The organism is Ktedonobacter racemifer DSM 44963 (genome assembly GCF_000178855.1).
Classification (GTDB): domain Bacteria; phylum Chloroflexota; class Ktedonobacteria; order Ktedonobacterales; family Ktedonobacteraceae; genus Ktedonobacter; species Ktedonobacter racemifer.
Window position 1 is genome coordinate 805771 of sequence record NZ_ADVG01000005.1, and the last position, 57671, is coordinate 863441.

The 57671-nt window shown below is 55.4% G+C and carries 47 protein-coding genes, 2 pseudogenes and 1 other annotated feature (2 of these 50 only partly in view); of the genes and pseudogenes, 21 read left to right on the forward strand and 28 right to left on the reverse strand.

Annotation, left to right across the window (positions count from 1 at the left end):
- Positions 1 to 36, forward strand: the final stretch of a protein-coding gene (locus KRAC_RS57510) for an MFS transporter (protein WP_007922839.1). The gene continues 1188 nt to the left of window position 1, outside the view; the window shows 36 of its 1224 coding nt (coding positions 1189–1224); its start codon lies off the left edge, out of view; its stop codon occupies positions 34 to 36.
- Positions 37 to 262: 226 nt separating this feature from the next.
- Here the strand turns inward: KRAC_RS57510 and KRAC_RS57515 are convergent, their stop codons facing one another.
- The 5 genes from KRAC_RS57515 to KRAC_RS57530 all read right to left on the reverse strand — a co-directional run bounded on the left by KRAC_RS57515 (position 263) and on the right by KRAC_RS57530 (position 3730).
- Positions 263 to 607 carry a cupin domain-containing protein gene (locus KRAC_RS57515; protein ID WP_007922841.1) on the reverse strand — a complete coding sequence of 115 codons (345 nt, stop codon included), beginning with the start codon at positions 605 to 607 and terminating at the stop codon, positions 263 to 265.
- Between the two features lie 260 nt (positions 608 to 867).
- The gene (locus KRAC_RS73405) at positions 868 to 1119 is read right to left on the reverse strand and encodes a hypothetical protein (protein ID WP_169461080.1); all 252 of its coding nucleotides are present in this window, start codon (positions 1117 to 1119) and stop codon (positions 868 to 870) included.
- 269 nt (positions 1120 to 1388) lie between these two features.
- Entirely contained in the window at positions 1389 to 2075 is a 687-nt protein-coding gene (locus KRAC_RS57520; RefSeq protein WP_007922847.1) for an ABC transporter ATP-binding protein, read from the reverse strand.
- A 4-nt stretch (positions 2076 to 2079) separates the two neighbouring features.
- Complete coding sequence (locus KRAC_RS57525; protein ID WP_007922848.1) at positions 2080 to 2976, reverse strand: hypothetical protein; 897 nt, start codon at positions 2974 to 2976, stop codon at positions 2080 to 2082.
- A complete protein-coding gene (locus tag KRAC_RS57530; RefSeq protein ID WP_040448574.1) occupies positions 2969 to 3730 on the reverse strand; it encodes a hypothetical protein in 762 nt (253 codons plus the stop codon). Before KRAC_RS57530 ends, KRAC_RS57525 begins: the two co-directional genes overlap by 8 nt.
- Positions 3731 to 4082: 352 nt before the next feature.
- Between KRAC_RS57530 and KRAC_RS57535 the strand changes: the two genes are divergently transcribed.
- From KRAC_RS57535 to KRAC_RS57555, 4 genes are all read left to right on the forward strand, one after another.
- Complete coding sequence (locus KRAC_RS57535) at positions 4083 to 4733, forward strand: response regulator transcription factor (RefSeq protein ID WP_007922850.1); 651 nt, start codon at positions 4083 to 4085, stop codon at positions 4731 to 4733.
- Positions 4734 to 4735: 2 nt separating this feature from the next.
- Positions 4736 to 6184: a sensor histidine kinase gene (locus KRAC_RS64675; RefSeq protein WP_007922851.1), complete on the forward strand. Its 1449-nt coding sequence runs from the start codon at positions 4736 to 4738 to the stop codon at positions 6182 to 6184.
- Positions 6174 to 6944 (forward strand): hypothetical protein, encoded by a 771-nt coding sequence (locus KRAC_RS64680; protein ID WP_007922852.1) that lies wholly within the window; start codon positions 6174 to 6176, stop codon positions 6942 to 6944. The genes KRAC_RS64675 and KRAC_RS64680 overlap by 11 nt, the downstream gene beginning before the upstream one ends.
- Positions 6945 to 7160: 216 nt before the next feature.
- The gene (locus tag KRAC_RS57555) at positions 7161 to 8657 is read left to right on the forward strand and encodes a DUF6034 family protein (protein ID WP_007922858.1); all 1497 of its coding nucleotides are present in this window, start codon (positions 7161 to 7163) and stop codon (positions 8655 to 8657) included.
- Positions 8658 to 9132: 475 nt separating this feature from the next.
- Here KRAC_RS57555 and KRAC_RS57565 read toward each other — a convergent pair whose 3' ends face one another.
- The 3 genes from KRAC_RS57565 to KRAC_RS57575 all read right to left on the reverse strand — a co-directional run bounded on the left by KRAC_RS57565 (position 9133) and on the right by KRAC_RS57575 (position 11786).
- Positions 9133 to 9729 (reverse strand): GNAT family N-acetyltransferase, encoded by a 597-nt coding sequence (locus tag KRAC_RS57565; protein WP_007922862.1) that lies wholly within the window; start codon positions 9727 to 9729, stop codon positions 9133 to 9135.
- Positions 9730 to 9875: 146 nt separating this feature from the next.
- Positions 9876 to 10850: an ABC transporter substrate-binding protein gene (locus tag KRAC_RS57570; protein WP_007922863.1), complete on the reverse strand. Its 975-nt coding sequence runs from the start codon at positions 10848 to 10850 to the stop codon at positions 9876 to 9878.
- 15 nt (positions 10851 to 10865) lie between these two features.
- Positions 10866 to 11786: a sucrase ferredoxin gene (locus KRAC_RS57575; RefSeq protein ID WP_007922865.1), complete on the reverse strand. Its 921-nt coding sequence runs from the start codon at positions 11784 to 11786 to the stop codon at positions 10866 to 10868.
- A gap of 190 nt (positions 11787 to 11976) precedes the next feature.
- Here KRAC_RS57575 and KRAC_RS64685 point away from each other — a divergent pair, with 190 nt between their 5' ends.
- Together KRAC_RS64685 and KRAC_RS57585 are read left to right on the forward strand one after the other, a co-directional pair.
- A complete protein-coding gene (locus KRAC_RS64685) occupies positions 11977 to 12612 on the forward strand; it encodes a TetR/AcrR family transcriptional regulator (protein WP_007922868.1) in 636 nt (211 codons plus the stop codon).
- A gap of 220 nt (positions 12613 to 12832) precedes the next feature.
- Entirely contained in the window at positions 12833 to 16057 is a 3225-nt protein-coding gene (locus KRAC_RS57585) for a bifunctional cytochrome P450/NADPH--P450 reductase (RefSeq protein WP_007922873.1), read from the forward strand.
- 122 nt (positions 16058 to 16179) lie between these two features.
- Here the strand turns inward: KRAC_RS57585 and KRAC_RS57590 are convergent.
- A pseudogene (locus KRAC_RS57590) lies at positions 16180 to 16983 on the reverse strand (MFS transporter); the annotation flags it as partial.
- A 166-nt stretch (positions 16984 to 17149) separates the two neighbouring features.
- Between KRAC_RS57590 and KRAC_RS57595 the strand changes: the two are divergent.
- A pseudogene (locus KRAC_RS57595) lies at positions 17150 to 18386 on the forward strand (RNA-guided endonuclease InsQ/TnpB family protein).
- Here KRAC_RS57595 and KRAC_RS68630 read toward each other — a convergent pair.
- The 3 genes from KRAC_RS68630 to KRAC_RS57605 form a co-directional block, all read right to left on the reverse strand.
- Positions 18283 to 19203: an MFS transporter gene (locus KRAC_RS68630; protein ID WP_083815271.1), complete on the reverse strand. Its 921-nt coding sequence runs from the start codon at positions 19201 to 19203 to the stop codon at positions 18283 to 18285. The pseudogene KRAC_RS57595 and the gene KRAC_RS68630 overlap by 104 nt on opposite strands.
- Positions 19204 to 19268: 65 nt before the next feature.
- Positions 19269 to 19889: a TetR/AcrR family transcriptional regulator gene (locus tag KRAC_RS57600; protein WP_007922877.1), complete on the reverse strand. Its 621-nt coding sequence runs from the start codon at positions 19887 to 19889 to the stop codon at positions 19269 to 19271.
- A gap of 105 nt (positions 19890 to 19994) precedes the next feature.
- The gene (locus KRAC_RS57605; protein WP_169461081.1) at positions 19995 to 20729 is read right to left on the reverse strand and encodes a FadR/GntR family transcriptional regulator; all 735 of its coding nucleotides are present in this window, start codon (positions 20727 to 20729) and stop codon (positions 19995 to 19997) included.
- 232 nt (positions 20730 to 20961) lie between these two features.
- Between KRAC_RS57605 and KRAC_RS57610 the strand changes: the two genes are divergently transcribed.
- Both KRAC_RS57610 and KRAC_RS57615 read left to right on the forward strand, forming a co-directional pair.
- The gene (locus tag KRAC_RS57610) at positions 20962 to 21921 is read left to right on the forward strand and encodes a U32 family peptidase (RefSeq protein WP_007922880.1); all 960 of its coding nucleotides are present in this window, start codon (positions 20962 to 20964) and stop codon (positions 21919 to 21921) included.
- A complete protein-coding gene (locus KRAC_RS57615) occupies positions 21911 to 23068 on the forward strand; it encodes a mandelate racemase/muconate lactonizing enzyme family protein (RefSeq protein ID WP_007922882.1) in 1158 nt (385 codons plus the stop codon). Before KRAC_RS57610 ends, KRAC_RS57615 begins: the two co-directional genes overlap by 11 nt.
- Positions 23069 to 23129: 61 nt before the next feature.
- Here the strand turns inward: KRAC_RS57615 and KRAC_RS64690 are convergent, their stop codons facing one another.
- Positions 23130 to 23783 (reverse strand): zinc ribbon domain-containing protein, encoded by a 654-nt coding sequence (locus tag KRAC_RS64690; RefSeq protein WP_007922884.1) that lies wholly within the window; start codon positions 23781 to 23783, stop codon positions 23130 to 23132.
- A gap of 596 nt (positions 23784 to 24379) precedes the next feature.
- Between KRAC_RS64690 and KRAC_RS64695 the strand changes: the two genes are divergently transcribed.
- The 4 genes from KRAC_RS64695 to KRAC_RS57640 all read left to right on the forward strand — a co-directional run bounded on the left by KRAC_RS64695 (position 24380) and on the right by KRAC_RS57640 (position 28588).
- On the forward strand, positions 24380 to 24742 hold the full coding sequence (locus tag KRAC_RS64695) for an HU family DNA-binding protein (protein WP_007922885.1): 363 nt from the start codon (positions 24380 to 24382) through the stop codon (positions 24740 to 24742).
- Between the two features lie 302 nt (positions 24743 to 25044).
- A complete protein-coding gene (locus KRAC_RS64700) occupies positions 25045 to 26967 on the forward strand; it encodes a serine/threonine-protein kinase (protein WP_007922887.1) in 1923 nt (640 codons plus the stop codon).
- Positions 26964 to 28319, forward strand: coding sequence for an RNA-guided endonuclease InsQ/TnpB family protein (locus KRAC_RS57635; RefSeq protein WP_007922890.1), 1356 nt, complete (start codon positions 26964 to 26966; stop codon positions 28317 to 28319). The genes KRAC_RS64700 and KRAC_RS57635 overlap by 4 nt, the downstream gene beginning before the upstream one ends.
- Complete coding sequence (locus tag KRAC_RS57640) at positions 28307 to 28588, forward strand: WD40 repeat domain-containing protein (protein ID WP_007922892.1); 282 nt, start codon at positions 28307 to 28309, stop codon at positions 28586 to 28588. Before KRAC_RS57635 ends, KRAC_RS57640 begins: the two co-directional genes overlap by 13 nt.
- 77 nt (positions 28589 to 28665) lie before the next feature.
- Here KRAC_RS57640 and KRAC_RS64705 read toward each other — a convergent pair whose 3' ends face one another.
- The 4 genes from KRAC_RS64705 to KRAC_RS64710 all read right to left on the reverse strand — a co-directional run bounded on the left by KRAC_RS64705 (position 28666) and on the right by KRAC_RS64710 (position 31854).
- Entirely contained in the window at positions 28666 to 29472 is an 807-nt protein-coding gene (locus KRAC_RS64705) for a hypothetical protein (RefSeq protein WP_007922894.1), read from the reverse strand.
- A 264-nt stretch (positions 29473 to 29736) separates the two neighbouring features.
- Positions 29737 to 30690 (reverse strand): RluA family pseudouridine synthase, encoded by a 954-nt coding sequence (locus KRAC_RS57650; protein ID WP_007922900.1) that lies wholly within the window; start codon positions 30688 to 30690, stop codon positions 29737 to 29739.
- A 39-nt stretch (positions 30691 to 30729) separates the two neighbouring features.
- Positions 30730 to 31284, reverse strand: a complete 555-nt coding sequence (gene lspA, locus KRAC_RS57655; RefSeq protein WP_007922901.1) for a signal peptidase II — start codon at positions 31282 to 31284, stop codon at positions 30730 to 30732.
- A gap of 168 nt (positions 31285 to 31452) precedes the next feature.
- The gene (locus KRAC_RS64710; RefSeq protein WP_007922902.1) at positions 31453 to 31854 is read right to left on the reverse strand and encodes a TraR/DksA family transcriptional regulator; all 402 of its coding nucleotides are present in this window, start codon (positions 31852 to 31854) and stop codon (positions 31453 to 31455) included.
- Between the two features lie 288 nt (positions 31855 to 32142).
- On the opposite strand from KRAC_RS64710, the gene glgB reads away from it, so the two are divergent.
- The gene (gene glgB, locus KRAC_RS57665) at positions 32143 to 34203 is read left to right on the forward strand and encodes a 1,4-alpha-glucan branching protein GlgB (RefSeq protein WP_007922909.1); all 2061 of its coding nucleotides are present in this window, start codon (positions 32143 to 32145) and stop codon (positions 34201 to 34203) included.
- Positions 34204 to 34607: 404 nt separating this feature from the next.
- Here the strand turns inward: glgB and KRAC_RS57670 are convergent, their stop codons facing one another.
- Entirely contained in the window at positions 34608 to 35615 is a 1008-nt protein-coding gene (locus KRAC_RS57670) for an LOG family protein (RefSeq protein ID WP_007922910.1), read from the reverse strand.
- A 365-nt stretch (positions 35616 to 35980) separates the two neighbouring features.
- Between KRAC_RS57670 and KRAC_RS57675 the strand changes: the two genes are divergently transcribed.
- Positions 35981 to 36610: a LysE family translocator gene (locus tag KRAC_RS57675; RefSeq protein ID WP_007922912.1), complete on the forward strand. Its 630-nt coding sequence runs from the start codon at positions 35981 to 35983 to the stop codon at positions 36608 to 36610.
- A gap of 73 nt (positions 36611 to 36683) precedes the next feature.
- Here the strand turns inward: KRAC_RS57675 and KRAC_RS57680 are convergent, their stop codons facing one another.
- Positions 36684 to 37613, reverse strand: coding sequence for an EamA family transporter (locus KRAC_RS57680; protein ID WP_040448579.1), 930 nt, complete (start codon positions 37611 to 37613; stop codon positions 36684 to 36686).
- Between the two features lie 23 nt (positions 37614 to 37636).
- The gene (locus tag KRAC_RS57685) at positions 37637 to 38773 is read right to left on the reverse strand and encodes a class II histone deacetylase (protein ID WP_007922914.1); all 1137 of its coding nucleotides are present in this window, start codon (positions 38771 to 38773) and stop codon (positions 37637 to 37639) included.
- Positions 38774 to 39258: 485 nt separating this feature from the next.
- Here KRAC_RS57685 and KRAC_RS64715 point away from each other — a divergent pair, with 485 nt between their 5' ends.
- Positions 39259 to 40902 carry a serine/threonine protein kinase gene (locus KRAC_RS64715; RefSeq protein ID WP_007922915.1) on the forward strand — a complete coding sequence of 548 codons (1644 nt, stop codon included), beginning with the start codon at positions 39259 to 39261 and terminating at the stop codon, positions 40900 to 40902.
- Between the two features lie 97 nt (positions 40903 to 40999).
- On the opposite strand, the gene KRAC_RS57695 is transcribed toward KRAC_RS64715, so the two are convergent.
- The 6 genes from KRAC_RS57695 to KRAC_RS57720 form a co-directional block, all read right to left on the reverse strand.
- On the reverse strand, positions 41000 to 42085 hold the full coding sequence (locus tag KRAC_RS57695; RefSeq protein ID WP_007922916.1) for a phosphotransferase enzyme family protein: 1086 nt from the start codon (positions 42083 to 42085) through the stop codon (positions 41000 to 41002).
- A 15-nt stretch (positions 42086 to 42100) separates the two neighbouring features.
- Positions 42101 to 43015, reverse strand: a complete 915-nt coding sequence (locus KRAC_RS57700) for a sulfurtransferase (RefSeq protein WP_007922917.1) — start codon at positions 43013 to 43015, stop codon at positions 42101 to 42103.
- A 17-nt stretch (positions 43016 to 43032) separates the two neighbouring features.
- Positions 43033 to 43575, reverse strand: a complete 543-nt coding sequence (locus KRAC_RS57705) for a DUF6391 domain-containing protein (RefSeq protein ID WP_007922925.1) — start codon at positions 43573 to 43575, stop codon at positions 43033 to 43035.
- 27 nt (positions 43576 to 43602) lie between these two features.
- Positions 43603 to 45027, reverse strand: a complete 1425-nt coding sequence (locus KRAC_RS64720) for an FHA domain-containing serine/threonine-protein kinase (protein ID WP_007922927.1) — start codon at positions 45025 to 45027, stop codon at positions 43603 to 43605.
- 212 nt (positions 45028 to 45239) lie between these two features.
- The gene (odhB, locus tag KRAC_RS57715) at positions 45240 to 46532 is read right to left on the reverse strand and encodes a 2-oxoglutarate dehydrogenase complex dihydrolipoyllysine-residue succinyltransferase (protein WP_007922929.1); all 1293 of its coding nucleotides are present in this window, start codon (positions 46530 to 46532) and stop codon (positions 45240 to 45242) included.
- Complete coding sequence (locus KRAC_RS57720) at positions 46522 to 49356, reverse strand: 2-oxoglutarate dehydrogenase E1 component (protein WP_007922931.1); 2835 nt, start codon at positions 49354 to 49356, stop codon at positions 46522 to 46524. Before KRAC_RS57720 ends, odhB begins: the two co-directional genes overlap by 11 nt.
- 452 nt (positions 49357 to 49808) lie before the next feature.
- Positions 49809 to 50117, forward strand: a binding site (T-box leader).
- A 52-nt stretch (positions 50118 to 50169) separates the two neighbouring features.
- Between KRAC_RS57720 and KRAC_RS57725 the strand changes: the two genes are divergently transcribed.
- The 4 genes from KRAC_RS57725 (at position 50170) to KRAC_RS57740 (ending at position 56145) form a co-directional block, all read left to right on the forward strand.
- A complete protein-coding gene (locus tag KRAC_RS57725) occupies positions 50170 to 50895 on the forward strand; it encodes an alanyl-tRNA editing protein (protein WP_007922933.1) in 726 nt (241 codons plus the stop codon).
- A 78-nt stretch (positions 50896 to 50973) separates the two neighbouring features.
- On the forward strand, positions 50974 to 54264 hold the full coding sequence (ileS, locus tag KRAC_RS57730) for an isoleucine--tRNA ligase (RefSeq protein ID WP_169461082.1): 3291 nt from the start codon (positions 50974 to 50976) through the stop codon (positions 54262 to 54264).
- A 227-nt stretch (positions 54265 to 54491) separates the two neighbouring features.
- Positions 54492 to 55265: a rhomboid family intramembrane serine protease gene (locus tag KRAC_RS64725; RefSeq protein WP_052569426.1), complete on the forward strand. Its 774-nt coding sequence runs from the start codon at positions 54492 to 54494 to the stop codon at positions 55263 to 55265.
- Positions 55266 to 55635: 370 nt separating this feature from the next.
- On the forward strand, positions 55636 to 56145 hold the full coding sequence (locus KRAC_RS57740) for a DinB family protein (RefSeq protein ID WP_007922936.1): 510 nt from the start codon (positions 55636 to 55638) through the stop codon (positions 56143 to 56145).
- A gap of 73 nt (positions 56146 to 56218) precedes the next feature.
- Here KRAC_RS57740 and KRAC_RS64730 read toward each other — a convergent pair whose 3' ends face one another.
- Entirely contained in the window at positions 56219 to 57061 is an 843-nt protein-coding gene (locus tag KRAC_RS64730; RefSeq protein ID WP_007922937.1) for an HAD family hydrolase, read from the reverse strand.
- A 105-nt stretch (positions 57062 to 57166) separates the two neighbouring features.
- Positions 57167 to 57671 carry the 3' portion of an HAD family hydrolase gene (locus KRAC_RS57750; RefSeq protein ID WP_007922938.1) on the reverse strand. Its footprint extends 233 nt past the window's final position, so only the last 505 of its 738 coding nucleotides appear in the window; its start codon lies beyond the right edge, outside the window; its stop codon occupies positions 57167 to 57169.

Here is a 57671-nt window from a genome sequence, read left to right on the forward strand (position 1 = left end):
GGCTTATTCGTCAGGTGCCTGCGCAGGCTGGACTAGGGAGAAAAAGCGCGGCTTTTCTCCCCGCTCCACTGCAAAATTCGCTGCTCCAGTGGAAAGTCAGCACCGCTCCAGTGGAAAGTCAGCACCGCTCCAGTGGAAAGTCAGCGCCGCTCCAGTGGAAAGTCAGCGCCGCTCCAGTGGAAAAACAACACCTACATCTACTGTAAGTGTTGTTTTTCCACTGGACTGGTTGCGGTGATGTTTTGGACTGGCTGAGCCTTATTCAGTCCTCAAGCCACTCTGTGATGAATCGCGGGCTCGCGTGGATATCAACCTGCCGAAGCAGCCCCTCACCAGAGTTGATAAACTTATGCGGCACCCCTGCTGGCACAATTACGATGCTCCCTGCCTTCACCTCAAGTGTGTCTGAGCCAACCGTAAAGGTTGCCTGGCCTTCCTGTACCATAAAGACCTCTTCGTAGGGGTGCTTATGGAGACGTGGGCCACCCCCTGGTGGCAGTTCGACCCAGATACATGAAATGTTGGTATCTCCATGCTGGTAGCCCTGGAACTCATTGGGGGTTCCGTAACGCGAAAGTTCATCCTTGTGAAGATAAGTGTAGTTCATTCTCGCCTCCTTTGCCTATCCTGCCATCAAGCTTCTTTTCCGTCTATCAGAAGCATACCATGCTCCTGGACGTGTCAAAATAACCAATTTCTGCCACATGACGCATACTATTCCTATATGCACCGTCTTGCCCTCTTTCCCAGGTATCCTATTTTCTCAACAACCTGATTAATATAGCAATGTTTGTGGCATTCGTATGCAGCATGTGTCCTTCGCACAATTGCGAGAGGAGGTGCGGCACACGTTGTTCGTTGCACCTCCTACATCTGTAGAAGCCGCTTTTCATACCCTATCCATTCTACTGATACATTTGCATGCATCAGTAGAATGGATAGAGAGAGTGCCTCTCGCAAACTATTTTGTAAAAGGCGACGGATATAGGAAACATTTTTCTCAGGCAATAAAAGGGAATATTGCGACCAAGCGTTTGCTGCCACGGTTTCGGATGCTTGATGGCCTTGATTCTTGTTTGCGCCACAAAAGGGAAGATCGCGTCTAAGCGTTTGCTGCATGATGCGCTCGTAGCCCTGCATCTTTGCTACCCGGCGTTGCAAGGAGCATCATCGCGTTTTAGTGTTTGCTGCCAGCACTTCCTGCGGGAGGCTCAGACCGTCGCGTCGTTGCAAGGAGTATCTCGCGTTTTAGCGTTTGCAGCAATGAACGTACCAGGAACATTCATTATCGGGGTCAGCGTATCCAAAGGTGAAAACTGTACGCTAAGGTTTGGATACGCTGACCCCTATCTGGACAAGGCATGACCACATGCCTGAAGCATTCCTCATCATCGAATGGTGGGAAGGCCCAGCATAGAGGGATTGGATGAGGCACTGCGTACCGTTGTTAACACTCCCAAGTCCATCTCACAGACCGTATCACAGAGCACCTCAATGTCCTGGGCATTGTGGCTGGCGAGAAGAATCGTCTTTCCCTGATTACGCAGACGCAGGATCAACTCTCTCATGTGGAGTACACCTTGTTTATCTAACCCGTTGAATGGTTCATCTAAAATGAGCAGGCGGGGATTCTCCATGATCGCCTGTGCTATTCCCAGGCGTTGGCGCATCCCAAGAGAGTATTTATTCACCGTTTTTTTCATATGGGGGTCCAGGCCCACCCGTTTCATAGCCTCACAAATGGTCGCGTCATCAATCTTTCCCCGCAAAGAGGCTAATATTTTCAAGTTTTTTCCCCCTGTCAGTCCTGGCAGGAAACCAGGCGTTTCGATGATGAGGCCCAGGCTTTCCGGGAAGTCAATATCTTTGCCAACCTGTTGATTGTGAACAAACACCTTGCCCTTTGTCGGGAGAAGGAAGCCACAGATACACTTCATCAGCACGGTTTTGCCGCTCCCGTTGTTACCAACAATGCCATGAATTTTCCCTTCCTCAAAATCATGGCAAACATCACGGAGAATATGTTCTGGTCCAAAATCTTTGCTGACGTGATCTATGTGAATGGCGATATTCATATACTTAGTCCTCTGTTCCAATGAAATGAAAATTATAGGTACGTATGGCATAGAAGGCTATGCCATAGCTGAGAAGGAGTAACACCGCGAAAATCGCACAACTTTGCCAGATACGAGGCAGGAGGTCATAGCCAAAATTGTGCATGCCATAGGTGGCCTGGTTGAGTGGAGAGAGCCAACCCACGATCACATTGGCTTTATACATCAGTTGATCTGGCCAATTGAATAGGGTCTTGATGAGTTGTGGATTGAGCAGAAAGCCGTACAGACTGAAGATGAAAACTCCTGCGACACTCCAGATTTGCCCCTTGAGAAGATTGAACACCAGCATCAGAAAAGCAATCAGCAGTGTATAGAGAAGCATCAAGACAAAGATCGTCCCCATACAGGCATAGGGCGTGGACATCTCCAACGTTTTCACGGTCACAGAGAGTCCAGTGGCCTGTCCTGCGGCGGAATAGCCGAGGATCGCTGCGGTCTCACTCCAGATATTGCCAACAAACGCATTATTCTCGCACAGCAACATCGTTGCCCCAAGGATAAAGGCAAGGTACACACTGGTTGCAAGAATGATATAGAGCGTCTGGCCCAGCAGCCATATGTTCCGATTAATGCGTACCAGGTAAAAGGGCACGCCTGCATTGAGAAAAGGGATGTCTGCGAACAGCAACACCAGCAGGAGCGAGGAAAGCAAAATAGAATTGCTATCACTAAATGTCCAGACGAAGGCCTCCACTAGTTGCATGGTCGTGTGGAAATCATCCGCAAACTGGAGCACCTTGTTGGTGAGCAAAAAACACAGAATGAAGGACAGCGCGAATGTGATGAGAATGCGTGGATTTTTATACCACCCGTGGAAGTTATACATAGCCACGAGAACAACTTTTCTGATGTTATCCATTACTGAGTTTCCTTTTTGCAAAGATGGCGAATAGGATGCTGAAACCGATCATGAATACCGACTGCAGCAGGACCGGTCCCCAGTCACCCAGAATCCAGAAATGAGAAGGATTCAGCCATTCCCTGGGATAGAGGTAATACCATGCACCAAAGTAGCGTTCATGCACGATAATGAGGATATAGTACAAAACGAAAGGTGCTGCATAGGCCATATAGCGACTCTTTGTCATGCTTGCCAGGGTAAAGCCCACCAGGGACCAGAGCATGCCCGAACAGAGGAACAGCGCCGCTTTTTCCAGGACTATAGCGGAATATGTCGCGATAATCCCTCCGTCGAACGGATCTTCCAATAGTGTGAGTCCTAATGTAGAGAGAACATAGGCCAGGAGTATACCGATCAAGAGCACAAGCCCACCTGAAATGGCACAGGCAAGAAGCTTTCCCAGGATATAGGCATTGACCCCACAGCGCGGCAAAAACTGTTTGATAAAGCCGCTCTGAATATCATCCACAAAGACGGGCGTAAAGGGGAGTGCGCAAAGAATAGGCACCGCGAACATAACCATATCCGATGACAACGCATTCCTGATCAGCTCTACATGGTAGCCTGGTGGCAATTGAGGAGCGTTTTCAAACGTTGTGTAAAGACTTTCTGTGGAAGCAAGAACGATCACTATCGCCATGCCAAACGCACCAGCGAGAAATCCTCTGGAGAGAACAGCACGTTGAATATCGGAACGAAGAGTAGAGAGCATTGGAAACCTTCCCTGTTTCATATGTTTTTTCAATACTAGGACCATTTTGCTTCGTGGTTGCATAGAAGTTGTATCCTGGTTGTAATATTTAAGATATTTTTCTGCGAAATCGGCTGTGTATACAACTTTGTTACATCTATGGTACAAAATGAGATGGTACGGCTGAATGCTGCTTTGATGGCAGTATCAAGCCGCGACATCCAACGTGCGTGAAACTATTCAGAGACCTACCCCTTTGCATTCCTAAAGGAGCGGGATACGAGGGAGTGTGAGGACACCCGACACTCGCCAAAGGACCTTGCAGTCCCCCTAGAATTCCCTGCTGAATAGTTACTGCGAAGGACAGATAGATATGAAAATACTTATTGCTGAAGATGACGTCGCGATCAATGATTTGATCCACATGAATTTACGTGATACAGGGTTTAGCTGCACCTGTGTCTTTGATGGCCTGAGCGCCGCCGACCTGCTGGAGCGAGATAGCTTTGATCTAGTTTTGCTCGATATTATGTTGCCCCATGTGAATGGGTATGAACTTCTGGAGTATATTCGTCCGCTTGGTATTCCGGTGATCATTATCACTGCCAGAAGCTCGATTACCGACAAAGTGAAGGGGTTGAAGCAGGGCGCGGATGATTATATCGTCAAACCCTTTGCCATTGTAGAGCTTACCGCCAGAATCGAAGCGATACTCCGGCGCTACAACAAAGACAAGAGGATGCTGGTGATAGAGGATCTGGAGATCAACACCGAATCGCGATTAGTCACGAAGAGTAGCATACCGGTAGAACTGACTCTGAAAGAATACGAATTGCTGGTCATGTTGGTGCGCAATAAGAATATCGCGCTCTTTCGCGAGACACTGTTTGAACGGATCTGGGATTCAAATGTTATGGGGAATACGCGAACGCTGGATTTGCATATCCAACGGCTTCGTCGAAAGCTGGGTTGGGAAGACAAAATTAAGACCGTGTACAAGATTGGCTATCGATTGGAAGTGTAAGGATGCGGTTCTCTCTCAAAATCTTTATCTGTATCGTGGCCGCAGTCGCGCTTTCCTTTGCTATCGGTGGCTACTTGCTGATCTCCTCAAATTTCACCGCCGCCAAAGACAGGGAGGTGAATCTCGCTATTGAAGAGCACCTCTCGCTGCAGTATATGTTTGAATCCGCGCTTGCCACGCAAGAGTTGCAGGGGCAAGCCATGACCGATGATACGGTACGCACTGCCGCACAAGGCATTGCCATCAGTCTGCAGCAGAGCGGACAAGGAGAAAGAGCCATTCTTGTCTATAATACTGGCGGTAAAGAGATTTACCCGGATGCGGGAAAACAAGCACCAGATAGTACGAAACTGACCTCTTTGCATGCTGGACAAGTGATGTCTGCGCTTTCACGTCATGGAAAGACCTATACCCTCTTTGTGACCGGATTGTTGACCTATGGCTCCGAGAAGATGTATCTCAGCTATAGCCAGGATATCAGCGAGGTGTTTGCGCAAAGGGATGCGCAGATGCATAGCTTTATCTTCTATCAGGGTGTCAATATCCTGATGAGTGCGGTTTTGGCTTTTGTGATCTCATGGCTGCTGACCCGTCCTGTGCGCCGACTCACCCAGACCAGCAGGAGAATTGCCGCAGGAGACTACGAGAGGCGTGCAGATATCCACTCATCCGATGAAATTGGAGAACTTGCACAAAGTTTTAATCTGATGGCTGCCTCGGTAGAGGAGAAGATCAATGCGTTAGAGCAGTCCGCTCGCATCAAGGATGATTTTATCGCCAATTTCACGCATGAACTCAAGACGCCGATGACCTCCATCGTTGGGTACGCCGACATGCTGCGTTCTCGTCAGTTGGATCCGGCGACGGTCTTCAAAGCCGCCAATTATATTTACAATGAAGCCAATCGCCTGGAATCACTTTCACTGAAAATGTTGAATCTGGTGGTCCTGGAACTGCATGACTTCACCTTTGTGCCGATCGCTGCTGATGAGCTGGTGGGATACATTGTTCGAGCAGCGACTCCCTCTTTTGTGCAGAGTGATATGACCATCAAGGCATCGGCGCAGGAAGGGTGGGTGCAGGTTGAACCTGACCTCATGAAGACATTGTTACTCAATCTTATGGACAATGCACGAAAAGCATCGAGTGCCGGCACAGCCGTTGAGTTGCGAGGGAGTCGGGATGGTGAGCAATATACTTTTATCGTGACCGATCATGGACGAGGCATACCGCAAGAAGAACTGGGCAAGATCACCGAGGCATTTTATATGGTTGATACGTCCCGCTCCAGAGCACAGAATGGTGCGGGACTGGGATTGAGCATCGCCAGCAAAATTGCCACGTTGCATCATACCACGTTGCAATTTTCTAGCAGCATAGGAATTGGCACCAGCGTCAGCATCAGTTTGCCCTGTTTCCATGTACAAGAGGAGTATGAGGATGAAGAATAGGATCTTCTGGTACATTGTTGTGACCTTCGTGGTGAGTCTCCTGGTGACAGGGAGCGTGCTCATGCCCGGCGTATTGCTCAGCAGAACAGAGGATAGTATCCTGGATTCTCCCTCTACGGTGAGTACAGGCATCTCTTTTTCTCAACAGCAGAACGCCACTGCCGCCAGCAAAACGCTCACACCATCGCTGGTGTCCGTGGCACAAATGACCAGAAGTGTGCAATTGTATGAGCAAGGTGTCCAGAAAAGTGTGCTCTCCAAAGGGTTGAGTAATGGCAGTATGGATATGAAAGAGGCGGTCGATGCCTGTGTTCAGCAAATAACCACTCTTTTACATAAAAGTGCGCTCGTGCCACTTCATCAATTCCCTAAGGCATATATCGTTCAAGCAGAACAGAGAACCATCATGGATGATAGTGGGAATCCAGCATTACAATATTGGGATATTACCTTCGTTGCCCGATCCAATCAGCCTACCATGCAGACGAAAATAAGCGTCTCGTTGGATGCTCAAACAGGGATGTTTCTATCCATGCGTATAAGCGCGGTGAATGCTGCCGGGACGGTTGATTTGATGAGCACCGCTGAGGCCATAGCCCAGGGGATGCATATGCCGGGACGCCTGCTTTTATTGGACGAGCAAACTATTCCACAAACTGCCGCATGGAAGTTTAATAATGCAGCACTGCTCATGCAATTGACTTTGGAAGTGAAAGAACCAGCTCTATTCTTCACAATGTCTCTGAGCAGCAAGCCATGAAGCGCTGTTTCTCTCTGCATATCCCTCTTGCTGAACAAACGGGCAAAAACATTTACAATCTTGATACAACTTGTGTACCTGCATGATGCAGTATCCCTCTAGACTGTATCGTGATGTTGAGATTTCAGCCGGGAAAAAGGCCATGATCCCTTTTCTCTCAACGTCACTTTTGCGTCATAAGGAATATGTTTTCCGCTAGGAGAGAGAAACAAAACAATGAAAAAAGATGAGGTGCATAAACAGGTACACGTCAAGCATGTCTTTGCTCGGCCCGCGCCAGCCCCAAAGGTTCTCCTGCTAACGATGTTGCTCATCGTCGTCGGATCACTTGCCGCTTGCCAGAGCACGCCTACAACCCCTCCAGTGGTTGGCAAGCAACAGAACATCAATACGATTGTGCAGAATAATACGCAGAATACCAATCTGCTGCAAGGGGTTCCTCGGACGCTGGTGTATCAGCAGACACAGGGAGCCGTCACCTTGAATGTCAACGCCCCAGTGCAGCTCCCTCACACCTCGAAGATCCCGGTGGTGACGACGCAACCAGCCTGTTTTACGCAAGATACGGTGAACAAAATTACCAACACCCTCATACCGGGAAAGCAATTATATGACAATACAGTTGATTGGTCCAAAGTGGACTATCAAAAGCTGGCCGCGCTTATACAGGCGCTCCAACTGCCAGGTGCTCAGGGAAACAAAGAGATCACAACACAATCAGTCAACGTAGGCGTAGGACTTGCCCTCCTTGCCACCAGGGGCAAATCACCTGCTTACTCGAAGTTCTCTAATCCGACGAGTATATTGTCAAGGGCATCCTTGGCACCAGAAACACGACAAAGAACACCAATGACTGGACAGTTGCAACGGCTTGATGAGAGTGACTTTGGGAGTGGAGCAAAGGTCATAAAAGGATTTCATGGAAATATGCTCTCAGTTTATGCCGACTCTGGCAAAGGGTATGATACGACGCTGGACATTATGGCGTCTGATGATGCCAAAAATTGTAGTGTAAATTTGGCGAATCATGACATCACTGATGTCTATAATTATTCCGACCTGACTGGTCCGGCCCGAGGCATGAGCATGTCGCTGGGTCAGGCCAAAGCCCTGGCGCAACAGACATTACAGGCCGTGGGAGCCACAGATCTGAGGCTCACCCAGGTACAACTGGGGACCTTAATCCCGCACTCGGCTAGTGATCATCCCAATACGATGAATCAAGCCTATGGCATGTGGTTTACCCGTGATGTTGCTGGCGTCCCTACGACCGTGGATTTGACTAATCCAAACCAGAACGCCTATCAGCAAACGTATCCCTATGAGCGGTTGTTTATGCTGGTGAATGATACGGGGGTGATTGAGTTTTCCTGGATATCTCCGATGCATGAGACCGGGACCGTCTCTTCGAATGCCCAGATTCTGTCATTTCAGGATGCGATGAACCAGTTTAAGCAGCAATTCTTCATCCACTATGCGCAAAACGATACAAGCAAGGGGAATACGACCTATACGATCAAGCGGATCACCCTGGGCATGATGCGGGTACAGAACAAGGATCAAGCCACCTATACGATGGTCCCGGTCTGGGATTTCTACGGCACTGGTGGTCCTCAACCTAGCAATCCACTGCTGATCGACCACAGCATGGAAAGCTTTTTAACCATTAATGCGATCGATGGTTCCGTTATTGATCGGACGCTAGGATACTGATTTCTCTGCTCGACGCTGTTCATTGTAGTGCAGTTGTGCCAGCACTGCACTACAATGAACCTTGTCACAGGGCAGTAGGATCCAGCATAGTTCCCCCCTTTTTATGAACAAGCGCGATCCCGCCTCTCTTACCATTCCGTTCAAATCAAACCCTGCCCTATTCACTCATAGCAGGGGTCAGCGCATCCAAACCTTAGCGTACAGTTTTCAGGTTTCGATACGCTGACCCCATTATCGCTTGCCATGGGGCGAGGAACAATTTCATGAGGAGGCTTCACTGCTTATTGATGGGTTTGTGGCGTTTGGCTGGAGCGGGGAGAAAAAGCGCGGCTTTTCTCCCCGCTCCACTGCAAAATTTGCTGTTCCAGTGGAAAGTCAGCGTCGCTCCAGTGGAAAGTCAGCACCGCTCCAGTGGAAAGTCAGCACCGCTCCAGTGGAAATACAACACTTACAACATGAGCGTAAAAAGTGCGCATTAGCGCTGCATCATTTGCTCCAGGCGCCCCTTGACGGAGGGCCATTCGCTATCGATCACACTGTAGTAGACCGAGTGGCGCAGGTAGCCGTCCGGCATGATGACATGGTTGCGTAGGATGCCCTCTTTCACACCGCCGATGCGTTCAATGGCCCGCTGTGATTGTTCGTTGCGGCTATCGGTTTTGAGCTGCACACGAATAGCCCCCAGGGTTTCGAAGGCATGGCGCAGGAGGAGATATTTGCATTCTGTATTGATGCCGGTGCGCTGTACGGCAGGAGTTAGCCAGGTCCAGCCAATCTCCAGACCACGATCCTTGGTAACAATATTTAAATAGCGTGTCGATCCCACTGCCTGGCCCGTTTCCCGGCTGACAATGGCGAAGGGTAATTCATGGCCTGCTGCCTGGGCCTGCTGAACGGTCTCGATCCACTGCTCCATGGCTGCACGCGAGATACCTGGATTGGCGGACATATAGCGCCAGATCCGCGCCTCCTGGCCAGCGGCATAAAGATCGGCTGCGTGTTTCAGCTGAAGTGGTTCGAGTCTGGCGACCTTCCCTTCAAGTGTGATCGATGTGATGTGCATGTGTGACATGGGCGTGTTGCTCCTCCGTTGCTTCATGTATGCCTGCCATTCTACGAAGCAATTGGACACAAGACAAGTGCCACTTCGCGCATCCTTGCCATACCACTTTCTTGCCACCTATTTTCGCCATCGATCACACCACCCACATGCCTGCTTTACTGCGCGGGTGCCAGGTCCTTTGTGAGATCGGCGACGACGTGGGTAGCCGCGCCTATCCCCAGGCCTTCCATCCAGGTATCGTCATCAACCTGGTAGACTTTCTTGTCCTTGACGGCGTTTAGCTGTTGCCAGTCGGGCTGGTTCGTGAGCGCTTTGAGCTGGTCATTGCTTTTGTCATAGAGTGTGATGAAGATGACATCTCCATCCATCTGGGCGAGGTTATCGTAGGTGTTGTCCTGGGAGAATTTCTTCTGCTGGTCCTGCCCCACTGGACGGGGAAGCCCGGCATCCTGCAAGATGCGGCCAATAAAGGTATCCTGCATATAGATGCGAACGCGGTCAGGCATAATCCGCAGAACTGAGACATGGGTCTTGCCCAGGCTCTCGCCCTCCTGGGTTTTCAGCGCTGTAATGCTCTGCTGATACTGCTGCAAGAGGAGCACGCCCTCTTGCTCTTTATTTAAGGCTTTGGCATAGAGGGTCAGGTTCTCTTTCCAGGTTGAGCCAACAGTCTCGGTATAGATCGCGGGAGAAATCAGCGAGAGTTTGTTGTAGATATCCTCGTGGTAGACCTTGCTGCCAAGGATGAGATCGGGTTTGAGCTTTGTAATGGCTTGCAAGTCGGGCTGCGCGGTGGTTCCGACCTTGGGGATCTGGTGGCTCGCTCCCTGGAGATATCCCAGATAGGATGCGCCTTGCTCGGACACGGCCGCCCCTACAGGGGTAATACCCAGGGCTAGACTATCATCCAGCGCCTCGGTATCGAGCACGACCACGCGTTGGGGTTGAATGGGTATCTGGGTCGTCCCCATGGCATGCGTGAGCGGGTGGGTACTGATCATGGTCGCAGTCGGCGTACGAGAAGCCGTGGGAGGAGTCGATGTATCAGTACAGGCAGTTAGCAGACAGAGCAGAGCCACGAGCAGCGGCCAGGAGCCTGCCCAGAAGCGACGCGAGACACGTGTATCCATCACCAGCACAATCCTTTATGAGAGGGCGACGAGCGGGGCATGGCTATAGTGACGCAAGTGGTAATAGGTAATGGTATGCCTCCAGGTACCCTTGCAGGTGCTATAGCTGGTGACCTCGCGTGGCTCGCATGCGAGCGTAAGTGTATGCCTGCTCTCGTCGCCAGTGGCTTGAAAAACAACGGAGAAGAGCAAGATCTCGCCCTCCTGGCGCGCCTCAACCAGGCGAAATGCCTGGAGGTGGTTATCGTGACACGCCCGGCGGAGAAAATAATCAGCGGCCTGCTCAACCGCATTATAACAGCTCTGTCCACGGTATTTTGCAAGGTAGATCTGCTCTTGACGATACGCCTCGACAATGCGCGGCACATCGGAGCGCGTGACGTGGCCGTAGTAAATAGCATGCGGGAAGCAGACCACGTTAGCGGCAAATTTATCGCCCCCCAGGTGCGAGGTCTGCCAGGCCTGCTCCCCTACCAGGGTGCGCAGCTCATTATATATAGGCAGGCCGAACTTGGCGCAGCACTGATCATGCTTCCCATGCGTACAGACAAGGTAGAGTGGCTCATCGGTACGATGGGCCTGGTAGCGCTCGGGATGGCGCGCGATATCTGCAATGTCGAGGGCGAGCAGATCCTCGTACTGGCGTAGCTGAAAGCTATAGAACAGGAAGCGCCCCTCGCGGGCGACGGCCAGAAAGCACCGGGGCGCGGCGACCGGCTGATTATGCTGCTTGATCAATTGCACGCGCAGGCGTGGTAGCCCTTGACGTTGAGCTGCCACCCACTCCTTGACGCTCTCAGCTAGCGTGCTCTCTTCCAGGGCTTTATGATACCAGGTGCCGGTATATTCTAGAAGCAGCCAGGTATCCGCGTGCGTGGCGCTGCCAATGATGGGCTCTTCGCTACAAACCTGGGCGCAGAATGTCCTCTCTGTCACGTTCCCAACTTCCAATCCAGATAGTGCTTTGAGTACAAAGCCTAGTGTACTAGTCGGATATTAGCATAGCCTAATGTCTCCCGTCAAGGTTTCTCTTCCTGGCTCGCAAGCTCGGGCGCCGTAGGCTCGAAGGCATAAATATTCTCCCAGATCCTTGACATATCAAAGGTAGTGAACTATAATTCAGTTTATGAATGATAATTCAGTTACACCACACAACCTGGAGGAAAAACGAGGCTCCCGGCGTCGGGCGCGCACCAGGGCCGATATTCTGGCGGCCGCACGCCAGGTCTTCGCAGCTCGTGGCTATCATGCCGCGAGCATAGCTGAAATTGCCGAGCGTGCGGATATTGGTGTAGGGACCTTCTACCTGCACTTTCGCGACAAGGATGAGGCTTTTACCACGCTTCTCCACGAATGCTTCAGCGAGACGCGTCAGCGTGTCCAGCAAGCAGTTGAGGAGGAAGGGCAGTCGCTCCTGGTGGTCCTGCAAGCGATTTTCCGCTACGCCTATGCTCAGCGCGATCTCTTTCGGATCGCCTTCCACGCGGATATGCAATATGCCCGCATCTCTCGCGTGCAGACGGCCATCGCCGAGATCTTAACGTCGATCCTGACCGCCGCACATGAGAAGGAACCACTGGTGGGCTACGATTTTTCCATGCAAATTTGCTTTGTAACAGGGATGATTACGCAAGGTATTGCGCAGTGGCTGGAGCATGAGGAGGCCGATCCCGACAAAATTGTGGCGCAAATGCTGTTTCTATTGCGCCACGGACTTCCCGAACAGGTGCTGACCGGCAACAGCCTTGAAAAGCAATCGTGAACGCCGCTTACTACTGATCCGAAAACCCTGAGTGCGCGTGTCCCCGAATGGGGGAAGCGCTAGTCACGAAAGTGACGTTGGGTTTCGGAATAAGATCTTAGCAGCGGCTAGCTTCGCTCACACGATTGAAAGGCAAGCCAGAGGCATAAAGCTTCCTGCCTGCTACGTACTACCTTGATCTGGTAAAACCCTCTACTGCTGAGAGGAGTTGGATAGAGTTATGCAAATAGAAGAAAAGACACTCGTGTCTATTCCCCAACCACAAAAAAAACCACTGGTGGGGAACCTGTACTCTCTCGATCATGCGCTTCCCACGCTGAGTATGATGGACCTGGCTCGCGAGTTGGGACCTATCTATCAGCTAGAAATCCCCGGTCGTCGCACCGTCATCGTCTCAGGCTTTGAGTTAGCCGACGAACTCAGCGACGAGACACGCTTCGATAAACGCGTCTGGCGGCCACTACAAAATGTGCGCGCCTTCGCGGGCGATGGCCTCTTTACCGCCTATACCCAGGAGGCGAACTGGCACAAAGCCCACAATATTCTGCTGCCAAACTTCAGTATGCGCGCCATGCAGGGCTATATTCCCATGATGCAGGACATCGCGGAACAGCTTCTGGGCAAGTGGGAGCGCATGAACGCTAACGAAGAGATCGACGTGGTCAGCGACATGACCCGCCTGACCCTCGACACCATTGGCCTGTGCGGCTTTGACTATCGCTTCAACTCGTTCTATCGCGAAGACCTGCACCCCTTCATCCAGAGCATGGGCAACGCCCTGGGCGAGTCGATGGCGCGTGGCCGTCGCCTGGCACTGCAAGAGAAGCTGATGGTCAATAAGCATCGCCAGTTCCAGGCCGATGTGGATTTCATGAACAACCTGGTGGACCAGGTCATTCGCGAGCGCAAGGCCGGTGGCGAGAACGCGCAGAAGAAAGACCTGCTCAGTTATATGCTCAGTGGCGTTGATAAGCAGTCGGGCGAGGGTCTCAACGATGTCAATATCCGCTACCAGATCATTACCTTCCTGATCGCCGGACATGAGACTACAAGTGGTCTGCTCTCCTTCTCGCTCTACTTCCTATTGAAGCATCCCGAGGTCCTGGCGAAGGCCTATGACGAGGTGGATCGCGTACTGGGACCCGATACCTCGGCCAAACCCACATTCCAGCAGATCAATAAATTGCAATATGTCTCGCAGATTCTCAAGGAGAGCCTGCGTCTCTGGCCGACCGCGCCCCTCTTTTCGGTCTATCCCTATGAAGAGACAGTCGTTGGCGACAAGTATCGCATGGATAAAGATAGCGAATGGGCCATCCTTATTCCCATGCTCCACCGCGACAAGAGCGTTTGGGGCGAGGACGCCGACGAGTTCAACCCGGACCACTTTAGCCACGAGGCCGAGGCCAGCCGCCCGGCCAATGCCTATAAGCCCTTCGGCAATGGCGAACGTGCCTGCATCGGACGCCAGTTCGCCATGCAGGAGGCCACCCTGGTCCTGGGACAGATCCTCCAGCGCTTCAACCTGCTTGATCCCCATAACTATGAGCTCAAGATCAAGCAGACGCTGACCCTTAAGCCCGAGGGCTTCACGATGAAGGTGCGCAAACGCAGTGACGCCGAACGCAACCTGCAAGGCTTCGTCAAGCCAGTTGAAGTGACTGCCACTCGCGAGGAGAAGAAGGCGCAGGTAGTCGCCAACCAGCACCACACGCCGTTACTTGTCCTGCATGGCTCGAACATGGGGACCTCCGAGGAGTTGGCGCATACAATCATGGAAGATGGCAAGCTGCGCGGCTTCGACGCCCAGGTGGCCTCGCTGGACGACTATACACGTAAGCTCCCCACCGAGGGCGTGGTCGTCGTGGTCACCTCGTCCTATAACGGGACCCCGCCAGATAACGCTGCTGCATTCTGCGCCTGGCTTCAGGAAGATATGGCTGCCAACTCCCTTAAGGGGGTCAAATATACTGTCTTTGGCAGTGGTAACCATGACTGGTTCGCGACCTTCCAGGCCATTCCGCGCCTCGTCGATAGCCGCCTGGAGCAGTATGGCGCGCAGCGCATCTATCCTCGCGGCGAGGGCGACGCCGCCGATGACTTCGATGGTCAGTTCCAGGCCTGGTACCAGTTGCTCTGGAGCGAGTTAGGGCAGACACTCAACCTGGACCTCGGCGCCAGCGACGCGGCCACGGGTCCTCGCTACGAGGTAGAGGTCCTGACCGAGACGGAGGCTCCCAATCCCTTTGTCGCCTCCTTCGGCGCGCACGGCATGCGCGTCGTGGCCAATCGCGAGCTGAATAGCAAAGAGGCGGAGCGCTCCACGCGTCACGTTGAGCTGGCGCTCCCCACGGGTAGTGCCTATCGCGCTGGCGACCACCTGGGCGTCGTTGCGCGCAATACACCGGAGATGGTCAGGCGTGTCGCGGCCCACTTCCACTTCGCGGAAGATGCCAAGATTCGCCTGCGCCAGGGCGATGAGCGCCGCACGCACTTGCCTATTAATGAGCCGGTGCGCGTCTTCGACCTGCTCGCCGACTATGTCGAGCTTCAGGAGGTCGCGACCCGCACGCAGATCAAGGTCCTGGCCGAGCAGACCGAGTGTCCGCCGGAAAAGATGCGCCTGTTGGCCCTCTGTGGCGACGATGAGGCCAGCGCGGCCCGCTATCGTGAAGAGGTCCTGGCCAAGCGCAAGACCCTGATCGACCTCCTGGAGGATAATCCAGCCAGCGAGCTGCCCTTCCACATGTATCTGGAGATGTTGCCGCCGATTCGGCCACGCTACTACTCCATCTCGTCGTCGCCCCTCAAGGACGCCGAGCAGTGTAGCATCACCGTTGGCGTCATCGACGAGCCAGCCTGGTCGGGACATGGTGCGTACCAGGGCGTCTGCTCCAACTACCTGAAGAACCTGGAGCCGGGCCAGATCGCCTACGCCTTTGTGCGCGACACCAAGTCAACCTTCCGCCTGCCAGAGGATGCAAGTACACCCTTGATCATGGTTGGTCCTGGCACCGGCCTGGCCCCCTTCCGTGGCTTCTTGCAGGAGCGCGCCGCCCAACGCGAGGCGGGTCAGTCGGTTGGCCCCAGCCTGCTCTTCTTCGGCTGCCGCCATTCGCGCCAGGACTTCCTCTACGAGGACGAACTGAAGACCTTTGAGCAGCAGGGCGTGACCGAACTGCATACTGCCTTCTCCCGCGAGCAGGAGCAGAAGGTCTACGTCCAGCACCAGCTCTGGGAGCAGCGCGCGCGCGTGTGGGAGCTACTGGAGCAGGGAGCCATCATCTACGTCTGTGGCGATGCCAGCCAGATGGCACCTGACGTGCAGGCGACCTTCGCCCGTATCTACCAGGAGCAGACCGGCAAGGACGCCTCAGAGGCGCAGCAGTGGCACCAGGTGCTGGTAGACCGCAATCGCTACCTGGTGGATGTCTGGGGCAACTGAATTTACACATCCCGATAGACACCTATCGCCTCCGTTGTTCACCATCGTTCACCATGAGGGGTGGATGCGCGCATGCGCATCCACCCCTCATTTTCTTTTGCCAGGCCGCGAGCATTGCCCCTCTATTCGATCACTTCCACCCCTATACCTGCTTGGGGAATATGGGCTGCGGGTGCCTCGTACAAGACAGGCACTTCAACTCGGGCAGGCTGCGCACGTCGTAAGAAGAATACAACCAACACCGCGCTAACGAGCAAGCCTATGGCAGATATGAAAAATGTAGCACGTAAAGCGTCCACAAATGCCTGCCCGATGAGATGGTGCAAGACTGTCGCGGGGAAAAGGTGACCCGCCTGGAAAGCCTGATGTCCAGCGGCGAGCTGCTTTGCCATCGTTGCACTTGTTGAGGTAGGAAGGCCGTGCTGAGTGAGTTGAGCGGCGATGTTTTCGGGGAATTGCTGCGAAACAATAGCCCCCAGAACCGCAACACCTAACGTAATGCCTACCTGACGACTTGTATTCAGTAGTGATGAACCCAGGCCAGAGCGCTCCTGAGGTGTGGCGGCAAGCACTGCTGCTGTCAGGGGAGTCATCATGAAGCCACAGCCGATACCGAAGAGAGCAATTTGCCACCAGAGCAGAGCATAGCTCGCGTCAGGCTGGAGCGTCGCAGCTATCCAGAACAACGAGGTCGCCGCAAACAGCGCTCCCAGGAGGATCAGCGGGCGCGGACCAATGCGAGCCATGAGCCGTCCTACAAATGGAGCTACCACGAACATGCTCACGCTGGTTGGCAAGGTACGCAGCCCGGTCTCAAACGCCGTATACCCCTGCACATTCTGCAAGAACTGCACCAGGAAAAACAGGGACCCCATCATCGCAAAGCCAAGAACGATACTGGTCACATTGGCAACCGAGAAGACACGATTGCGAAAGAGGTGTTAAAAACGTTTCCAAGAAAGTATGCCAGATGTTGACAAATGAAGGCGTCTCTGGTAGAGTTCTGTTGGAAAGAATGTTCTTCAATCAAAGAACAAGAGAGAGGCACATCGACTCAAAGGACGTGTTGTTGGAAAAGGAGGAGGCCACCAGATGCAGTTGGTCGAACGACATCTCATTCGTCACCAGGATGCACGCTTTGCGGTCATTGACCAGGCGGCCTTTGCCTCCAAAAACCTGTACAACCAGGCCAATTACCACGTCCGGCAAGCCTTCATTCACGAGGGAACCTACCTGCCCTACGCTGCCATCTTCCATCGCTTGAAACACCATGAGGCCTATTGTGCCCTGCCTCGCAAAGTCAGTAACGCCATCCTCATTCAACTTCACCACAATTGGGGCAGCTTTTTTGCGCGTGATGGAGGCCTACCGCGAAGACCCCTCTCCCTTCACGGGACGCCCCAAGCTTCCTGGCTATCAAGACAAGACCAAGGGCCGTTTCCTGCTCATCTACGAGAAAAAAGCCCTGGGCAAGAGGGTATTCAAGCGCACAGGCAAGCTGGTCCCATCAGGATTGCCCATCGAAATTATGACCCAGATCACCTGGGAAGCCATCCGGCAGGTTCGCATCGTTCCACGCGCTGATGGCTACATGGTCGAAGTCGTCTATGAGCAGGAGATCCAACCTGCTGCGGTCAACCCACAGCTTCGAGCCGCCGTGGATGTGGGTGTCAATGTGCTCGCAGCCATCACCAGCGACAAACCTGGCTTTGTGCCTCGTCTGGTGAGTGGCAAACCCCTCAAAAGCCTGAATCAGTGCTACAACAAAGAGCGGGCCAAGCAGCAGCAACGCCTCGCGCATGAGAACCGATATACCTCCCGCTCCCTGGATCGTGTGACGACGAAGCGCAATCGCCGTGTGGATGCGTATCTGCACACGGCTAGCCGTCGGATCATTGATCTGTTGGTCAGCGAAGGCATCGGAACGCTGGTGATTGGCAAGAATCCCTTGTGGAAACAAGAGGTGACCATGGGGCGCAAGAACAACCAGCAGTTTGTGCAGCTTCCCCATGCTCGTTTCATTGAGCAGTTGACCTACAAAGCGCACCTGGTTGGGATCAGGGTCATCCTTCAAGAAGAAAGCTACACCAGCAAGGCCAGTTTTCTGGACGATGACCCCATCCCAACCTATGAGGCCAACGCTGCTGAAAAGCCGGTGTTCTCAGGCAAGCGTGTGGCGCGCAGTTGGTATCGTGCCAGGGATGGACGCCTCATTCATGCCGATATCAACGGATCGTACAACATCTTACGCAAAAGTAGCTCCGACCCTTTGCAAGTGGGGCGAGGAGTAGTGGGAGCCGCAGTTCTCCCCAGACGGCTGGCCGTCTGAACGGATGGCACATAGGCATAGTGGTCATCATTTTAAGATACTGTAAGGGGACCATCGGCTCACGCACGCAAGCTTCGACCAGCAGAAAGGTCGCCAGCAGGACAATAGCGCTAGCGAAGAATCCCAGGATCAAGGGTGAGGTCCACCCGAGCGTGGACCCTTCAATAAGCGCCATAACCAGGCAAAAGAGAAAGCCAGTTACAAGCACCTGACCCCATAGATCAATGTCTCGGGCGTTAGGATTGCGTGACTCAGCCAGGATAAGCATGCTCAAGATCAGCGCGAAGAGCCCAAAGGGCAGATTTACAAAAAAGATCGCGGGCCAACTTGCGATTGCTAACAGCCAGCCACCAGCAAGTGGCCCTATAGCGAGGCCCAGCCCCGAAATGCCAGCCCAGATGCCGATGGCTCGCGCACGTGCCTGTGGCTCGGGAAAGGCTGAAGCCAGCACTGCCAGGCTTCCTGGAGCAAGCGCGGCCGCACCCATACCCTGTATCACGCGACCAAAGAGAAGCCAACTAAGGGTTGAGGCAAACCCACAGAACGTCGAGCCAAGCAGGAACAGCGCCATCCCAAGCAGAAAGAAGCGCTTGCGTCCGAAGCGGTCGCCAAGTGTTCCACCAGTCAGCATCAGGGCCGCAAAGGGCAGAGTGAACGCGTCAACGACCCATTGCAGATCCGCGAGATTGGTATGTAGGTCACCCTGGATGGTAGGGAGAGCCGTGACAACAATCGAAGGGTCCAGGAGTACCAGAAACGTTCCCAGGCAGGTGATGATCAGCGTAATCACTGACCTTCCACGAGATGATATACGCATTGTATTCCTTTCCCTGACAAACATCCTCATTGTGTACTACTTAGTACACAATGAGGACAAAAAAATTAGATTTCCCTGGCGGGCGCGCCTTGATACTGCATCAAAGCGAGTACGCCCATGCGCAAAGACTGGATAAGTGCGGGATCGTTGAGACCTTTGGCGAGCAAGAGCACACCTTCAAAGTAGGCGAGCAGGGCTTGAGCGGTGAGGGCGGTGTCAAGGGTCGCGGGAACACTGCCCTGGGCTTTCGCCTCGCGCAGCATCCGTTCTAAGTAGGCAAGCCAGCGCTGAAAAATGCGCGTTGTATGCTCACGCATGACCTCATCCAGGGTGCTCATTTCTAGCGTGAGATTTCCGACAGGGCAACCATACATATGCCCGCTTCTCTCCTTCTGAGCCTGCTGTCCCTGGAGCATCAGTTCAAAAAGGCGCAAGATCTGCTCTTGTGGTGGGAGGTGATCGGCGAAGGCTGGTTTCAGATAGGTCTCTTCGAGCTGCTGCCACTGGCTCTCAAGGGCAACGAGCACAAGATCCTGCTTGGAGGAGAAATAGTGATAAAAACTGCTCTTATTGACCCCCGCAGCCGCGCACAACTCATCCACGCTCACCGCTTCGTAGCTCTGCGCGTAAATCACCTCTCGCGCGGCCACAATCAGCCGCTGCCTTGCATCACTTGGTCGCCCCATGCTCTCCCTCTCTTAATTGTGTACTGCATGGTACACAATACCATGCAGGCGAGAGATTGTCAAGGGAGAGCGCCGTTTTGGGGTGATGCAAAGCCTTTTTTCGCATTACTCACGGACCGGCTCGCCCTCCAAAACGCGGGAGATATCCTGCATGGTGAGCTCGATCAGGGTGCGTGCGGCTAGCTCGGCGGCGGACCCGTCGCGCTGCTGGATGGCCTGTACAATGTTGGTATGTAGTGGCATGGCCTCGCGGTTTCCGCCGGGAATCTGGGCGGTGACCAGGCGACTGGCACGCATGGCCTGCGAGAGGGTCTGCATAATGCTGCGCAGGAGTTCGTTATGGGCGGCGTCGCAGATGAGCAGGTGGAAGTGTAGATCGATGGCAATATATTTCTCAGCGTCGTCTGTGACTGCTGCCATCTCCTGGCAGCAGTGCGCAATCTCCGCGATTTCCTCTTCGGTGGCACGGTCTGCCGCCAGGCGCGCCGCCATTGGCTCCAGCATCAGGCGGACCTCAGAAAGGGCGCGCAGGAATTCGGTGTCTGGTCCCGCCTCGTAATGCCAGGCCAGGATCTCGGGATCGAGGAGATTCCAGCGCGCACGCGGCAGTACACGGGTGCCGATCTTGGGCCGCGCTTCTACCAACCCCTTGGCGCTCAACGTCTTCAAGGCCTCGCGCAAGACGGTTCGGCTCACATTGAGTTGTACGCTTAGTTCCGGCTCGCTCGCCAGCGCCTCGCCCGGCAGATAATCCCGGCGTATAATGCTCAGCCCAATCTGGCGCGCCACCTGCTTATATAAACTCGCGCGCTCCAGCGCGGGAAATTCTTTTGCCATCATAGCCTCATTTGTCATACAATAATACATAAGCACTATACCCGGCTGGCAAGGTCCTGTCAATGCGTGTGTCACGCGACCGTTCTTGCCAATGCCAGAGAGATTTCTCTGGCATCATACCAGATTCAGGTGCTGAAATGTATATGCGAGCACAAATAGTTTGCTTCTTTCGCCAGGAGAGCCTGAAAATCGTTATTGAGCATACAAAGAAGTAGCACAGAAAGGATTGGTGTGCATGGAGGCCACACGACGTTTTCTCACCAGCCTGGGTCTGCCCCCAGGCGATGCGCACGACTTACCTACAAGCACCAAGCGCTTCCCCGATGGGGCGCAATACAGAATTGAAATTCCCAGCACCGAGGGTCCCCAGGCCCTGGAGGCATTGCTGGAGGAGGCCCAACGCTATAGCGTCACCGTGCATCGCGTCTCACAGGGCAGCGGCGTCATGCTGCAAACCGATGGCGAGATTCGCGCGATGGCACGCACCGCCGCCGCTGTTGGCATGGAAGTCAGTCTCTTCGCGCGCCCCAACGCGGCTTGGGATACCAGCGCTATGGCGCTCTCCAGCGGAGGCAAGTCGATCGCGCCCAAGCTACGTGGGCAGGAGCAACTGGTCTACTGCCTGGAGGATGTCAGGCGCGCGGCTGAGCTGGGTATTCGTAGCGTCCTGCTTGCCGACGAGGGGGCGCTCTGGGTCGCCAATGAGATGCGCCAGCAGGGCGAGCTTCCCAGAAACATGCAGTTCAAAATCAGCGTCATGATCGCCGCGGCCAACCCGGCCTCCGTGCGCCTGCTGGAGCGCCTGGGCGCCAATACCTTCAACCTGCCGACCGATCTGACCCTGGCGCAGATCGCTGCCATTCGCCAGGCGGTGGATATCCCCCTGGATATTTATGTGGAGGCGCCCGACGATGTCGGCGGCTTTGTGCGCCTCTATGAGATTCCCGAGATCATACGCATTGCCGCCCCAGTCTACATCAAATTTGGCCTGCGCAATGCGTCCAATCTCTATCCCTCCGGCTCGCATATCGAGGCCACCGCCATCGCGCTCACCCGTGAACGCGTGCGCCGGGCGCGCATCGGCCTGGATCTCTTGCAGCGTTATTATCCCGAGGTCACGACCTCCCAACTGCGAGCTGAGGGCCTGGCCCTCCCAGTCGTCCATGAAGAGAAAGGAACAGTCAATGAAGATTAGCGGCATTCAAACCCATGTTGTCGGTAGCCCCTGGCGCAATATTACCATTGTGCGTGTAAAGACGGACGAGGGGCTTGAGGGCCTGGGCGAAGTGCGTATGCTCAACCATACGGATGCCTTGCTGGGCTATTTGAACGAGGCCGCGACCAACCATATCCTGGGGCATGATCCCTTTAATATTGAGGACCTGGTCCAGCGCATGTACCGCCATGACTTTGCCCGGGCAGGCGAGATCGCTATGTCCGCGATTTCGACGATTGAGATGGCCTGCTGGGATATCGTAGGTAAGGCACTTAATAAGCCCGTGTACCGACTACTGGGGGGCGCGGTTCGCGAGCAGATCAAGGCCTATGCCAACGGCTGGTATACCGTCGAGCGCACGCCCGAGGAGTTTCATGCCGCGGCCAAACGTGTAGTGGCGAAAGGCTATCGCGCGCTAAAATTTGATCCCTTTGGCGCGGGCTTCTATGAGCTGGAGCGCGAGGAGCGCCTGCGCTCGCTCTCCCTGGTTGAGGCCGTGCGCGATGCCGTGGGTCCCGATGTAGAGATTCTGATCGAGATGCATGGACGCTTCAATCCCACCACCGCCATCGCCATTGCCCGCGAGCTGGAGCGCTTTGAGCCATCCTGGGTTGAGGAGCCAGTACCACCCGAGAACGCCGCGGCCCTGAAGAAAGCGGCTGAGCAGATTAATATCCCAGTGGCCACGGGCGAGCGCATCCATACGCGCTTTGACTTCCGCGAAGTCATCGAACTCCAGGCCGCCGACTACCTCCAGGCCGATATTACCCACTTTGGCGGCATTCTGGAGACCAAGAAACTGGCCGCCTGGGCCGAGAACTACTATATGCTCATGGCGCCACATAACGTCGGCGGCCCCATCTCGACGGCGGCGGCACTGCACTTCGCGGCCTCGACACCAAACTTCAAGATTCAGGAACACTTCAACGACTTCTCTGATGAGTGGGTAAAGTCGGTCGCGCCCGGTAATCCCGAGGTGATCGATGGCTATTTCGCCCTGCCCCAGGGTCCGGGCCTGGGCGTCACCCTGGATGAAGAGGCGGTCGCGCAGCATCCCCGCCAGGAGGTCTTCTTCGACCTCTTCGCCGACAACTGGCAGCGACGCCAGGCGTTGCGCCAGTCGTAAATTGATGATGTGGTGTTCCCTGGCGGCCTGCGGCCACCAGGGAACACCACATCATCAACTATTATTGCCTGGACTCCTCTCGTGCGACGGCATGGCCGCATTTTGCACAGAAGGCGGCGTCTGGCTTGAGCTGGGCACCGCACTGCTCGCACTGTTTGGGCGCCTGGGGCTGCGCTTGCTGGAGGGACTTGCCACAATAGGAGCAGAAGGCATCGTCCGCGTCATTGAGGGCCTGGCACTGGGAGCAGGGAACCTGCTGGGGTTGCGCTGGTCGTGCAGAGGGTTGTGGTGCCCCCTGGCGCTGCTGTGCCCCCTGGGGCTGGGGACCACGGCCGGTCTGGTGGTAGACCGCGGCATCGAGCGCGTTATAGATCTGGGTCTCCAGGCCCGCCTGGCGAATGAGTCCGGCGCCCGCGGTGATCATCAGGGGCCAGAGAAAGAACATACCTATCGCGCCGACCGCGGCCTTATCGAGCCATTGATGCTCGCCGATAGAGGCGGTAATGCCTCCCTGCACCCTTTGCAGCGAGACGGTGAGCGCGGCCTGGAGGCCGACCAGCCCTTCAATTTCTCCCCCCTTGCGGATCTGGACGGCGACCTGCTCGCGTGTGCCAAAGTGCTGCACCTGGTATCCCTGGTGTGTAAACTGACCTTCCAGGTCGCGTGCCAGGCGCTCAAGATCGAGCTGGGGAAGCGGGTAGAAACGATTCTCCATATTTTATTCATTCCTCTTTTCGGCAAAATCTTCTTGCAAACTTCTCAGTGCCTGCGGCGCTTCGCGGAGTTCATAGTGGTCGTGGTTAGCGGCGCGGGCGCGCCGCTAACCACGACCACCAGAAAACAGAAGCATAGTGCATACTACATCTTCAATGCTGTGAAGTAGACCACAGCCGCGTAGCTACATATATGCCTTCCTCTTCTATGTACGTTGTATCGGGCGAGAAGTTGCTGATAGAGCGCTGGTAGGTACACGTGCCACAAGGCGGAAAGTTTGCGTCATCATCCAGGTTTGAGGGAAATGTTTCTCCTGTATGCAGGCTTGCACGTAGTGTGAATGAGCTTGCATGCCCAGGAAGACAGGTAGTAAATTCGTTGAAGGGATATCTACTTTTGCTTATGTCACCCATAGCATTTGGTGGGCCTTTGTATAGTGGTAGTGGAAGGTAGCACCATTCCAACGCGCAAAGAAGAAACGTTGTCTGTCACTTTTTACGAGACGGTGACAGACCCGACAATTGAGCGCGTTGTCGTAATGAGCAGAGGCTCAGCTATGCCCTGCACAAACAACACAGTAGAAGGAGTGACATACAAATGAAAAGCACATCCAAGGAACATACCGTGATTGGTAAAGACGAACTGATTCACCAGGTCGCCGCGAAGGCTGGCATGAATTTGAAGGAGACCAGCAAGATTATCGATGCCTTCACCGACGTCGTCCGCGAGGATGTCTCCCAGGGACACGAAGTACGCTTGATGGGCTTTGGTACCTGGAACCTGCGCGATGTCGCCCCCCGCAAAGTGAAGTCCATTCGCGGTGGCGATCAGATCACCATCCCCGCGCGCAAGCGCGTTGGCTTCTCCGTTGGTGCCGTACTCTCGCAGGCCGCTCAGGGCGCAGAGCACACCCGCAGCAAGGTTACCACCGCCGAGAAGACCATGAAGAAGAACAAGTAGCACCCGTGGCCCACGCCACATTGCTGCTTCATACTCTGACGTAGAGCCGAGGCGCCCGCTGTGTCATGATGATACTATCTCACAGCGGGCGCCTCGTTTTTTTGTCTCTGTCCGCTTGCAAAGCAGAAGATTTCGGGCAGAAACCTGAATAGACATGAGCGATAGAGCGAACAGCGCTTTTTACAAGAAAAATTTCGGCGATATACCTCGTCTTATCTTGCTTCCAGCGGCCTCCCAGCCCTATAATCAGACAAAGAATCGAAACAATCTAAAAACTTTTTTTAGGGAGGATGGCAACTGCTATGATATCCATCCTTTTCTGCCAGGTATGTGGGGCCGCCAATGAATCGACGGTTGCCTATTGCTTCTCCTGCGGGCAATACCTGGCTGCCGAACAAGAGCATATGGATGAAGGAAATGCATCCCTATTACACGGGCGCTATCAGCTAGGTGAACTGCTTGGGTCGGGTGGATTCAGCGTTGTCTATCGCGCCAGAGATACGCGCGAGGATGGACGACCTGTGGCTATTAAGCAGATTAACTTGCAAGGATTAAGCGCCGAAGAGGCAATTGAGGCCACTGATACGTTCAATCGCGAAGTGAGCATCCTCTCTACGCTCAGTCATCCCCAGGTGCCACTCATCTACGATCACTTCAGAGACCAGGACCACTGGTATCTCGTGCTGGAATATGTCGCGGGACGCACGCTGGAAAGCCACCTGGCAACATGGAAAGAACAGGGGAAACATCTCTCACTGGAAGAGATTCTCTCGATGGGCTTACAACTATGTAGGATACTAAAATATTTACATAACCGCCAGCCACCACTCATCTACCGTGATCTCAAGCCCAGCAACATCATGCGCACGCTCACAGGAACGCTCTATCTGATCGACTTTGGCATCGCGCGCCATTTCAGGCCCGGCCAGGGCCGGGATACGCAGCCACTGGGTTCCCCAGGCTACGCGGCCCCCGAGCAGTATGGACGCGCGCAGACCACACCGCAGGCTGATATCTACAGCCTGGGCGCGCTCCTGTACCAGTTACTCTCCGGCTATGATCCCTCAGACAACCCGGGAAGCCTGCCCCCTCTCCATCTAGACCACCAGGCTCATGGCATGGAACTGGCTGGCCTGGTGACCCGGATGCTCTCACCCAATCCCATTGCGCGACCAGGCAGTGTGCAAGCAGTTGCCGAAGAACTGAATCGGATCAAGCAGCGAATAGACATACAACACAACGTCAGTCACATCTGGAAACCGCCAACCCCACAGGGGTATCCTCGGATCTCTCTGCCCCCGGTGCCTCCAGCGCCACCTAAACGCTTTACGCGCCGAAAAGCGCTTGCGATAGCTGGCATTGGCACACTCGCAACGGGGATGATATGTGCAGGGACATCTTTCTTATTGGGGAAACTATGGGATGGCCTGAGTACTGCGTCCGACGATATCTACGCGGGCCATTCTGGCCCAGTCTATAACATCGCATGGCACGCTCATGATATGTACATGGCCTCGGCTTCCGCCGATCGTACGGTGCAAGTGATCGATTTAGGCGGTGATCCCGATGCCCATGGGAATAATCTTTCCAGTTCCTACAGGCATAAAGGGGCCGTCAACGGTGTCTCATGGTCTCCTGATGGCAAGTACTTTGTCTTGGCTTCTGCTGACGGTACTGTACAGATCTCGTCCATTACAAATACCATAGATGCGGTTCTGACGTATACTGGCCATACAGGAGAGGTACGAGCTGTCGCTTGGTCGCCAGATGGAAAGAAAATTGTTTCGGCCTCTACCGATGGGAGTGTGCAGGTTTGGGATGCGCAGACTGGCAAGACGCTTACTACAATAAAACAGGCTGGAGCAATCTATACAGTTGCCTGGTCCATTGGTGGCGATCGCATCGCTTTTGGTGGTGCACAAAAAAATGTGTTTGTCTGGAATCCAATAGATGGACACATCATTTCGACCTACCGAGGACATAAAGGTGCGATCTTGAGCCTTGCCTGGTCCCCCATGAGTGATGAACATATTGTTTCCGCTTCCGCTGATGGCACCGCACAGATCTCGAACGCGAGTGATGAGAGCCATGTTTTCACCGGACATCGCCTGCGGATGCCCCCGTTTTCAAACGCGGGGAGGAAGCAGGCGTTCCTTGTCGGAGTGGGGCAACGGAGGGGGAGCCTTTCCGGTTCGCTGCCCCGCAAAAAGAAAAGTAGACTATGAAACAAACCATCATTGCCAAACTCAAGTTGCACACCACCAGCGAGCAGCTCGCCCAGCTTCGTAACCTGCAGCTGGCCTATCGCGACGCGCTGAATTATGTCAGCCGCTACGCCTTCGAACATGGCAAAATGAGCAGCAAAAGGCGCTTGCAGGAGGGCACCTATCAAGAGCTTCGGGTGCTCTACGCCTTGCCGGCGCAGATGGCCTGTTCTGTCCCTCGCCAGGTAGGAGCGACCTACAAGGGCTTGTGGACCAAATACAAAAAGCATGCCGCCAGCCGCAAGGCCGGGGTGACCAAGAAACGCTACAAAGGACTCGACCAGCCGCCCCGCTATCTCTCTCCCACCGTGACCTATCAGCAGGGCCGGGACTACGGCTTCAAAACCGAGCAGCGCGTTTCGGTCCTGACCCTCTCCGGTCGGCTGATCCTTCCCTACAGCGGCTACGAGCGCCATGTGGCCCTCATCGAGCAGGGAACCTCCATCGGTACGGCGCAGTTGTGGTATGACCAGCGGAAAAAGCGCTTCTACTTGCTGGTGGCGCTCTCCCTGGAACTGCCCGACCCCGAGCCAGGCGACCTCCCCCAAGTGGTTGGGGTGGACGTCGGACGGCGGTACCTGGCGGTGACCTCGACCACTACTGGCTCGGGTGATCCTCTCTTCTTTTTGGGCAAAGAGGCGGTTGCCCAAGCTGACCACTACACCCGCCTGAGAAAACGACTTCAGCAGAAAGGCACTCGCGGCGCAATGCGCAAAGTGCGTGCGATTGAGCAGCGAGAGAGACGGTTGAAAGCTGAGACCAACCACTGCATTTCCAAGCGCATCATCCACAGGCACCCCGCGTCCCTCATCGGGCTGGAAGAGCTAACAGACATTCGAGAGCGCACCAAGCCAAAGAGGCACCGGCGCACAAAGCAAGGCAAAAGCAGCGAGCTGGTCTCCCCCAAGCAGCGCAGGGAAAACCGGCGGCGCTCCCAATGGTCCTTTGCCCAACTGCAGGCCATGATTGCCTACAAGGCGATGCTCGCCGGCTCAGTGGCCACCAAAGTCGATGCCGATTACAGCAGCCAGGCTTGCCCCAGGTGCGGGCACACCGCGCGGGCCAATCGGCCAGGCAAGGGCCTCGTCTTTGTCTGTCAGAACTGCCATTACACGCTCCATGCGGATCTGGTGGGAGCGAGGAATCTGGTGCTGCGAACGCTTCTGGTTTGGCAAGACTGGGCCAGAACGGGGCTGTTGTCGGTAGCCCCTGATACGTCGGACAGCGAAGCCAAAGCGGCACGCCTCTCAAGGTATGCCGAGTTGCGGTGGAGTCCAGACGCAAGCCCCTCGCTTCAGCGATGGGGTCACTGACTTATACTGGCCATACAGCCGCGGTGCATGGCGTGGCCTGGTCCCCTGATGGCACACACATTGCTTCCGCTTCCGCTGATGGCAGTGTGCAGATCTGGAATGCGACGCAAGCAGCTCCCACCTATACCTATCGCAGACATAGCGCTGGAGTCAACACTGTCGCCTGGTTGGGTGGTGATTCGAGGATTGCTTCCGGCTCCGATGACAAAACTGTGCGGATCTGGACTGTCGGCGAAGCTGGCTCCGATGTCAAAGACTTACCCAACTGAAACGTTACGTTTAAATTGGCAGGCTGTTCTCTTTTAGAACAGCCTGCCAATTTATATAAACTCCTTTTGAACCTGCGTTAGCTTCCCAGCTTATGCAAAGCTTGCTCGATCTGTGGCTCTTCAGTGGGCTGGACCTGGCGGAAGCCCTGGCCATCATTGAGGAAGACGATCTGCGTTTGCTGGAAGGAGACGATCATATCGGGTTTGCGGTCGTTATTGAGGTCGGCGAAGCGCAGTGTGATGGGGACGAGGTCGTCACTGGCACCGTAGAGTTGGGGCCCCATGTAGATGCGTGCCTTGGCGGCATCGCCTCCCTGTAGCTCAATAATTTGAATATGTCGATTGAGATTGATGGCGATAAAGTGGCTAGGATGGCCGGTTTGCTCGTTGTGTCCCACCCAGGCATCCGTTTGAAAGGTGCGGGGGCGTCCATAATGCCAGTCGTCCAGAAAGGTCGTATACCAGTTTAAGGCTGCGTTCAGCGCTATCCAGAGGAGCAGCATGGCAAACATGCCCAGGCCTAGATAGAGCAATGGAGATGCAGGCCCCTGCGGGCGTAAACGCTGCCAGGGTGAGAGGCGCCGCGTACTCTTTGGCGGTTGTTTCCGCACAAGCACGTGCGACTTGTCGTTTCTGGTGCCAGCCTGGGTGAAGGGTATGACGTCTTCGGTCTCTGCTTCGGGTTGCGTCATGACGTTCTCGGTCGTGGGAATGTCCTGTGTACGGGAGGCACGTAGGGAGGGAGGTGCCGGTGGCGGTGGTTGAACGCTTGACGTCGTCTTGCGTTTCTTCGCTGTTTTGTTCTCTGTATGTAGAATAGGCCGGTGCCGCACCAGGCTTCGTGGAGTAATATCCAATTCGTCATCTCTGGCTAAGACTGGCATAAGCGCGTTCTCCTCTCCTCGCGAACGAAAGCTACGTTTTCCAGGCGAAATGTCTGTGTAAAAAAATATTCTCTCTCGCCAGAGGGTAAAGTTACCCATAGAAGATAGAGCTTGCGAGCCGTCTGTTGAGGAAAAATACTGGTTGTAGCGAATGTATTGTGTTGTGAAGTGTCTGGGAAGAGGCGCTACAAGAAGATAGGCTGCGTACAGCATTTACTACTACGCAACCTAGTATAACATGAGCAACTGAATTTTTCCAGGCGCCTATAAGATAGCCTCGTTATCCAGGACTTTTTGGAGGTCAGGGGGTAAGGGAGCCTCGATATGCAGGGATTCGCCAGTACGGGGATGAGTGAGTTCGAGCTGGTAGGCATGGAGAAACTGGTGCTCGAGCTTGACGTTGGGGATGCGATGGCCCGACCCATAGGTCTGATCTCCGGCGACGGGGTGTTTAATAGCCTGAAAATGGACTCGGATCTGGTGCGTGCGCCCGGTGACGATCTGGACCAGGACCAGGGTATGTTTTCTGAAGCGCTGCAAGACACGGAAATGCGTCACGGCGTCGCGCCCCTCCGTGAGCGTCACGGCCATCATTTGCCGGTGGCGCGTATCGCGACCAATGGGCGCATCGATGCTTCCCTGGTCCAGCTCAACATTCCCCTCGACCAGGGCCAGGTAGCGCTTAATAATCTTATGCTGCTTCATCTGCTCGATGAGCGCAGCCTGAGATTGGGCATTCTTCGCGACCATCAGCAGGCCGGAGGTATCTTTGTCCAGGCGGTGAATGATGCCCGGGCGCATGTCGCCCTCATCCTGCTGCAATTCGGGATAGTGCGCGACCAACGCGTTGACCAGGGTCCCCTCGTAGTTACCCGGCGCGGGATGTACCACCATGCCAGCCGCCTTATTCACGATCAAGAGATCGTCATCCTCAAATACGACTTCCAGCGGCAGGTTCTGGGGCGTCACCTGTTTCATTTGCGAAGCGGGGGTTGCACGCAGAGCGGTGACCCTATCCTTGAGGCGCAACACATAGCCAGGCTTGCTGACCTTGCCATTGACAAGGACCAGGGCGTCGGCGATGAGTTGCTGGACGCCAGAGCGCGAAACGCCGTCCAGCACTGAGACCAGGAAACGATCCAGGCGCTGGCCCACCTGCTCACTCTCTACATCCCAATGTAAGAAATTCTCGGTTGTCGTATCTTGACTCGTGGACATGGTTGGCTTTCATCCTTCAATGTACTGGGGAACGTCCCCTTATTTCTTTACAACTTCAGTCTGCTGCTGCTCTGCTGTCTTCTGTTCGCCCTCGTTCTGTCGCCACCCACCCAGCAGGACCAGGAAGAAGAGTAAAATGACGCTGACGGAAATGAAAGCATCCGCGACGTTAAAAATAGCGAAACGGTAGTTAATCTGAGGAATACGGAAGGCCAGGAAATCGACCACATAGCCGCTATGGCGCGCGCGGTCAACCAGGTTGCCCACGGCCCCACCGACAATTAAGCCCAGAATAATCTTGTAGATCGCTGGACCCGTGTTGATCATGCGGGCATACATATACACAACCACAGCAATGGCCGCGGAGATCAAGATGATCAACAGCGTGCTATTGGCGAAGAGGCTAAAGGCGGCTCCATTGTTCTGAATATATTGAACCACCAGGTAGGGACCGAGTAGCGAGATGTCGGGCTTACTTCCAGGAGGGCTGAGGTTCTCCACCACGAGAGCCTTCGTCCACTGATCGAGGCCGATAACGATAAGTGCGGCAAGGAGCGCGCATACATCGTGGAGGCGGGCATGTTTGGCAACCACGTTTTTGTTCTTCCTTTCCCCAACAGAGATGACCAGATGTGTTGATCATTGTACCATAGTCGCTCCCTGCCGCCTACCCACACACCTTACCCAAGGGTCTGAGAAGAGAGTAGGGTATGGTGGCGTGGCGCATGGGTCGGAGGCCCATGCGCCACGCCACCATACCCTTTAGAATTCGCGCCGGTCGCCGTAGAGTTCTTCGCGGCTGAGGTTCTTCTTCTCGATTTTCTCCGCGTCCTGGACGCAGCGTGATGCCCAGGGGATGGCTTGCAGGCGCTTTTCGGGGATGGGCTGCCCACAGTCGATACAGCGACCATAAGTACCATCCTCGATGCGTTTGAGGGCATCTCTGACTTCTTGGAGCAGGGCCTGCTGGTTCACCATGATCGACTGCTCCTGCTGTGTCTCCAGGAAATCTACCGCGATCTCTTCAAAATCCTGGGGCCCCTCGCTGGCCTGGATGGGATCGACCGGTTCCGGGTAGGCCTCTGTCAGGCCCGCGATGCTCTCTTGAAGCTCCTTCTCTTTTGCCTGAAGTTGCTCTTTTATATGTTGTAGATCAAGTGCCATCTTCAATCAACCTTTCAGCCAGATTTGGGGCATATAACCCCCTCTTGCTCTCAACACGTGGAACCCAGGCGAACGGTCTCACCTGCCACTTTTTTTACCAGGGCACGTGATATGATATAGTAATTAAGAAGGATGCTACTCGCCTTTTCTCTCTCCAGGTGCAATTTAATCGTGTAGTAGATATCGAGAACCTCTATTTCGGCTTGGATAGACACAATGAGCTTGTCCTATCTGTTATGCTAAACATGTGTATGTCGTCAAGATGCAACTTCATAAGGATTTTCGTGTATGTCGGTATCACAAACGCCTCAAAAACCGGGAGAGTCAGAGCGTCCCTCCCAACCCATAAAGCCTATGCCGGATGCGCCTTCTCTCTTTAGCGACTTTGACCTGTACCTCTTTGGTCAGGGAAAAGACTATCGCATCTATGAGAAAATGGGCGCCCATCCACGCACCGTGAATGGGGTCACGGGTGTCAATTTCGCCCTCTGGGCGCCCAATGCACGTGCGGTCTCCATCATTGGCGATTTCAATCAGTGGGATCGCAAAGCCACCCCCATGCAGCTACGCCATGGCGACCTGGGAGTCTGGGAATGCTTTGTACCTGGATTGGAGCCCGGCACGCTCTACAAGTATGCTATCTGCTCGCGCTTCAATAATTACCACACCGATAAGTCGGACCCCTATGGCTTCCAGTTCGAGCTTCGCCCCAACACCGCCTCAGTTGTCGCGGATATCTCGCAGTACCAGTGGCGCGATCAGGAGTGGCTGGAGCAGCGTCCCCAGCGGCAACAGCTGAACTCTCCCATGTCGATCTACGAGGTCCACCTGGGCTCCTGGCGCCATATTCCTGAGCGCCACCAGGAAGGCGCGGTGGAAGAGGACCGCTTTATGACCTATCGCGAGTTGGCTGAGTCGCTCGCGACCCACGTTAAGAAGCTGGGCTTTACGCATATCGAGCTGCTGCCCATTACCGAGTTCCCCTTCGATGGCTCCTGGGGCTACCAGGTGACTGGCTTCTATGCTCCCACCAGCCGCTTTGGCCCACCCGAGGACTTCAAATACTTCGTCGATTATATGCATGAGCAGGGGATTGGCGTGATCCTGGATTGGGTCCCGTCACACTTCCCCAAAGATGGCCATGCCCTGAGCTACTTCGACGGCACCCACCTCTATGAATACTCCGATTCGCGCAAGGGCGAGCATAAGGGTTGGGGCACCTACGTCTTCGACTATGGACGGAGCGAGGTACGCAACTTCCTGATTGGCAGCGCCCTCTTCTGGTTGCGTGAGTATCATATCGATGGCCTGCGTGTCGACGCGGTCGCCTCGATGCTCTATCTCGACTATATGCGCCCATCGGGCGAGTGGAATCCCAATCACTATGGCGGTCGCGAGCACCTGGAGGCTGTCGACTTCCTGCGCCAGTTTAATGAGGCCGTCTATGACCAGGCTCCAGGCGCGGTGACAATCGCGGAGGAGTCTACGGCTTGGCCGCTGGTGACGCGCCCAACCTATGTGGGTGGCCTGGGCTTTACCTTTAAATGGAATATGGGCTGGATGCATGATATGCTGGAATATATGCACCTTGATCCCATCCATCGCCGCTATCACCACAATAACATCACCTTTGCCCTGATGTACGCCTATAGCGAGAACTTTATTCTGCCTCTCTCCCACGATGAGGTCGTCCACCTGAAGGGCTCGATGTCTACGAAGATGCCTGGCGATCTCTGGCAGCGCTTCGCGAATCTGCGCTCGCTCTATGGCTTTATGTGGGGCCATCCCGGCAAGAAGCTGCTCTTCATGGGTGGCGAGTTTGGCCAGTGGCATGAATGGAACTTTAAGGAGAGCCTGGACTGGCACCTGCTGGATGCCCCCAGCGATCCCCACCACGCGCAGTTGCAGGACTTTGTACGCGATCTCAACGCCCTCTATAAGCAAGAGCCAGCACTAACCACGCGCGATTATGAGGGTGAGGGCTTCTCCTGGATCGACTGCCACGACTCAGATAATAGCGTGATCTCCTTTATGCGGCGTGCCCACAAGGACGAGGAGACCCTGATCTTTGTCTGCAACTTCACGCCCGTACCGCGCTATGGTTACCGCATCGGCGTGCCCTATCCCGGCGTCTATAACGAAGTTATCAACAGCGATGATCTGCGCTATGGTGGCAGCGGCGTTATCAACAACCAGTATATGCCAAGCGTTCCCCGCAACTGGCAATCCTGTCCGCACTCCATTCTGCTGACCCTACCCCCACTCAGCACGATTGTCTTGAAATGGCGCCCCTTCGCGGAACATGAAATGCCACAACCAGAGCTCCCCACCTCCGAGACTGAAAACTAGCATTGGCGACAAGACAAAGAGGGCGAAGGGAGTGTTCCCTTCGCCCTCTTTGTCTTTCTTTGTTCTTCTATGTCTTATGTAATCAGGCGAGCAAGTAACTTTATTATGACGAGAGAAGCTGGTTCTCCCTCCCTTTGCCAGGCCAGATAAGCGTAAGAAAGTGGTAGGGAAGTACTGCCTGGTACACTTGCCATAGTAGAGGTACCGCTGGACACGCGCTTCGCCTGGCTGCAAGATGAGAGCAGGGACGCTACACACGTCAGATGAAATCGAACGCAGTCCATGAGCTCCAAGAAGGAGGTGCGGCAGCCTCTACAAACGTTTTTGCCAGCAATGCCTCCAGGAGACAAGCGCGAGGGGCGAAGGCAGTGCCTTCGCCCCTCGTGCTTGTCTCCTGGATATTTTTAGCGGATAGATTTCTCCCGGTTGGGATCTTCTTTCTCAAGCTCCTGGTTGCGCTCGTATGCTTCACGGACCAGGTGAGCGATCTCCTCGGGGTTGTCCGAGAGACGTAACAGGTCAAGATCTTCAGGTGAGACTTTGCCATCGGGAAGCATCGTCTCGCGAATCCAGTGTATAAGTCCACCCCAGTAGCGAGAGCCATAGAGGATCACGGGGAAGTTGCTGACCTTCTTCGTCTGAATGAGGGTCAATGCCTCAAAGAGCTCGTCCATCGTCCCAAAGCCACCTGGAAAGATGATAAAGGCATTAGAGTACTTGATAAACATCGTCTTGCGTACAAAAAAGTAGCGAAAGTCCAGGTCAATATCCAGGTATTGATTAGATGATTGCTCAAAGGGTAGCTCGATATTACAGCCAATGGAGGTGTTCTCGCCCTCCTGTGCCCCTTTATTGGCGGCCTCCATCACTCCTGGGCCACCACCTGTAATAATGCCAAAACCAGCCCGTGCAAGCAAGCGTGCCGTTTCAGAGGCAGCCTTATAGACGGGATCATCGGGCCTGGTGCGCGCGGAGCCGAAGATGGCTACTGAAGGCGGGATATGCGCCAGGGCATCGAAGCCATTGATAAACTCGCTTGTAATACGCATGACGCGCCAGGGATCGGTAATGGTGAAATCAAAATTGAGTGCGCGCTCAGTGGCATGCTCCTCCTGACGCACATGTTCACTGGGAACTGGTTCAGTGGGTTTGACCAGTGGCTGCGTGGGGCGCCTGAGGAGCCGCTCATCCTCAGTTTCAGGGCGTCCCTTCTTCCTACGTAGCGAGCGGTAATTATCATTTGCTCTTCGTTGTTGCATTGTATTGCGGGGATACTCGCGTGTGGGTGTCTCCTGTGGATGATTGTGGTTCTGTCTCTGTATAATTTGTTCGCCATCGCCATTTGAGCTATTATGCGCGTGATGGCTATTACCCTCATCTGCGTGCTGTGAGGAAAACTCATTGTTACTCATAAGACGTTCTCAATCTTTGGCTATCCTGTATACGTTAACTCTTCAGTTATGAGGTGGCCTATACAGTATAGCATGAAACACGTAGAAAAACGATGCTACTATATCCTGATTTCTCTGCAAGAATCGGCTTATCACCTCCTGTACGCGTCAGAACAGACCAACAAACACATGCATAAGTATGGCGTAGACAGCATTTGAGTATTTCTGTTTTCCATCTACCATACCTAGCATAAATCCGCTCTGTTATATATACGTTAAATGGAAACAAAAAAGTACTTTTTCGCTAGGCCTGGCGCAGCACGGCCATCCATTTCATCGATTATAATCTATGTAATATTGGCGTATTTTTTGCGAAAGGCAGATATATGTTTTATGTACCACAACTGGCGCTACTCATGGGAGTATGGGCGATTGCTGTCATCAGTCCGGGACCCGACTTTGTCGCGACTGTGCACTCGGCGGTATCGCGCTCACGGCGCGAGGGTATCCTGGTTGGCCTGGGCGTGACCAGTGGCATCGCGCTCTGGATCATCGCGAGCATGGCTGGTCTAAACGTGCTCTTCGCCCAGGTAAGCTGGCTGGTCGATCTCTTTCGTCTGCTGGGCGCGCTCTATCTGCTCTACCTGGGCGTGCGCACCCTCTGGAGCGCCTATCGTCCTCAACCCTCGGGGGAAATGCTGGGCAACGAGCCACAACCAACCAGGCGCGGCTCCTCCTGGCGCATTGGCTTTCTGACAAACGTGGGCAATCCCAAAGCGCTGGCCTTCTTTGGCAGCATCTTTGCCGTCCTACTGCCCACGCACCCTCCGCTCTGGTTCCAGTGCGTCTGCGTCCTGCTAATGCTGGGTATGGCGGCGGCCTGGTTTAGCGCCGTGGCCTGCCTCTTCTCCTTCGGACCAGTTGCGCGCGGCTACCAACGCCTGAAGCGCTGGCTAGACCTGGTGACCGGCGGACTTTTTGTCGCGCTGGGACTACGCCTGGCCCTGTCCAGGTAATAGCCACCCTCCAGGCCTGAAGACGTGTTTCAAGCCTGGAGGATACATCGACATACAGGGGCAGAGGCAGGCGCTAATTCGTGACAGGTGCTACGACCTCGGGCGCCGCGTCATATTGCAGCACAACTAAGCCCACCAGGACGAGCACGCAGCCAATGATCTGCGGCAGGTCCAGCAATTGTCCAAGCCAGAAATAGGCGATGATAGAGCCTGCAACCAGCTCCAGCGTGGTCACAATGCCAATCCGTGTCGCCTCCACGTGCCGTAAGGCTCCCAATTCCAGTGCGAAGGGAATGGCCATTCCCGCGATGCCAACCACCGCCATCAGCAGGAGGTTCTGCCAGCTCCAGGTGGCGGCGGGAATCGTCCAGGGTGGCTGGATACAGAGCCAGAAGACGGCGGCGACGAGCGCTCCATAGGACGTCGCGGGCAGCGAGGGCACATCGCGTCCTACGCGCTTGCCCAGCAGGAGATAGGCGATAAAGGAGAGCAGCGCCAGAACCGCGAAGAGGAGGCCCAGGGGGTTCAGTCCATTCAAGTTGAGGTGCCAGGCCCCGGTGAGGAGCAACAGGCCACCCAGCGTACACAGCAGGGCCAGCAGCACCGGTCTGGTAGGCAGTTTGCGCCGCCAGAGTGCCTCTCCCAGAGCCATCCAGGCGGCGGCACTAAACTGAATAATCAGGGCCACGGCAATGGGAAGCAGGCTGATAGCCATAAAATAGGTATAGGTAACCAGGGCCAGGGTCAGGCCAAAGGCGATGATCCAGCCCCACTGGCGGGTATACCACTTCAGGCCCTGCCGCCATCCGACCAGCATCAGGGCCAGCAGGCAGAGCCCGCCAATAAGCATACGAAATTCGACTAGAGTCACCGGGGTAATGCCGCCATCAAAGAGCAGGCGCGAGAGATTCCCGTTAAAGCCAAAGAGCAGCGAGGCACTCGCAGCCATGGCATACCCCATGGCCTGCCTGGATAAACCTCCCCGCCGGGTGCGTTTGATCATAGAGAGTGAGCTTTCTTTTTCTGCTAGATGTGCCACCACTGGCGATGCCAGGCAAGCGCGGCGTTGAGCGCTTCTCGCGTCTCCTGTGAGAAGCTGTGCTGGCACTCCTCAAGCTCGGGGGCGCCAGCGTAGAGGTCAACGATCCCCAGGTCGACGCCGAGCAAGGGCTCAAGGGCGGCGGCGGTACAGTAGGGGACATAGGCCGAGCTATAGCCACCCGCCTGGAGCATGACCAGGCGCCCGCCGCAGACCTCTTCAGCCAAGTCGACCAGCGACTGTGAGATCGCACGAAACCCGTCCATGCTCATCATCAGCGTGGTCAGGGGATCAAGCCAGCTTGCATCTTGCCCGGCGGTGACAAGAATCAATTCCGGCTGAAACTGGCGTCCAATCGGCACGACGAGTTGCTCAAACAGCTCGCGGTAGCCTCGGTCACCAGTCCCGGGTGGCAGAGGAATGTTGACGGTATAGCCCACGCCCGCGCCGCGCCCAACCTGCTCCAGGGTCCCAGAGTCTTTCGGGAACCAGTTTTGCTGGTGCATGGAGAGGAAGAGCACGCCTGGATCATCATAAAATGCCTCTTGAGTGCCATTGCCATGGTGAGCATCCCAGTCAACGATCAGGATGCGCTTGAGTCCAAAGACATTACGTGCATAGTAAGCTGCCAGCGCCGTGTTATTAAAGACACAGAAGCCCAGGGCCTTGTTGCTTGTGGCATGATGGCAAGGGGGACGCAGCAGGCCATAGCAGTTGCGAACCGTGCCATCCATGACGGCCTGCACGGCATTGAGCGCTCCACCCGCCGCGTAGAGCGCAGCCTCAAAGGAGCCGGGGCTGAGCATAGTCTCTTCATCCACCTCGCCCCAGGGACCGTGATCAGGGCCCCCCTGAGAGAAGGCACGTATCCCTTCAATATACTCTGGCGTATGAAAGGCTGTCAGTTCTTCCCGCGTGGCGGGACGCACCGTGATGGGATGCATCTGCGCGCTCAGACCCGAGCCATCCAGAAATTCCTTGATTCGTCGCGTAATAAACGCTGACGAAGGATGTGGTTCGGGTGAGAGCTCGAACGATCCTTCGCGTAGGTGCACAACTGATTCTGTGCCTGTATCATGCGCGAGAAAGCGTGTATCAAAAACCAGGCCACTACGCTGCGTCATAAGTTGCTTGACCTTTCCTGCGTTTGCTTTTCCTGTCCGTTGTTGTGAATCAGAATACCCAATGCATCTCTTCCCAGGTAAGCGTCTACGTGTCACTAAGGAGAGGGCCTCAACGTGATACCCTTTCAGGGGAGTCCCATCTATTTGAGAGAGGCTTACGACATAGAAACAACGCAAAATATATAGGCATATTTTGTAGATCCAGAGCGTCTTTCTTAGTAAAGCACATTTTGGGCGCACGCTTCCGAACTTCCCAATGGCCCAACGGCCCAACAGTCTAAAAATTACCGTGCTGCCGACAATAACGCAAACATCCCAGAAGCTCTCTTCAGCGTGTACATCAGTCTGGAACTGGTGTATAATGCGATTGCACCTTGGCCAGACAATATGGTAAGCGGAGCAGGCAAACTTTTGGGAAACACGCCTACCTCTAAGTGATTACAAGGCAGGTACTGTTCGGCAGACATCGGGGGAGACTATTTGTTATGATAGAAACAGTTCCATCAGGTTCCATACTCCACGGACGGTACCGTATTGAGCGCGTTCTGGGGAGTGGTGGTTTCGGACATGTCTACCTGGGAACCAATATTACCAACACCAATCTCTGTGCGGTCAAAGAATACCTGGTTACTGGCGCGAGTGGCCAGGAACAGTTGCGCCACGAAGCCGCCGTGCTCAGCCAGCTGCATCATCCCAATCTGCCTGCCTTCCTTGACGCCTTTATGGAACGCGGACGCTACTATATCGTCCTCAACTACATTGAAGGAAGCGATTTAACCGACCTGGTCCGCCTGACGCGCCAGCGCGGCGAGGTGATCCCTATCGCACGCGTTACTGGTTGGCTGCTTGCCATCTGTGACGCGGTGCATTTTCTCCATAACCAGCGCCCACCGGTCATCCATCGCGATATCAAGCCTGATAATATTCGCATTATGCCCGATGGGACGGCGATCCTGGTCGACCTGGGCAACGCCAAGGCCTCCGCTGACGGGGCGCGGACGCTCTTCTTTATTCGCCACCAGGGCACGCCCGGCTATGCGCCACCAGAACAATATCCAGGTGGTACAGGCACTGATGTCCGCTCTGATATCTATGCCCTCGGGGGCACGCTCTTCTTCGCGCTGACGACGCATGAGCCACCCAGCGTCTCTATCCGCAACCAGTCGATCCAGCAGGGGCGTCCCGATCTCCCTTCGCTGCAAGAGGTCCTGGCCAATAATCCACCTGAAGAGAGCGCTGAAGCGCAGGCCGCTCGCCAGTTTCGCCTGGGCGTCTCTCAACCGGGCAAGCCCGCGCCCCGCCACTCGCGGCATGTGGCGCAACTTGGCGCCCTGCCTCCGCAACTGCTCCAGCAGTTGAATCGGGTGATTCAACGCGCCATGGCGATGCGCCCCAAGGATCGCTATCAGTCGGTTGCGGAGTTCGCGCATGACCTGCAAATGGTGATGTCCCACCTGCCAACGCCACCTCCCATGCCCGTGAAGCCGGCAACTCCGAATCCACATACCACCCAGCCTGACCTGGATGACGTTTATGATCAGATGGTGGCTGATGGCCGTATTCCAGCCGCCCCGGATCAGGCAGGACTAGCATCCACGCCACAGCCACAGACACAGTCTCGCTCTTGCACGCACTGTGGCAGCTTGCTACCTACAGGCGCGGCAACCTGCCCCAACTGTGGCGCATCGGTTATCCCAGCCCCAGCCCAGACCAGTAGGGCCAGCGTCAACGCTGTGAGTACCGCCCAGGCGAGACAGCAGGCAGGAGGACAGGGTTCCTTTGCGCCCAATAATACGATGCTCAAGCAGACCGTCTCGAATCCATCCCTGCCACCGGTTGCGCAGACACCCCCACCCGCGCCTGCCAGCACAGAGACGCCCAGGCCCGCACAGCAAGGAGTCTATGCGCCACCACAGCAACAGCAGAGTATGGCGCCGCAGACGCGCCCACAACCACACCCTCAGGCGCCACAGCGTCTAGCCACTCCCCCTGTCCAGGGGCCACCACCTGCCGCAACAGGCTCCAACGAGCCACAACTGAACCTGCGTATTCTCTTGCCTGTCTTGCTTGGCGCGCTCATCCTGCTCGCCCTCATTACCGTCTTTGTCATAAGCAATACCCACCACTAGACAGCCTATATTTTTCGATACAGCGTTCAAAGATGGGGACGAAACGTCATGCGCCGCTGACGCGGCGCATGACGTTTCGTCCCCATCTTTGAACCTTTTATGCCCACATTTCCTGGAGTGCCGGGCGGATGCGGTTGAGCCAGGCGGGTAGGGAATTGGCCCACTCCAGGCGCTCCATCAGGCCTTCAACCCGCGTATCGCTGAACTCCTCCTGCACGAAGAAGAGATCCTCCAGTGGCCCATTGATCGTCACGATGGGCGCGACAATCGTCAGCGCGTCCGCTAAGAGGGCAGCCTCGCCCTTCACAGGCGGGAAGACCTCGCAGTAGGCAGCGAGGAACTGGCGGGCGCGCTCCGGATCAAAGCCGCGCTTTACCAGGGGTGGTGTCAGGGTCTCTCCCGGGTGCCAGGAGAGAGCGCAGAAGTAGAACAGGGCGTAGGCGACCTCGAAGATGCGCTTCTCCCAGCGCGAGGCCTCCAATCCCATAACAGAGGTGACCCCCTGTGGATCGAAGCGCAAGTTGAGCGCGTGATAGTCCCCGTGAATATGGAACTCGGGCAGATCCTTGCCTGCACCAATCGCCATCATCGAGGCAGGCAGAATCTTCTCCCACTGCTCAACCCAGGTGGTCAGCGCCATAGCGATGGCCTGGTTATCGTATGTGTCCGCACGCTCACGTGCCAGGCCCAGCCAGTTCTGGACCATCGCGCCAATATGCGCCTCCGCTGGCCAGCGATACTGCGCTCCCGGATACCGGCTGGATGCCTGGTGTAGACGTCCCAGCATGGCAGCCGCGGACCCGCACCATTGAAAGCTGCGTGGATTGAGCGTGCTAAAGAGCTCGCCTTCTGGCCACTCCTGTAGCTCAAAGCGATCCTCGCCCACGGCAACAAAGGGCGCTCCCTCTGGCGTCTGGTGCAGTGCGGGCAAGGGAATGCCCTGCTCACGCAGGTAACGCTGAAAGGCGTAGTGGTGCCCTCCATCCTGTCCCATCGGACTCTCGGGGCGCTCGCGCAGTATATAGCGCCTTCCTTCGATTCCGACCAGCAAGCCCAGGCTTGTGTCGTTGGAGAACTCGGCCGGGCCGAGATTTTCCCATGTATGAATGCCAAAGGCCTGCATGACGCTTTGCACGTCAAGCAGGTCCTCGGCAGTGTTCTGCGTTCTCTCTTGCTCTTCCATTGTTGTTTGTGGTCTCTAGATTTCTGTGGGCAAATCGGCGCGACTGCCCCACTCGTTCCAGGAGCCATCGTAGTTGGTCAGGCGGGGATACCCAAGCATGGCCAGGCTAAACAGGACCGTGGTAGCCGCTACCCCGCCATTGCAATAAGCAACCACGTGTTGTTCAGGCACGACGCCAACCGAGGTAAAGATCTGCTGTAGCTCCTCGTTGCTACGGAACGTCCCTGTCTGCGGATCGATGAGCTCCTCGCGGGGTAGGCTGAGCGCTCCTGGAATATGTCCAGCCCGTCCCTCACCACGTCTCACCTGGCCGCTATACTGACCCGTATCGCGTGCGTCAACCAGGGTCATTCCCTGCTGTCCAAGCATCGCGAGCAACTCTTGCGCCGTCGCGCGCAACTGCGGCTGCATCACGGGGGTAAAACTTGTTGGCTCATAGGTATGGACCGTTGAGGTAAGTGGGCGCTGCTCGCGTTTCCACTTGGGGAGGCCACCATTGAGCACCACGACCTGAGTGTGACCATAGTAGTTCAACGCCCACCACAGGCGGGTCGCAAACTGCGAGGCCGGGTGCGAGTCATAGGCAACTACCAGGTGTTGATCCCCAATACCCAGGCGTCCAAGTACCTCGGCGAAGCGTGCTGCCGGGGCCACCTGAGCCTCTACCGCGTCATCCGGGTCAACGATGTCGCTACTCCAATCAATATACACCGCGCCCGGAATATGCTCCTGCTCATACTCATCGCGCGCGCCGACATAGTGCGCGTCCTGAACCTTTGTCCCATCAGGACCCTCGCGCTCAATGTTGCGGACATAGCCACGCATATCGATGATGCGCAGATGCGGATCATGCAGATGCTCTGCCAGCCAGTCCGTCTCGACCAGAAAATTATGACGCTGTGTCTCCGTCTTCAGGCTCTCCTGCTGCAACGATTTTTTCTTCCTCTCTATGAGAACAACCTGGCGGCCTCTGGATTATCGGTACTCACAAAATGAGCGGGCGCCCCCAGCACAGTGGTTGGCTTAATTTCCAGAATGCGCATCGAACCATTGGGCGTCTGCGTTGTCACATGGCGCTGGATGACCAGGCCCAGGGGACGAGCCAGGACCAGGGCGGCCGTCGAGGCTAGAATGGCGTTATTAGCCGTGCTATAGGGACGGCGCATCTTGGAAACCATCATCGCCGAGAGGCCCGTCAGCATACCCGCGACCGCCAGGTTGGTACCACAGCGCTCATGCACCGCCAGTTCAGGCTGGGTGGTGCGCAAGAGTTGGAGGGCCTCCTGGGCGGCGGGCAGAATGGCCTCGGTGGGGAGGTCACCAAAAACGAAGAAGCCGGCGGCAAAGGAGATGCCAGAGAGACGCACTTCAGGAAACTTACGAGACAGCAAGACAATCGTAGCATGTTCAAGCGCGTGATTCTGGCGCACAGCGGGACCCAACGTCAATTGTTGCGCGACTTGAATCAGTGGATTGATCGACGTCATCATATCTTCCTTCCTGCTTATGGCGGCAAACTACGCCCCATATGTTATATTAAACACCACGCCTTCATCCCCAAAATGGATGACATCTCCATCATTTAAGACCACCGGCTGTTGAATCCGTATATTATTGACCGTGGTGCCATTGACGCTGTTGAGATCGGCCAGGAACCAGCGTCCCTCGGCGAACCAGAGGCGTGCGTGATGGCGTGAGACCGTGCGCCCCGAGATGACCAGGTCGCAGCCATTGGTGCGCCCAATCTTGGTCACATCCTGGTGGAAACGGTAGGAGCGCCCAGCCAGGGGGCCGCTTTGGAGCGTCAGGCGTGCCAGCACAGGTCGCCCGCTCGCGTCTGTATAGCGATCCATGATGGCGCGCTTATTCGTCAGGTCATCACCACACGTCGTACAGAAGAGGCGCGCCGCGGGATTCTGCGCGCTACAGCGGAAACACGTCACCGTCTGAGCTGGCATATTCGCGGCAGGCGTAGAGGCCAGCTGTCCCGAGTTCGGCGTCTGCACGAAGCTTTGATCTGGAGAGGACATAGAACCAGAGAGCCGCCGGGAACGAGAGAGCGACAGGTTTGAGGACGCCATGGTGCTGGTCAGCGCGGAGATAAAGTCATCCGCCGACTGATAGCGGTCACTGGGCGACTTGGCACACATCTTCTGGATGACCTGAATGATCCCAGGGGGCACATTCTCGGCCTGCAAACGATCGATGGGCAGAGGATCATTCACATGCTTGAGCGTGATTGAGAGCGGGTTCTCCGCCGAAAATGGGACCTTCCCGGTCAGGCAGTGAAAGAAGACGATGCCCAGCGAGTAGATATCACTCCGGCGATCAACGGCCTGGCCCGTTCCCTGCTCAGGCGACATATATTGCGGGGTGCCAATGCCTGTCCCCACGCGAGTCAAGTTGGTCGTGCCTTCGAGAATCTTGGCGATGCCAAAGTCGGAGAGCAGGAGGTGTCCATCCTTGCGCAGGAGCATATTGGCTGGCTTGACATCGCGGTGAATAATCCCATTGCGATGCGCGCAGTCGAGGCCCTCAGCAGCCTGAATCATAAAATCCGCGGCCTCGGCCACAGGTATGGGACCCTTGAGGCGTTCCTTGAGCGTACCGCTTTCTACGTACTCCATGACGATGAAAGTGATGTTCTCAAGCTCGCCAAAGTCATGAATCTGCACGATGTTAGGATGCGCCAGTTTCGCCACCGAGCGCGCCTCCTGCACAAAGCGCTTGACAAAGATCGGGTCACGCGCGTGATAGGCGGGCAAGACCTTGATGGCCACATAGCGATCCAGGGTGGACTGATATGCCTTGAAGACTGTCGCCATTCCGCCAGCACCGATGCGCTCTACAATGCGGAATTGGCCTAGTGTCTTTCCAATGAGTGCTCCCGCATCTTCGTTACGACCAGCAGGCTGGCGTGGAGACATATTCTCTGGTTGCATACCCCTGACAACTCCGTTATCCGAAACTTGATGCCTGGTGTGGGTTCCCTCTACGCCAGAAAGATCAGCGCACAAGAACCTGGCATCCCTCGACAGAAAACGCCCATTGTGTTTTCTCTGTCGAAACAGTCTTTCGCTCGTTTCGAAGCGTTCCTGTTTCTCCTTGATTATACAGATAGAAACGTACTCTGTCGAGAGAAATCCAACAAAACTTACCCTTCCAACAGAAGTGCTTCTGGGTCTTCTACCAGTTCCTTTACTTTGACCAGGAAGCGCACCGCTTCACTTCCATCGACGATGCGATGGTCATAGGAGAGCGCGACATACATCATGGGGCGAATGACCACCTGCCCGTCGATGGCAACGGGACGCTGCTCAATCTTGTGCATGCCCAGGATGCCTACCTGTGGTCCATTGAGGATAGGTGTGGAGAGCATGGAGCCGAAAGTCCCACCATTGGTAATCGTAAACGTGCCGCCTTGTAGTTCCGCCAGCGAGAGGGTATTTGTACGCGCACGCTTGGCCAGGTCCCCGATCTCCCGCTCGATGGCGGCGAAGGACTTGCGATCCGCGTCACGAACCACGGGCACCACCAAGCCTTCTTCCGCGCCTACCGCGATCCCAATATCATAATAGTGCTTGAGCACCATTTCATTGCCCTGAATCTCGGCATTGAGGCGCGGGAAGGCTTTGAGCGCACCCACGACGGCCTTGGTAAAGAAGGACATAAAGCCAAGTGAGACATTATGACGCTCCTTAAAGGCGTCCTTGCGGCGGCTGCGCACATCCATCACGGCGCTCATGTCGATCTCATTAAAGGTGGTCAACATGGCCGCCGTATGCTGGGCCTCGACCAGGCGCTGGGCAATGGTCTGGCGCCGGCGCGACATGCGCACGCGCTCCTCACGACGCGAGGCATCTGCTGCTGGCTGTGCCGGAGGTAACACAGGCTGTGCCGCCTGCGGGCGAGCCGCGGGTGTCGTCTGTGGGGCTACCGCTGTCGTGGCTGGAACGTCCTGGCTGGAGCTCTCCTCCAGGTAGCTCATGACATCTTCTTTGGTGACCCGGCCATGCGGGCTGCTGCCCCTGACCTGGGAAATATCGACGTTATGCTCGGCGGCGATCCGGCGGGCCAGTGGTGATGGTGGGCGCTGCGACTCACCTGCGGCGGTTAAAGGCTGCGAGATCGTGCGCTTGATCTCTTCGCTTTGTGGCGCGGGAGCTGTAGCAATGGCACCATTGCTGCTCCCCTTACCGCTGACCTGGGCCTCCTGTCCAAGGAACGCGATCACTTCCCCCACCTGGACGGTCTCACCCTCGCGCTTGAGAATTTTGTGAATCACGCCATCTTGCTCGGCGTTGACTTCGACATTGACTTTATCAGTCTCTAGCTCGGCCAATGTTTCACCCTGGTGGACGGCATCGCCCTCGCGTTTGAGCCAGGTTGCGATGGTAGCATCGACAATCGACTCTCCCAGGATTGGCACACGAATCTCATCGGACATGTTTCCCTCCGGTCTCTTTTTGTGATACTGATACGCCCGCGGCTTCTTTAATGATCTGCTCTTGTTCTGCAGCATGAATGTCCCAGAAACCGGCAGCCGGGCTTGAGCGCTCGGGGCGCGCGATCACGCGTAGCGTGGCCTTGTCTCCCAGCAACTGTTGTATACGCGGAGCAATGTATTCCCAGGCCCCCATGTTGCGCGGTTCTTCTTGCACCCAGATGAACTCGCTGGCATTGGTATACCCCTCAAGGACTCGCTTCAATGAGCGCTTGGGGAAGGGATACAGCAGCTCTACACGCACAATCGCGGTGTCTTCATTATGCATGCGGCTCTCGTGTGAAAGCAAGTCAATCGCGATCTTGCCACTACAGAAGACAACCCGGCGCACAGCTTTGGGATCCTGACTGGCGCGTGGATCATTGATGACCGATTGGAACGACCCCTCAACCAGGTCGCTCAAGCGCGATGAGGCAAGGGGATGACGCAAGAGACTCTTCGGCGTCATGATGATCAGCGGACGCGGATAGCTTGGGAGGAGATAGGCCTGCAAGCGTAAGAGGTGGAAGTACTGCGCCGCCGTCGAGCAGTTGGCGATACGCCAGTTATCCTCGGCAGCCAGGTGCAGGTACCGCTCCAGGCGTGCACTTGAGTGCTCTGGTCCATTTCCCTCATAGCCATGCGGCAAGAGCATCACCACGGAGGAGTCCTGGCGCCATTTCGCACGACCCGAGGCCAGAAACTGATCTATAATGACCTGGGCCACATTGGCGAAGTCGCCATACTGCGCCTCCCACAGGACCAGCGAATCGGGCGCCTGCACACTATACCCATACTCAAAGCCCAGGGGCGCGGTCTCGCTCAGAGGGCTATTATACACGGTAAACGAGGAGCGAGCCTCGGGAAATTTCTGTAGCGGAAGGAAGGTCATGTGGCCCTCTCTACTGTGCAGGACGGCATGGCGATGATTAAAGGTGCCACGCTCGCTATCCTGGCCGGTCAGGCGAATCGGCGTCCCACTTGCCAGGATGGTCGCGAAGGCCAGCGCCTCGGCATGACCCCAGTCGATGCCACCTTCTGGTCCAAGCGCATTGGCACGACGCTGCATCACGCGCTCCAGCTTAGAATGCGGATGAAAACTCTTTGGCCAGTTTAGGAGCTCCTCGTTATAGCGTTGCAGCACCTCCGCGGTAACGGGGGGGACAGAGAAATCGATGGGATAGTGGGCCATATCGCCTTGATCAACCACGCGCTCGACCTTAATCGCCCCGCTATCGGCCTCGCGCTTCGCCTGCTCTAGCTCATGAATGGCCTCATCCCAGATCTGCTGCGCCTCATCCTGCGTCAGGATCTGGCGCTCGACCAGGCGTTGCGCAAACAGCTCGCGCGCGGTCGGATGGCTGCGAATAATTTCATACATCTGTGGCTGGGTAAAGGCTGGCTCATCGCCCTCATTGTGTCCCCAACGCCGGTAGCCCACCAGGTCGACCAGCACATCCTTATGGAAGCGGTCGCGATAGGCGTGGGCAATGCGTACAGCAGTCAAGCAGGCATAGGGATCATCCGCGTTGACATGAATGATAGGGATGCCAAAGCCCTTGGCCACGTCACTGGCGAAATGAGTTGAGCGCGAGGAATCGGGATCGGTGGTAAAGCCAAGCTGGTTGTTCACAATGAGATGGATCGAGCCACCAACCCAGTAGCCGCGCAGGTGCCACATATTTAGCGTCTCGGAGACCACGCCCTCTCCAGGGAAGGCCGCGTCACCATGAATCTGAATGGCCAGCGTGTGATCGACATCGAGCAGTGGTGAGCCAGAAACGGTGCGAATCTCTTGTGATGCGCGTGCCATACCGCTTACCACCGGATTGACGAACTCCAGGTGGCTAGGATTGGGAGCCAGAATGACCTTTAGCTCGACTGACGCCCCTTCATCCAGGACGTGTTCCGCCCCCAGGTGATACTTCACGTCACCCGTCCACCCATACCCAAAGCTATCGGTAAGGGGCGTACCTTCTTCGTGGCGCGCATGAGTAAACTCGGAAAAGATGCTTGCATATGGCTTGTTAAGCACATGCGCCATCACGTTTAGGCGACCACGGTGGGCCATCCCAATCATCACATTCTTAGTTTCAGAGTCAATTGCGGCGGAGATAATTTCGTCCAACATCGGCACCAGGATATCGGTGCCCTCAATGGAGAAGCGTTTCTGTGCGGTAAATGCCTGGTGCAGGTAGCGCTCGAAAGCTTCTACCTGTGTCATCCGTTTGAGCAGCCTGCGCGCATCCGCGCCCGAGGGTTCGCGATGGTAGAGATGCAGGCCCACCGCATCGCGCAACCAGCCACGCTCGTCAGGGCTTTTTACCTGGTCGAACTCGTAACTAATTGATCCTGAATACATCGCCCGCAGGGCATTGATCGCCTCTAATGCATTGGCGGCTCCCTCCGCGGAGTGACCGCCAATGATGTCTGGTGGCAATTGCGCCAGATCATATTCGCTTAAGCCATAGGTCTCGAGCATCAAAGCAGGATCTCCTGGCGGCTCATTCCCTAATGGGTCAAGGTGTGCCCCCAGATGCCCGCGCTCACGGATCGCGTGCGCCAGATTATTGGCGGCCACAATATGAGCCACATTTCTGCCTTGATCTTGAGGAGCGGGAGCACGTGTTTCCACGGGTGCGGTCGTCACAGGCTGCTCAGTAGAAGACCAGGAATCAAAAATGGCCCGTGTGGCCTCATCTATTGCTGCTGGATTCTGTTGATAACGTTCATATAATTCAAGGACATATCCGGCATTTGGTCCAAAAAACGTTTCCAGGTCGTGCATGGAAGTTCCCTTTTCATTGACACAACGAACCTGGCTACGTGCCTCTTTGTACTGTGTCTCGTCGTTGAGTGGGTTCCTTGTGTCTGAGTTTTCTGCTATTGTTTTTCTACCATCCCCTATGGTATCATAGCTTTACAATACTTCAAAGTATTTGAGATTAGTTCTCCTTGTGCTATAGATCTGGTCTTAGTCTCTCAAAAATGGAATGACTAAAAACAGTAAAACCCCGAGTATATCCGGGGCGAGTCGCCGCAACGAAGGAAAGTACGATGGCTCGTTACTCTTTCTACGAATGAGCACGCCGCATCGTCACTTTTTCTCCCTATTTACTGGTAATAAGCCGCTTTTCTGGCTGTATTCCTACCAGGATGACTCATGCAAGGGGATGTGCTACCCTCAAGTGGATATACTATCACTATATCTTGTTCACACACTCGCATGAGGCGAGTTACACGAAGGCTTTGACGGAGCCAGTACGCGACTAGATCCTGTCACAGAGAGCCTGAGCTTGCTGCAAATCAGGCACAGAGGGGGTCGCCGAAGATCACTCCTGAGCTGTCTGCCAACGAGAGCGCCCTCTCTTCACAGGGGACCCTCCAGGCCAGGCCGGTCCCTTCCCGTTATCGTGAAGGACGTAATCCCGCTCGCCACGCTGAGTGTCGGCCAGGGAATACGAAAAACCGAGTGAGTCAGCACGTCTCTGTCGTACTGTCGTCTGACTAATAAGGGTGGTACCACGGGAGGCTCCTCTCGTCCCTGGCAGGACGAGGGGATTTTTTTATTGGGCTTTTGCAACTGAAGGAGCGCAAACGGGTGAAGACGAAGCTACTGTACCAAACAAATAGCTATACGTACGAGTGCTCGGCTAAGATCGTCGCTGTGAGTGGCGATGAGGTTGCGCTGGATGCCACCATCTTCTATCCCGGTGGGGGTGGACAGATGGCGGATCGAGGCCTGCTGAGCTGGAACCAGGGCGCCAATCAAGCGCACGTGATCTCCATCAGTAATCGCAATGGAACGGTCTGGCATACGCTCGACTATATTCCACCCAAACCAGAGACCGAGGTCACCGAGTCCATTGATTGGAACTTTCGCTATCGCTCCATGCGCACCCATACCGCCTTTCTGCTGCTCTGCAGTGTGATCTGGAGAGAGTTTGGCATTCAGGTCACCGGCGGGCAGATCTATCCCGACCGTGCGCGCATGGATTTCGCCCTGGAATACCTGGAGAAAGACCGTATCGCCGAGTTGGAGCAGCAGGTGAACACGCTTATCGCGGCTGACTACCCAATTCATACCTACATGCTGCCCCGGGAGAAGGCCCTCTCGCTCTCGGCCCTGGTACGCGCCAGGATCAACCAGCTTCCTCCCCACCTGGACGAGGTCCGCATGGCCGAGGTCGTCGGCTTTGATGTGCAAGTCGATGGCGGGACCCTGGTCAATCACACGCGTGAAATCGGCGGTATCCAGATCATACGCAGCGAGAACAAGGGGAGAATCAATAAACGCCTGGAGATTGTGCTCAAGGAAGCGCTCTAGCCCTCTCCAGGCGAAGTACCCTATCTTTTTATCTGGTCTTATCTTTTGTTGTAAGACGAGGAGGAGGTTGTCGTGCCTGTGTCATCAACCGTTTTTCGCCCGGTCCCCGATGCCGACCGCGTCGATTATCCAGCCCTGGAACGTTCCATCCAGCAGTGGTGGGACGAGCACCAGATTCGCCAGCAGTATCTTACGCGCAACGCGCAGAGTGAGAAGAAGTACTCATTCCTGGATGGTCCCATTACCGCCAATAATCCCATGGGGGTCCATCATGCCTGGGGGCGTACCTACAAGGATATCTACCAGCGCTTTAAAACCATGCAGGGCTACAAACAACGCTATCAAAATGGCTTCGACAGCCAGGGGCTCTGGGTCGAGGTCGAGGTCGAGAAGTCCCTGGGCCTGCAAACCAAGCGCGATATCGAGGCCTATGGGATCGCCGAGTTTGTCGAGCGCTGTAAAGAGCGCGTCTTCAAGTTCGCGCAGGTTCAGAGCGAGCAGTCGATTCGCCTGGGCTACTGGATGGACTGGGGTAACGACTACTTTACCCTCTCCGATGAGAATAACTATACCATCTGGCACTTCCTCAAGAAATGCCATGAGCGCGGCCTGATCTACAAAGGGCGCGATGTGATGCCCTGGTGCCCACGCTGCGCGACCGGACTCTCCAATATGGAGATGGAGTCTGAGGGCTATAAAGAGCTGACGCACCTGAGCCTCTATGTGCGCTTCCCCCTCGTTGAGAAGCCCGGCGAATACCTCCTGGCCTGGACCACCACACCCTGGACCCTGGCGGCCAACGTCGCTGCGGCAGTGCATCCCGACCTGAACTATGTCCGCGTGGAGCAGGATGGGGAGTATTACTACCTGGCGGAGCAGTTGCTGCCCGTCCTTAAGGCCCTCAAGGGCCATGATAAGGGCGACTATCGCGTGACAGAGACCCTCAAGGGCCATGACATGGTAGGCTGGACCTATCGCGGCCCCTTCGATGAGCTACCTGCGGCCCAGGGTATTGTTCACCGTGTCGTCCCTGGGAAAGATGTCAACGCAACCGAGGGTACGGGCATTGTGCATACCGCTCCCGGCTGTGGTCGCGAGGATTTCCTTCTTGGCAAAGAGTTCAACCTGGAGGTGATCGCCCCCGTCGATGAGTTTGGCGTCTATATCGAGGGCTTCGACTGGCTGACGGGCCAGAGCACGGCCAGCGTGGGGCAGCAGGTCGCCGATCACCTGGCAAAGAAGGGCCTGCTCTACCGCACCCAGAATTATAAGCACCGCTATCCCACCTGCTGGCGCTGTAAGACGGAACTGATCTTCCGCCTGGTCGATGAGTGGTTTATCTCCATGGACCAGTTGCGCCACGAGATCATGGAGGTAGTCAAGCAGATCACCTGGCTTCCATCCTGGGGCAATGAGCGCGAGATGGACTGGTTGCGCAATATGGATGATTGGATGATCTCCAAGAAGCGCTACTGGGGCCTGGCCCTGCCCATCTTTGATTGCCCCGCCTGCGGCCATTTCGAGGTTATCGGCAGCAAAGAGGAACTCAAGGCACTCGCCGTCTCTGGCTGGGAAGAGTTTGATGGCCATACACCACACCGTCCCTACGTCGACGCGGTCAAGATCCACTGCGCTCAGTGTGGCGCGGAGGTTTCACGCATCAAGGATGTGGGCAATCCCTGGCTCGATGCCGGTATTGTGCCCTACTCAACCCTGCATTACCTGACGGACCATGCTAGCTGGCAGGAATGGTTCCCAGCTGACTTTGTGACCGAGTCATTCCCCGGCCAGTTCCGCAACTGGTTCTACTCCATGCTGGTCATGAGTACAGTCCTGGAGCAAACCGCACCCTTTAAGACACTCCTGGGCTACGCCACCGTCTATGGCGAGGATGGTACTCCTATGCATAAGTCCAAGGGGAACCTGGTGGTCTTCGATGAGGCCGCGGACCGCATCGGAGCGGATACCATGCGCTGGCTCTATAGCAACCATGTCTCCGAGCAGAACCTGAACTTCCCCAATATTCCTACGCCAGAGGAGATGGAGAAGTCTCAGCTCACCGGGCAGCCTATACGCCTGAGTGAGAAGTGGATGCTGGTGCGCCGGACCATGGATAAGCTCTGGAATGTCTATGGCTTCTTTATCAAATATGCCAACATCGATAACTTTGATCCAACCAAGCACCAGTTGCCGGTTGCCGAGCGCGATGCGCTGGACCGCTGGATCATCTCCGAGCTTCAGCAGACAATCCAGTCTGTAACCCAGGGCCTGGAGCAATACGATACGACCAAACCTGCCGAGGCCGTACAATCCTTTCTGGATGACCTCTCCAACTGGTATCTCCGCCGTAGTCGTGACCGTGTGTGGGGCGCCGAACTCGATAAGGATAAGCTCGCCACTTACCTGACACTCTATGAGTGCCTGACGACGCTGGCGACCCTGCTGGCGCCATTCATGCCCTTCCTGGCCGAGGAGTTCTACCAGAACCTGGTGCGCGGCATCAATCCCCAGGCGCCACTCAGTGTGCACCTCTGTGATTGGCCAGTGGCCCAGCCAGAGTTGATCGATGAGCCGCTCGTGCGCGATACCCACCTGGTCATGCAGATCGTGAGCCTGGGGCGGGCCACGCGCGCCAAGGCACAGATCAAGGTGCGCCAGCCACTCCAGACCATCCATGTCCGTGTGCCGAGCGCGCAGGAGGAAGAGGCCATCCAGCGCCTGCGTGAGCAAGTGCTTGAGGAACTCAATATCGAGTATCTGCGCCTCATGCGCCGCGATAGCCGTATGCTGGCCTATACCCTCAAGCCACAATTTAAGGTCCTGGGCGCAAAATATGGACCCGTGGTGCAAAAGATCCTGGCTTACTTTAAGACGCTGACGGAGGATGAGGCCCAGGCCGCCGCCGAACACCTCAATACGCAGGGCAAGCTGGATCTGACCTTTGGTGAGACCCACGTCTCGCTCACATCTGAAGAGGTCCAGGTGGTCTCTACCGCTCGCCCTGGTTATGTGGCTGCGGAGGAGCATGGCTACGTCACCGCCATCGATACTACGATCACTCAGGAGCTGCGTGAGAAGGGCTGGATGCGCGACCTCGTCCACTATGTACAGGATATGCGCAAAAAGGCTGGCCTCAACATCGAGGATCATATCGGGCTGGCGCTCTACACCGATAGCGAACTGGCGGATGTCATTCTCGACTTTGCCCAGGCCATCCGCGCCAATACGCTGGCCGATAACCTGCTCATCTCGATCAGCGAGGAGAAGGATAAACCCGCGTTCACGGAGCTCTACCGCGAGTCGATCTCACCAACCTCCGCAAAAAAGCTGGATAAATACACCATTGAGGTCGTCATCGGCAAGATGTAGCGGGCTTTTCGTAGAGGGTGAGGCGTCTCTTTGGAGCTGCCTCACTTTTTTATTACCCAACAGGAATAGAGAGAAACAAATTCTTGCTTGTTCCACCGGAAAATCACCCTATCAGGCGATGTTCGTGCGCCGCTCTTTGCTATACACTAGCAGCAGACGGAGCAAGCAAGAGAGCGGCTTGCAGGGAACGCAAACGGATTCTACCGAAGGAGTACAAGGGTACACATATGACATCTCAGCATATAGAACAAGCATCTCTAACAACCAATGAGGTTGACCAGGCAGATTCCAGGACATATGATAATCAATCGGCACGCAAGAAACTTCCTATAAGCACAATGACTGTGATCGGGATCACATCTATCTGTACCGGGCTTCAGTTTCTCTATCCCTCAGTTCTGGCAGCTTTACGCCGTAACCCTGATGCTCTAGCGGCTGGCGAGTGGTGGCGGATGTTTACGCCGCTCCTGGTCCATGATGGAGGGCTGGGTCACTTTGCCTATGTGCTTGTAGGCCTGATCATTGTGGGGCTGACGGTTGAGCGTTTGTTTGGGAGCTGGCGTTGGCTTCTACTTTACCTTGCAGGTGGCCTGGTTGGAGAGATTGCGGGCTACGCCTGGGATCCGGATGGCGCTGGAGCCTCCGTTGCTATGTGTGGACTCATGGGGGGGCTGTTTATCTGGCTCTTGCGGCGCCGTGAATCCCTGAGCCTACTTGTTGCTCTCTACCTGGTTAGCCTGGTCGCAGCTCTCAGCGGCGCGGTCATTGGTGGCCTTATTCCCGTTATTCTCCTGTGTGTGCTGGCCAGCAGCGCCATTTTCTGGATGTTTAAGCTCCATGTCTCTTCACATATCATACGCTATAGCGTGAGCTTCTTTGGGCTGGCTGGCGCGCTCTTCCTTCTGCTCTTTCACGATATTCATGGCGCGTCGCTACTCGCGGGAGCTAGCGTCGCCGTTCTCTTGTTCTGGGTCAACCCACATCTCAGACGATATTTGTAAGTGGGGGTGCGTCATGACACTCTTTGTGAGCTGCTAGCTTGACGCACTCATCGATGTACTTGTATAATACCGCTGTATCCACGTATTCTTATCGGAGGTTCTGACTTCTATGCCAGTGTACCGCTAACTTCATCCTGCTTCCTGCTCAGCCAGGAAAACAGACACCACCATTCTTGCGCCCATCGCTCACGCGTTATTTTATCGTGAATGAGCGCAGTCTTTCCGTGCCTGAATACCGCATAGCATGATTCTTGCGCGACATCTCCTCTGATGATTTTGCCAGAGTGAGACGGCACATAGGAAAGCAAGCCACAAGGTGGTGGGAAGCCGATGTTGTTAGTAAGGTAGATCATAGAAGGAGTTTATACTCATGACAACGGGACTTTCCGACTTTTTCAAATATAACCTCTGGGCCAACCTGCGTTTGCTCGATGCGTGCGCCCAACTCTCCGATGTCCAACTGGATTTCACCATGCAAGGGACGTATGGCAGTGTACGCGAGACCCTCTTTCACATGTTCGCTTCCGAAGAAGGCTATGCTCAGCATTGTGCTGGAACCGCGCCTACCCCTCGATTGAAGGAACTAACTGCTTTCCCAGGCTTCGACGAACTGCGGCGGCGAGCAGAGTGGTCGGGAAAGGAGCTCATTACATTTGCTGAGCAGGGAGAGCTGGACCGTATCCTCTCTCTTGATGAGGGAACCTACGAGGCTCCGGTCATCGTCGTATTGATTCAGGCTATCAATCACGCCATCGATCACAGCTCACAGATCGCTACTCTGTTGAGTCAACAGGGGATTGAGGCTCCCGGCCTCGATAGCTGGTCGTATAACGATGCTATGTATGCTGCGCAAGGTAGGAGTAGTCACCTTATCGGATAATATGCTTTAGCGAAGGCAAAAAAAGAGTATGGGAGGACAAGTATCCTCCCATACTCTTTTTTGGTCTTGCCAGCTATTGGTTTCTGGCTTCTTGCTCCCAGGTCTCCAGGTGCTCAAACAATTCTGTAAGCGTCTTGACGACAGCCGAAGGTGTCACATCTGCTGGCCGAGGCCAGGGATATTCGTTATAACGCCACACACCGCGCATGCCTGCTCGCTGGGCGCCTCGCACATCGTCGACCATGCGATCTCCAACCATCACACATGCGCTGACTGCGACGCCGAGCCTGCGCGCGGCCTCCTGGAAGACATAGGAATGAGGTTTGGAGTAGGGCAGGTCTGAGGTATACATGACGACGTCCAGTAGCGAGGTCAGCCCATGGGTCGCCAGGTCGGCGTCATGCCAGGCCGCCGCCCACCAGGTATTCGAGAGTAGCCCCAGGCGATAGCCACGCTTGCGCAACTCCAGCAGGGTCTCGACCGTTTCCGGGAAAATGGTGGCCCATCCGATAATGGCGTTGGCATAGCCATCCAGGGCCGTCATTAAAGCCTCTTTGCTCACTTCACACTTGAGGCGTTGGAAGCCATCAAGCAACACGACATCAGGGGTGTTACTGGTATGCTGCTCATTGACCCGCTGCCAGTGGGCCTTCTCGGCCTCGCGCATAGCGCGCACATATGCCTCTTTCGTCGGCCACTCCTGCTCGTTGGAGCGTGCCACCAGGTGCTCGTAGGAGAGTCCCCAGCGTCGCTCAATATCTTCATCCCAGTCGGGCCAGTCAATAAGCGTTCCGCCCAGATCAAAGACGATGGCCTGAATGACTCCTTGCCGTGTCGGCTTCTTCTCTTCTTGGCTCTCTCCGTTGTGTAGTTGCTCTTGTGGACTGGCCACCGCGTCTTCGCTCTGTTCAGGCATGTGTAACCACCCGTTTTAATCTCGCATTTCTCATTTTCTTCTTTGTACACGCCTCTTAAGGGGAGGACTGGCATTATATCCTCTCCACCTCGCTTTGTCCAGCAATCAAAGCTCTTCCACCCTGACACCGTCCAGGTATGCCAGTAGGCCCTTAATACTCTCGATGCGTGCACCACGCCAGGTGCGCGCCTCGTGGCAGCGCGGATTATGCTCTTCAGAGTAGGGCACGCGAATAAGCACCGCCTCCATGCCAATGGCCTGGGCGCCAGCCAGCTCGTTGCTCTCGCCATTCGCGATAAAGAGGCCCCGTTCAGGGGCGATCCCCAAGCGCTCGTATGCCAGGTGGTAGATACGTGGATCTGGCTTCTTTAACTTTACCGAGCAGGAGAAAATGGGTACATCAATCAATGCTGCCAGAGGGGTTGTTCTCCAGATCAAGGGCACTTCGCTGCTACAATCGCTAATGAGTCCAAGCTTATATCCCGCTGCGCGCAGCGTCTCCAGCGTCTCCAGTGCATCATGTCGGGGCTTCAATGATTGTCGCGTCAGTTCCAGGCGCCGTCGTACCGCATGCTGAATTTGCTCTGGCTTCGGCGTAATTCCAAGCTCT

Coding starts and splice junctions, on each gene's coding strand:
- KRAC_RS57535 (WP_007922850.1), top strand. CDS start 4,083: ATGAAAATACTTATTGCTGAAGATGACGTCGCGATCAATGATTTGATC.
- KRAC_RS57695 (WP_007922916.1), bottom strand. CDS start 42,085: ATGGAAGAGCAAGAGAGAACGCAGAACACTGCCGAGGACCTGCTTGAC.
- KRAC_RS57720 (WP_007922931.1), bottom strand. CDS start 49,356: ATGCACGACCTGGAAACGTTTTTTGGACCAAATGCCGGATATGTCCTT.
- KRAC_RS57520 (WP_007922847.1), bottom strand. CDS start 2,075: ATGAATATCGCCATTCACATAGATCACGTCAGCAAAGATTTTGGACCA.
- KRAC_RS64685 (WP_007922868.1), top strand. CDS start 11,977: ATGAATGATAATTCAGTTACACCACACAACCTGGAGGAAAAACGAGGC.
- KRAC_RS57740 (WP_007922936.1), top strand. CDS start 55,636: ATGACAACGGGACTTTCCGACTTTTTCAAATATAACCTCTGGGCCAAC.
- KRAC_RS64705 (WP_007922894.1), bottom strand. CDS start 29,472: ATGCCAGTCTTAGCCAGAGATGACGAATTGGATATTACTCCACGAAGC.
- KRAC_RS64695 (WP_007922885.1), top strand. CDS start 24,380: ATGAAAAGCACATCCAAGGAACATACCGTGATTGGTAAAGACGAACTG.
- KRAC_RS64730 (WP_007922937.1), bottom strand. CDS start 57,061: ATGCCTGAACAGAGCGAAGACGCGGTGGCCAGTCCACAAGAGCAACTA.
- KRAC_RS64675 (WP_007922851.1), top strand. CDS start 4,736: ATGCGGTTCTCTCTCAAAATCTTTATCTGTATCGTGGCCGCAGTCGCG.
- odhB (WP_007922929.1), bottom strand. CDS start 46,532: ATGTCCGATGAGATTCGTGTGCCAATCCTGGGAGAGTCGATTGTCGAT.
- KRAC_RS57610 (WP_007922880.1), top strand. CDS start 20,962: ATGGAGGCCACACGACGTTTTCTCACCAGCCTGGGTCTGCCCCCAGGC.
- KRAC_RS57605 (WP_169461081.1), bottom strand. CDS start 20,729: ATGATGGCAAAAGAATTTCCCGCGCTGGAGCGCGCGAGTTTATATAAG.
- KRAC_RS57570 (WP_007922863.1), bottom strand. CDS start 10,850: ATGGATACACGTGTCTCGCGTCGCTTCTGGGCAGGCTCCTGGCCGCTG.
- KRAC_RS57565 (WP_007922862.1), bottom strand. CDS start 9,729: ATGTCACACATGCACATCACATCGATCACACTTGAAGGGAAGGTCGCC.
- KRAC_RS73405 (WP_169461080.1), bottom strand. CDS start 1,119: ATGCAGCAAACGCTTAGACGCGATCTTCCCTTTTGTGGCGCAAACAAG.
- KRAC_RS57670 (WP_007922910.1), bottom strand. CDS start 35,615: ATGAGTAACAATGAGTTTTCCTCACAGCACGCAGATGAGGGTAATAGC.
- KRAC_RS57650 (WP_007922900.1), bottom strand. CDS start 30,690: ATGTCCACGAGTCAAGATACGACAACCGAGAATTTCTTACATTGGGAT.
- KRAC_RS57615 (WP_007922882.1), top strand. CDS start 21,911: ATGAAGATTAGCGGCATTCAAACCCATGTTGTCGGTAGCCCCTGGCGC.
- KRAC_RS57515 (WP_007922841.1), bottom strand. CDS start 607: ATGAACTACACTTATCTTCACAAGGATGAACTTTCGCGTTACGGAACC.
- KRAC_RS64680 (WP_007922852.1), top strand. CDS start 6,174: ATGAAGAATAGGATCTTCTGGTACATTGTTGTGACCTTCGTGGTGAGT.
- KRAC_RS64725 (WP_052569426.1), top strand. CDS start 54,492: ATGACATCTCAGCATATAGAACAAGCATCTCTAACAACCAATGAGGTT.
- KRAC_RS64720 (WP_007922927.1), bottom strand. CDS start 45,027: ATGCAACCAGAGAATATGTCTCCACGCCAGCCTGCTGGTCGTAACGAA.
- KRAC_RS64700 (WP_007922887.1), top strand. CDS start 25,045: ATGATATCCATCCTTTTCTGCCAGGTATGTGGGGCCGCCAATGAATCG.
- KRAC_RS57640 (WP_007922892.1), top strand. CDS start 28,307: ATGGGGTCACTGACTTATACTGGCCATACAGCCGCGGTGCATGGCGTG.
- KRAC_RS68630 (WP_083815271.1), bottom strand. CDS start 19,203: ATGCGTATATCATCTCGTGGAAGGTCAGTGATTACGCTGATCATCACC.
- KRAC_RS57585 (WP_007922873.1), top strand. CDS start 12,833: ATGCAAATAGAAGAAAAGACACTCGTGTCTATTCCCCAACCACAAAAA.
- KRAC_RS57555 (WP_007922858.1), top strand. CDS start 7,161: ATGAAAAAAGATGAGGTGCATAAACAGGTACACGTCAAGCATGTCTTT.
- glgB (WP_007922909.1), top strand. CDS start 32,143: ATGTCGGTATCACAAACGCCTCAAAAACCGGGAGAGTCAGAGCGTCCC.
- KRAC_RS57675 (WP_007922912.1), top strand. CDS start 35,981: ATGTTTTATGTACCACAACTGGCGCTACTCATGGGAGTATGGGCGATT.
- KRAC_RS64710 (WP_007922902.1), bottom strand. CDS start 31,854: ATGGCACTTGATCTACAACATATAAAAGAGCAACTTCAGGCAAAAGAG.
- KRAC_RS57705 (WP_007922925.1), bottom strand. CDS start 43,575: ATGATGACGTCGATCAATCCACTGATTCAAGTCGCGCAACAATTGACG.
- KRAC_RS57680 (WP_040448579.1), bottom strand. CDS start 37,613: ATGATCAAACGCACCCGGCGGGGAGGTTTATCCAGGCAGGCCATGGGG.
- KRAC_RS57635 (WP_007922890.1), top strand. CDS start 26,964: ATGAAACAAACCATCATTGCCAAACTCAAGTTGCACACCACCAGCGAG.
- KRAC_RS64715 (WP_007922915.1), top strand. CDS start 39,259: ATGATAGAAACAGTTCCATCAGGTTCCATACTCCACGGACGGTACCGT.
- KRAC_RS57685 (WP_007922914.1), bottom strand. CDS start 38,773: ATGACGCAGCGTAGTGGCCTGGTTTTTGATACACGCTTTCTCGCGCAT.
- KRAC_RS57530 (WP_040448574.1), bottom strand. CDS start 3,730: ATGCTCTCTACTCTTCGTTCCGATATTCAACGTGCTGTTCTCTCCAGA.
- KRAC_RS64690 (WP_007922884.1), bottom strand. CDS start 23,783: ATGGAGAATCGTTTCTACCCGCTTCCCCAGCTCGATCTTGAGCGCCTG.
- KRAC_RS57525 (WP_007922848.1), bottom strand. CDS start 2,976: ATGGATAACATCAGAAAAGTTGTTCTCGTGGCTATGTATAACTTCCAC.
- KRAC_RS57600 (WP_007922877.1), bottom strand. CDS start 19,889: ATGGGGCGACCAAGTGATGCAAGGCAGCGGCTGATTGTGGCCGCGCGA.